Genomic DNA, 57,671 nt, shown 5'->3' with positions numbered 1-57,671 from the left:
TTAGTTTTTTTAATACTAATTGTATCTTTAACATAGCAAAGACAAACAAATTTTGTTTTTTAATAGCTCATTTCGATTTTAGTGTACAGATAGTGTATATTTAGAGAAAATGAAATAAACAACTGTTTAACAGTATTTTGAAAATAAGTGGTTACGCCTGCTGCAATTATTAAGTACGACCAAAGCAGATTTTAGTAATTTTTGCTGCAAAAAAACGCCTATTTATGGGGCTTCCCAGAGGTTTTACAGCAAATTTTAGTAAAAAGTGGTTTTTAAGGATTCCCGTGAACCCTTATGTTTAAAGGGGTTGAGCCAATGTAACGTGGCGATAGCCCGTTACCCTCTTGCTCTTCCATTTTTCCCGCTGGTCAAAATTCCGAGTCACCCAATTGTTCCAATCAGGTGCTTGTCTTTAAAATGCCAATCTTTCTCAGCAAAGATGTGTACAACACTGTAAAGAATTAAGGTTATAATAAAATCTGTCAGATACTATATGACACCAAAAAAATAGTGACTAAATTAAAAATAGTATTAATTGCCCTGTATAATAACTAAAATATTATATTTGAACGTCTGAGATAGGCAAAATACAACAAAAGTTCTTATCAAATATGTTACCTAATCGGTTACCAAGTCAATAACACAGCGTGTAACTTTTTGACTGTTAAAAATATAGGGTCTGTGGCAAACATCCTGCCGCCCCGACTTTTTAATAAATCAAATAATAACAAAAACCTGATAATCATTCGATTATCAGGTTTTTGTGGTTCTAAGACTATCATTTAATTTGAATTGATTTGTTTAAAAATGTTACCTATTCAGTTATCAAGTATCAAATTATATTAAAAAGGTAACCGAGACAACTGATTTGACTTTTGTTTTTAATGTTTAATTCATTGTTTTTACTATGTTCAATAAAAATCATTACTTTTAGACGGCTGATTCCTAACTTGTAAGCCCCCTTGGAACAATACTCATAACAAAATCATAGCCTAAACATTAGACTCAAGCTCAATTAACATTTTGCCAATTGAATAACGAAGAAATATATTTCAATTTAAATCCAGTCAATTTTTTCATTGTTTCAGGGTTAGTTCAAAATTTTATATTGGCCGGAATTCTTTTTTTTAGAAAAGCGGAAACACAATTGGCTAGTAGGTTTCTATCAATAACAATTTTTATTGTCAATGCACACATAACCTATTTGATGGTTCTAGATACTAATTTTGACACTATTTTTCCAACTTCGCTTTGGGTGCCATATTCCTATTTGACCGCAATTGGCCCACTAATATATTTTTATACGCAGGCACTTATCAACACCAATTTCAATATTTCAAGCGTACAGATTAAGCATTTTATTCCAGTAATGGTTGAAGTAGCATTGCAAACCGTCATAATTGTAGATAGCTCCAGTAAGGACCAGATGTTTTACAATTCGTCTCTATATTTCTATATTATTCCTCTACTTTATACTTGGACGGCAGGTTCTATCCTTTATTATTTGCACCTATCTCTTGATATCATTAATGATTATGATAAGTGGGTGTTCAAAAATTTCTCTAATTTAAAAGAGATTACCCTTAAATGGCTTAGAAAATTCATAGTTTATTACCGTCTATTATGGATGATTTGGATACCAGTTGGAGCCTTATTTTTATTGTTTTTTAGATTTCAACTACAGTACCTTTTTGTTGTTTTGACTCTTTATGTTTTAATCCTTTTGTTAACATATCTAACGCTTTGGATAGGATTGGAAGGTTTAGGGCTCAGGAATTTCGTTTTTATAGGATATAATAGTAAAAAAGTAGAGAACAAAAATTTCAGGAAGTTGACACATAATGAAATTCAGGAATATGTTGAAAGAATAACCAAACTTATGGTCAAAGAGAAAATATATTTGAATGAAAACCTAAGCCTTAAGGAAATGTCTTCATATTTAGAGGCTGATCCAAATTTAATTTCGTTCATTTTAAACAATCATTTAGAGAAAAACTTTTATGACTTTATAAATAGTTATAGAATAGAAGAAGTTAAGAATAAATTGAATGATGCAAACTATAAGGATCTTACCTTATTGGGAATAGCACTAGAATCTGGTTTTAATTCAAAAACTACTTTTAATAGGGTCTTCAAAAAAGTTACGGGAATTACACCTACTAAATTTCAAAAAGAAAGAAATACTTCTCTCAAATAAGTATCATCCCTCATATTAGTACGCTTTCCACTTCTTTATTTAGTTGTTTTGAAAAAAATTAGAACTAAAACAAAAAAGATGAAAAATTCAGTACTCATTCTATTAGCAATTATTTCTTATGTTAGTCAAGGACAAACATTGAAGAACAAAGTAGAAGAAAGTTTAATAAACAAGGTTTTGGTCGACCCCTCTCCAAGAGAGATAAAGAAAGTTCTTAGGGGGCATCAAAAATTAGATTTATCTCCTAAAGATGTGATTATTCATGATTCTATAATACTTCCAAATACAAATCGATTATATGTAATTTCTCATAAAGTGGAAAACAACACCCATTATGGAGCAGTAATTATTCCAATACATAGCAACATTGGAAAATTACCGGTAATCATTTTTGCGTCTGGTGGAGATGGCATGCATATTCAATTTGATATACGTCAGGATTTCAATCACAAGGCAGTACAATTTCCCAATTTTTTAGGTGAAAATTTCGATGATAAATATATTATTGTCATACCCTCATTTCGAGGACAACAGTTAATTATTCACGATAAAAAATATCAGTCCGAGGGAAATGTTGGAGATGCTTTTGATGGAGCCACGACTGATGCAATAGCATTTCTGAATACTACACTTAAAATTTTTGATCAGGTTGATAAAAATCAAATAGCTATTTATGGAGGGAGCAGAGGAGGAACTGTCGCTTTATTAGCATCTGCTAGAGATAAGCGGATAAAAAAAGTAATAGCCGTCGCATGTCCTACTGATATGAAAGCTCTTTATTCATTATATCCAGATCAATTTAAATTATTATTTTTTAATGATTTATTAATAGGGAAAATTTCAGAAAGTGAAGCAAGGAAAAAATTTATTTCCAGTTCTCCAATTTACTTTCTAAAAGAATTTCCAACGGTACAACTTCATCATGACATAAACGATCCATTTGTACCAGTAGATTTTGCGAGAAGGCTGGTTGACGATATGACTAGAGAGGGAAAAACTATCGACGCCTATTTCTATGAAGAAGGAATTCATGGGTTTTGGGATGATAGAAATTATTGGAAACGTGTACAAGAATTCATCCGTCCATTATTAGATTGACTTAGAGCCAAGTAACTAACATTAATGTATAATAATTGATTACTTAGGTTCTAATACAAATTAATTTGAATTGATTTGAATTTTGTTGAATGAATTGGTGTTTTAGAAAAAGAAAATTCATATATAATATTCTGTAGTCGATGTTATTTCTTTTAAAACAAAATAACTTTCTAAAACACCAATATTTTCAATTTTAGATAATTTTAATCTAACAAATTCGTGATATTTATCAAGACTTTCAAGGTTGATTTTTAAGAAAAAGTCAACTTTACCAGCCATATGATAACACTCTTGTACTTCTTGTAAGGCTTTTATTTGTTTATCGAATTTGTCTATAAAACCTTCATCGTGGTATCGTAAGGATACCATACAAATAGCGGTTATAGGTATATTAATAAGTTTTTTATCTAAAATTGCGACATACTTCTTTATATATCCACATTCTTCTAATCTTTTAATGCGCTCATATACAGGAGAAGCGGTAAGGTTAATTAGTTTTGCTACTTCTTTAGTTGTTCTATTAGATTTTTTTTGTAAAATTCTTAAAATTTTAAGATCTATTTCATCAAGTTTTTCCATTGTCAAAATAAATTTACGTCCTTGGATAAATAGTTATGTAAATTGATTAAATGTAAAAGATGCTATCTTATGTCTTTATTAGGTTTATAAATTAAAAACCAAATAGTTAAACACACAGAAGCAAAAATTCCAATACCACAGGATAAGTTATAATCGAGTTTAAAACCTTCAGGAGCAACCAAAATGTATGTAGTTACTACAGCTGTCATGAAAGCGGCAGGAATTAATATAAACCATATTGTTTTGTTTTGCTGTTTCATATAAACTGCAATAGCCCATAGTACAACAGTTGCTAACATTTGGTTAGACCAACCAAAATACCTCCATATAATTTCAAAATTAACCTTCGTTAAAGCAAAAGCAATTAGAAAGATTGGTATCGTAATTAACAATCGTTTTACTAATTTACTTTGGTTATAATCAAAAGAATCAGCAAGGGTTAAGCGTGCGCTCCTAAAAGCTGTGTCTCCTGATGTTATGGGGGCTGCTACAACTCCAAAAATGGCAAGGATTCCACCTATTTTCCCTAAAGTTGTATTGCAAATTATATTTACTGCCCAAGCTGCATTGTGTCCTTCTTGTGCCATAGTATCGCCTAATTCTCGTACGCCACCAAAAAATGCCATTGCAATGGCTGCCCATATTAAAGCTACTATCCCTTCGGTTATCATAGCTCCAAAGAATACTTTTTTACCATCAGCTTCATTAGAAATACAACGAGCCATTAAAGGAGACTGTGTTGAATGGAATCCAGATATTGCTCCACAAGCTATGGTTATAAAAAGCAATGGAAACACAGGGTAATCGCTAGGGTTTGAATGTGAGTTTCTTAAATTTTCTAAAGTTAATTCTGGAATGGAATAGTCTTGAAAAATTAAAACAAAAAACAATCCCACTGCCATGATTAATAACGATAAGCCAAATAAAGGATATATTTTGCCTATTAGTTTATCAATAGGAATCATGGTAGCTAATAAATAATAGAAAAAAATAATGCCAATTAAAAGCGACACATTTACTCCTGTAAGTTCTTGTAAAATAGTTGCAGGGCCTTTTACAAAAACAACACCAACAAGTATTAAAAGCACTACAGAAAAAATGCGCATAAAGTATTTAATACCAGTACCTAGATATTTTCCAACAATTTCAGGAATGCTATCACCACCATGTCTTATTGATAGCATTCCCGAAAAGTAATCATGTACTGCTCCAGCAAATATAGACCCGAAAACAATCCATAAAAAAGCAACAGGCCCCCATAAAGCACCTGCAATGGCACCAAAAATAGGCCCCAATCCTGCAATGTTTAAGAACTGAATTAAAAAGATTTTACCTAATCTAAGAGGAACAAAGTCTACACCGTCTTCTTTAGAAATGGCTGGTGTTGGTCTATTAGTATCAATGCCAAATTTTTTTTCGATATAATTCCCGTAAACAAAATAGCCTAAAATTAAAATTAAAATGCTTATTAGAAAAGTTATCATTGTTTGTTTGTATAAAAATTAGATAGTTAAAAAAAGAGTTATTTTATAATTAGTTTTTATTTAAAATAAAATCAACTCCAGACTTTGCATGTATTTCGGTAGTATTAAAAATAGGAACATTTAAATCTTCTTGCATAATCATTAAAGGGAATTCTGTACAACCCAAAATGACACCTTCTGCGCCTTTATCAATTAAGTTATTTAGTACATCCAACACGTATTTCTTTGATGTCTCATTAACTTCCCCATAGGTAAGTTCCTCTATTATAATTCTATGTAATTCGTTAATAACTGTTTTTTCTTCAGGAACCAGAACATCAATACCATTGTCTTCAATTCTTTTAGTAATGAAATCTTCTTCCATTGAATATTTGGTACCTATAAAACAAACTTTTTTAATTTTTTTGTCATGAATGGCATTAGCTGTTGCATCTGCTATATGGATAATCGGAGTATCTAATTTTTCTTGAACCAAACTATAAACTTTATGTGGCGTATTCGCGCAAAATAGAACAGATTCTGCACCTGCTTTTTTAAGGCTTAAAGCTCCTTGTGTTAACATATAGGCTATGGAATCCCATTTGTTTTCTTTCTGAAATCGATGTACTTCTGCTTGATTAATTGTGTATACTAACAAAGGAGGGTTTGTATTATTACCAAAATGATCATTTACAGATTGATTAATTATACTGTAATAAATTAATGTTGAATGCCATGAAGTTCCTCCAATTAACCCTAATATATTCATTTTTTTATCAACTATTTTTGAGTTTTCAGTTTCCAATACATCCTTTTTAGTAGAAATATTACAAGATATAAGTCCTAAAAACATTAAAATTAATATGTTTTTTTTCATGTTTTTTTCTTTAAGTCACTTCAATTATAATGTGAAGCCTTTTTTTAATTCTTCAGACATTTCCTTTATTAATTTTTTATTTATTCCATCATTCGCAATATTTATATTCTCTTGAGGATCTTTATCATGATCAAAAAGCTCTCTTGCAATAAAGTCCCCTCTAGTATTACTTTCTTTAATCCATTTATACCATTCGACATATCGATAACGATCTGTTCTAACTGTATATCCCATTTTTTCTTCTTTTCTGTCTTTAAGAGGACCATATTTTCCCAATAAAAATTGGCTATAAGCTGCATTTTTTATTTTTTCATTAGGGTTCTTAAGTAGTGGTTTTAAACTTTTACCATGTAAGTATTTAGGAATATCAAAACCTGTTATATCGCAAAGTGTAGGGTAGATATCTACAAATTCTGTTAGAGCATTGGTTGTTTTTCCTTTTGAATTTACATTGTCGCCACTTATAATAAGAGGTACTCTAGTATCTATTTCATAATTAGTTTGTTTACCCCAGCCATTGTGCTCACCAAGTTTCCAACCATGATCTCCCCAAAGTACAACGGTAGTATTCTCTTTAAGACCTAAACGCTCTAATTCGTTCATCAATCTGCCTACTTGAGCGTCTATGTATGATACACACGCATAGTATGAATGTATTAATTCTCTCTGTCTATCCTCATTCCAAGGTGCTTCATTTGGCTTTGGTAAATTACTTTTGCAATCGCTATAACCTCTTAATTCAGCATCGCCATGTACCGTAAAATCTGGACTGTCTTTGGGTGGAAATTGATTGGATGCTAAAGGAATATCCTCTCTATTGTACATGTCCCAGTATTTCTTGGGAGCATTAAAAGGTAAATGTGGTTTGTAAAAACCGACAGATAAAAAGAAGGGTTCATCTTTATCTTTTAATTCTCGCATTTTTTTAATGGCCATGGTGGTTTGTGCACCATCATAATAAGCGTCATCATCGACATCTCCCATTTCGTTTGAAGTTGTTTTAACATAAATAAAGCCATACTTATCAAACTTTGCCTTTCCAGATTTTAAACGTTTAAGTTCAAGTTCTTTTTGTAAAATTAAATTATCTTGATTAACATACACAGCATCAGGATCAAAAGGATAACCGTCTACATGTAAATATTCATTCCAAGCTAATGAATCTTGTAAAGTGTTATGAAATGTTTTTCCTAAACCTACGGTATGATACCCATTATTCTTAAAAAACTGAGGTAACGATACAATATCAGGCATGATATCTCTAAAGTGTGTTTTTAAATCCCAAACTTGAGTTGAATCTGGCCTTAAACCTGTTAATAAACTGGTTCGTGAAGGTGTACAAACAGCTTGTTGACAATAGGTGCGATTAAAAACAACACCATTGGAAGCTAGTTTATCAATGTTAGGCGATTTTATAATACTATTGCCATAGCACCCCAATTCAGGTCTTAAATCATCTATAGGTATAAAAAGAATATTCGGTCTTTTTATTTGTTGAGTTGTATTTGTAGCTTGGTCTTTTTCTGTTTTTTGTTGGCAAGCACTTAAGACAAGTAGACCTGAAATTAAAACGTAAATAATTCTTTTTTGTGTTATCATTAGTGGGGAATTTAAATTTATTAGTCTTATTTAAAATTAAATTATGACTTGTTTTTTGGCAGTGCACCTTTCCATCCTTTAGATAGTTGTATTGACAGTGTTTTAGTGAGTTCAATATTTTCAGGATTATCTACAATATTTACTGTCTCAGATGGGTCTGAATAATGGTCATATAATTCTGATGCTGAAAAGGCTCCTTTTTCTTTTGTCTCATTGTTCCATCGGTACCATTGTATGTAATGATATTGTTTTGTTTGCATAGAATATCCCATATATTCTTTTTTATCTTTTGATACTTTTTTACGTCTTCTAAATTGTGTAAAAACGGCGTCTTTCCATTCTAAATCGGGGTTTTCAAATAGCGGGGTTATACTAGTTCCTTGAAAATAATCTGCTTTATTAACAGCAGATAAATCGCAAAGTGTTGGGAATATATCAACCAGTTCAGTTAGTGCTTCAATGCGTTTGCCTTCTTTTTGATTGGCTTGTTTTATTATAAGAGGAACATGGGTATCTATATAAAAATTTGTCATTTTACCCCAACCATTATGATCGCCTAATTTCCAACCATGATCTCCCCAAATAACAATAATCGTATTATCATATAGACCTCTTTCTTTAAGCCCTTTTACCAATTTGCCTAAACAAGCATCAACAAAACTTACACTTGCATAATAGCCTCTTTTTAAGGTGTCGGCATACGTGGCTGGTAAAGGAGCGTCTTCTGGCCTTCCAATTTTATGTGGATTAGAGTATCCTCTTAATTCATAGTTAGAATTAGCCGACATTACAGGTGCATTTTTAGGCAATTTAAGGTTAGCTGCAGGTGTAACAGAACCTACTGGATATAAATCCCAATATTTTTTTGGAGCAACAAAAGGTAAATGAGGTCTATAAAAGCCTAACCCCATAAAAAAGGGTTGTTTTTTATCTTTAATGCGGTCTATAGTTTTTAATGCTAATTGTGTTTGCATAGCATCATAATACAATGAATCGGGAAGGTCGGCACTCTCAATAGCTGGCCCTTTATTCCACCCATCTCCGTATATTATCCCTTTCCTTTTAGCTTTTACAATGGCTCTAGCTTCTTTTTGAATATTGAGAGCTTCTTTGGTGTAATAGTACGTTTCTGCATCTCTATACGCATACAATTTTGTATTGTATGGTGCCGGCTTTAAGTCTGGCTCATCCCAAGAAACAGAATCTGGCATATAATTATGGAATATCTTACCTATGTTTACTGTATAATACCCCGATTTTTTAAAATATTGTGGCATGGTTACAGCATTAGGGTTTATTTCTCTAAACTTATCACCTAAATGCCAAACTCGGGTTGAGTCTGGTCTGTATCCAAGCATTGTACTCGCTCTTGATGGCGCACACACCGCAGCTTGACTATGTGTATTTAACATAACCATAGAAGAGGATGCCAAAGCATCAATATTTGGAGTTTTGATTTCTTCATTTCCATAACATCCAAGATCTGGTCTTAAATCGTCTATCGATAAAAAAATGATATTTGGCTGTTGTTTCGATACGCTCGTTTGTATCGGAACACTTTTGTTTTGATTATTACAAGAAGTAATAGCGATAATTAAACAAATAAATATTGGTGAAATCCTCATGTGATATATTTTAAAATATAATGGTATTTAATTAAAGTGAAATATAACATAGCATCTAGAATACATTTAAACTTAATTAGATTCTTAAATAATAAGCCAGCTATTTTAATGTCTCTTTTTTAATCTTAAACATTGCTAGAAAAAACTAATTCAAAATAAAAAAAACACTGGCTTATTACTATTTAGATGGATATGTATTATTTATTTCTCAAACCACATAGGAGTTTCGATCGTTACTCCTTCAGGAGTATTTGGGTTGGATCCTGCCTCGTTTGTTGGGTAAGTATAGCGTCTAATAACATCTACAGCTCCAGAATTTGCGGGAACATCGAAATCAACAGATTTTGTTCTTTTCCATAAATTCCAAGCTTCTAGCCCATTACCAAATAAAGATATATAGTGCTGATCGTTAATATAGTCTAAAGCCTCAGCTGTAGTTAATGTTGTTAAATCAGGTAAACTTGCCATATAAGTATCTTTATCGGTTTGTGAAATCTCACCTAAAGAACCGTCAAAGTAATCCAATGCCAATTGAACACCTTCAATAAACCATGTATTTGCTTGTGCTAATCCACCTGAGATATAACCATTGGCAGCAGCATCAGCTAATAAAAAATAAGTTTCAGATGCTGTTGAAAATCTATCAGGGGAATCTGGAAGTATATTATTTACATTTATTTTAGAAATATTGGCAAAACCGTTCTGGCCTTGTACTTTGCCTTCATATACATTATTTCGATTAAGATCAAAGTATGTTGCCAAACGCGGATCGTTTAAGTTATTCATAAGGTCAACTAACGGTTTACCTGCAAACCATAAGTTAATATTTCCACCCCAAAACCTTTGAATAAAACGCCATCTTTGGTTTTCGTTACCAATAGTAGTGCTATAAGCTAATTTAGCTTCTTGGTTTTTAGTAAAAATTAATGGACTACTTACTAAACCTTGAAGTCGAGAAGATACATCTTTTTTATTAGCAAGAAACATCAGCATTTTTAGTTTAATAGAATTCGCCCAACGTATCCATGCTTGTTTATCACCTTTAAAAATCAAATCGGAATCGGTAATAATATCCGAATCTAAATCTTGCTCTAAAATGGCAACGCCCTCATCCATTAACGTTATAATACCTTCCATAACGGTTTCTTGAGAATCGTACTTCGGGAAAGGATATAAAACAGGGTTAACAGCCTCTGTAAAAGGTATTTCTCCCCATACTTGAGTTAGGTTGGAATAAATAAAACCTTCTAATATCTTAGATTGCCCAATTATATATTGGTTTTGAGGCTTATCAGTTTCAACTAATAATTCTACTAAAGACAGATTTTTTAAACAAGTTGTATACCATCCTGTCCATCCATTGTTTAAAGATGGCACTCCTAGTATATATCTACTTCTAGCTCTCCATGTGCCGCCGCTACCACACCATTGTTGCGCATGCATATTCCAGCCTGCAAATTCGATAGTTCTTACGGAAGAAAAATTTACTATAACCTCAGGGAATAGAAGATCTGGAGGTATAGACGTTGCAGCTAAGGGGTTTACATTTATATCTGCCAATTCGCTATCACAAGCATTTAAACTAAACATTATTAAGACTAGTAAAAATGCGTATTTTATTTTTAAAACTATATTTTTCATGTTTTGTTTTTTAAAATTTAACTTGAACATTAAACCCAATACTTTTTGAAGAAGGTAAACCATTGTATTCAATACCAGCACCATTACTTCCAGCTCCAAATAAGTTGGTTTCTGGGTCGATATGAGGTACACTTGTATTGAAAATTGCTAAATTCCTTCCCTGTAAACCAAGTCTTAATGATGTAAAAGGTGATTTTTTAAGTTGTTCTTTATTAAATGTATATGAAAGTCCTAATTCTCGCCATTTAATATAAGTGGCATCAAAAACATTACTTTCATGTATTCTTGATGCAGAAAAACTTGACCAGTATTCTTGAACACTTGAAATTGGTGTTGTATTTGGTGAATATGTACCATCTCCGTTATCAATAAAAGTGTTAGGGTCAACAAAAAGGGTTTCTCTATCTACAGCTGTTTCTTCAGCCAAACCAGTGACTCTTAAGTTAGAAACTGTATTTGAATACATAATCCCACCTTCTTTCCAGTCAAATGTTGTCGATAATCTCCAACCTTTATAACTAAACACTGATGTAAGTCCCATTGTGAAATCTGGAAATATATCTCCTAAACGTTCATTCTCACCTTCAAAACGCAAGCCATTACTGTTTACTAGAATTTGATCTTCAATTGTATTTCCATCTTCGTCAACCGCTCTAGCAAATCGGTTTCCATATAATCCTATAGATTCACCTTCTGAAGCACCTACTATTAAACCACCAAAAGAAGAAGCCAATGTGTACACATCTATACCTTGACCAAATTCATCTACTATGGTTTCGTTAGTAGAAAAATTATAATTTAAATTCCATTTAAAATCTTTGTGTCTAATAATTTTAGCACCTACTTCTAATTCGAAACCTTTATTAGATATTTTACCTAAATTAACCGTAGATCTACTATAGCCAGATGAAGATGGCACTAATAAATCTATGATTTGATCTGTAGTTACGTTTCTATAATAAGTAGCGTCTATGGTAAATCTATTTTTAAAAAACCCTAATTCAATTCCAACCTCATAATTTGTTTGATTTTCAGGTCTTAAATTCACATTTGGAAGTGTATTAGGTCCAGAGAAGGCCAATTGTCCATCAAAAGGGAATGTACCACGTGTATTAAATTGTCCTGCAAATCCAGTCTGGGGAGTATATAAAAAATCTAATTCATACGGGTCTGTATCACTACCAACGTTTGCCCAGTTTCCTCTTAATTTGCCATAGCTAAAAATATTGCTTTCAATTCCAAGAGCATCCGAAAATATAAAACTTAACGCTATAGAAGGGTAAAAATAACTATTCGCTCCTTTTGGTAAGGTAGATGACCAATCGTTTCTAGCAGTAGCATTTAGAGACAACCAATTTTTATAAGTTAATGTTAAGTCTCCAAAAACCCCTAAAATTCTTTTTTGAGAAAAACTTTTTGTAGGTGAATTAGAATCCACATTTCCTGGGTCAAAAAGTTCAGGAATGGTAAGTCCTACAGCTAGATTTCCACTGCGCTCCACTGTTCTTTGATTCCATTGCGTACCACCTCTTAATGTAACATCAAATTCACCAAAAGTATTATCATAAGTTGTTAAAAAGTCAAGAGTTAATTCCTGTCTACTAATAAAATTATCTCGGTATTCACCATCAAGCCTTCCTATAGTGCCTTTATGATTGTTTGAAAAGTGCTTAGTATTATATGTATCATAACCAACTCTACCAAGCAAAGAAAGGTTTTTTACAGGTGTAAAATCAAGATTTATATTTCCGAAAAACCGTTCTGTATCACTAGTTCTTTGATTTTCATTGACAATCCAATACGGATTATTAGTGCCATCAGCATTAACAGGCGCTAATTGATCTTCTCCATTTTCAGCAATCCAAGGTTTAAAAACACTAAGGTCTGTTGTTCTTGGTAATCTATTGATAATACTAGTTAAAACATTAGGGTCATTCGCACCTTGTGCTATAGCACCTTCAAGGCTCGAATTTACATACTTCATAGTAAATCTAGAACTTAAATTATCAGAAAGCTGAGCGCCAGAATTAAGCCCAATATTTAGCCTATCAAGTGATGCACCAGGCAATATACCTTCTTGTGTAGAATATGATGTACTCACTCTATAATCATTTAAGCCTTTATTAGAGCTTCCTGCTATAGAAAAACTTTGAACTATGGTAGAACCAAGCTCATAAAAATCTTTTTGTAGATCAGGATTAGACTTGAAGGTTTGTGAATTACCAGCATAGTCTGTGTAAGTGCCTCCATTAGATATGGCAGGTCCCCAACCAGCAGAAGCTTCTTGTATAGTATCTCCATTATTTTCATCATATATACCTAGACCTCCTGGGCCGTAGGTATTTTGAAAATCAGGAAGTCTAAGCGGGCTGTCAAACCGGACTACAGAACTGTAACTTACAACCGTTTTTCCTTTACCTTTTTTTGTGTTGACTATAATAACCCCATTTGAAGCTCTAGAACCATATAATGCAGCAGCAGATGCGCCTTTTAATACGGTAAGAGATTCAATGTCATCTGGGTTAATATCTTGAGCCCTGTTTCCATAATCTATGGCTCCTGTTATTCTTGATCCACTAAAATCATTATTGTCGGATATTTGAACACCGTCTACAACCCAAAGCGGAGAATTATCTCCACTAATACGTGTTAAACCTCGAATTGTAATTTTAGTAGACGAACCTAAACCACCACCTTGTCCTGTGATTTGAACTCCAGATATTTTACCTTGTAAACCCTGAAGAACATCAGTTTCTCTGGCAACGTTAAAATCTTCAGCTTTTACTGTAGACACACCATATCCTAAAGTTTTTTCTGACCTCTCAATACCCAAAGCGGTTACAATTACCTGATCTAGTGCTTGTGTATCGGAAATCATTGTAATATTTATCACAGAAGAACTGCCAATGATTTTTTCTTGAGTTTTCATACCCAAATAAGAGAAAACTAATGTTTCTCCCTGTTTTGTAGTTAGTGCGTAATTACCGTCAAAGTCTGTTTGGGTACCTAATGAAGTTCCCTTTAGTATAATGTTTACACCTGCAGCAGGAATACCTTCTTCATCTGTAACTGTTCCTGAAATATTTTTTTCTTGAGAAAAAGCGAACTTTATTGTCACGAATTGAATTGCAAGAAATAAAATAAATAACTTTCTACTGTTTGTTTTCATAGTTGTTTGTTTTCATAGTTTGTTTAGTTAATAGTTTATTTGGTTTTAAGTGCGACCAATTATCACATTCGAGGTTAGCCATATATTAAATGGATGAATTTCTGATTAGTTAAACTTTCGAGAGGTGATTGAGGTAAAGTAACTTCAAAAAACATGAAATTGGAAAAATATGAGGTTACATATGTACTACATCAAGTTGTTTTGTCTGTTTTATGGGCTAAAAGGCATAAATATTCAAAATTATCGGCGTTAAAGAATTTCTTGAGGTGTTTGCCTTGAGAGTCTCTGCCGATCGAGAATGTTTTCGTTGTAATGGTTGTTGCCGTGAATCTCGATAATTATTGAGGAGGAACGTGATTAACAGAGTTTTAATGTTGCCTTTTGGAACAAAGAATATAACAAAATATCTTTACGAATCTCTCTTGATTCTGGCTGAAGGAGATTATTGATTTAAGAAATTTGTTAATTTTTTTTGAGATATTATAAAGTAGATTTCAATTCTAGTATTTTTCATACAGATATGCCCATTCTAATAAATTTATTGAAGTCGATAAAAAGATATGGATAAGAAAATATAGCGTCTAAAAGAAGTGTGTCGTATAAAACGCTATCAATTTATTATATAATTATAGCCCTTTAAGCCATGAATATATATTTTTATCAGATGGAATTTTAAGTTTTTTGCGCAATCTATACTTTTTTGTTTGTACTGTTTTTGGCTGAACAAATGTATAGGTTGCAATATCTTTTGAAGAAAAATTAAGCCAAATCATTGCACATAATGATAATTCTGTATTTACTAATTTAGGGTTGATTTTCAATAATTCTTCGCATACGTTAGGATATATTTCTTGAAATCGAACTAAAAAAGAAGGGTCGTTGTTTTTAGCCAAAGATGTTAATTCGGTAAAAGCTTCGTTTATTTTTTGTTTTAACTCATCACTTTCAATTTCCTTTTGTTTAATGACTTTTTCTTTTTCTGTAATTAAGGACAATCGTTTTTTTCTATAGTAATAAGTAATTACTATTATAATTACAATAGAAAGCAATATACTTACTCCAAATAAGAAACTCATTCTGTTTTCGGTTTTTTGGTGAGTATCTTCTTGTTCTTTTAAAAAGTTGTTTATAATAATATCTAAATCTTTTTTATATAGATTATTTATGCTATCACTAAATTGCGTATACTTTACAAGATATTCATGAGATTTTTTTTCTTCTCTTAGTAACTCATAAGTTTCTGACATTAATTTATAGGATAGGCGAATTTCTAAATATTTTTTTATTTGATGAGAAATATCTAGAGATTGTTGATAATAATCTATAGCAGCATTGTAGTTTCCTGTGGATTTATATAAATTGGCTTGAGCTTGTAAAATAATGGATTTATGATATTCGGTAACGTCGTATCGTTGCATCAATTCCTTACACTTATTAAGGTAACTCGTAGCTGAATCATTGTTTATTTTTACTTTTAAATAATAATTTGCTAAGACTGCATATCTAAAAGGAGATTCTTTAGTTTTGATAGCTTTATGAAGATAGATTAATGTAGAATCTAATTTATTATCAGTGCTTAAAAATGCAGAGGCTTTATTGCTATACATATTGGATAAAAGCCTGTTATTTATGGGGCTTGTTTTTTTGCATAAATCAATTCCTTTGTTAAAATAGTCAATAGATTTTTTGATGATTTTTAAAGCTGAATAGTTCCTGCCATAAATAGAATAAATTCTTATTTTTAATAAAGGATCATTTTTTACAGACACTTTTTTATCTGCTAGATTTAAATACTTTAAACTTTCTAAATGTCTGCCAATCATACATAAAATGTTAGCTATTCGAATGTATGCTATGGAGACACCATTATCATAGTTTATTTTTGCTGACTGTTCTGCTAAATCAATATTTAAAAGCAAAGCGTCTTCTAACTTTCCGTCTCTAATAAGTGAAACCTCTTCTTGTAGTATACTATCTATTTGTTTCTTTGTATATAGTTGTGCATTTCCAATAAGTGGAAAAATAAAAAGCAACAATAAAATATACTTATTTTTCATTTATATAGATTGTTTTGCTATACATGAAATCTTTATCGTTGCACCCATATAGAATTGGATACCATTACAAAGATCTCTATTTTGGGGTAGAAAAACTTGCTCCTAAGCTACAAAAAAATTAGTTCCCTTTTCCAAGCATTTTAATCCATAGGTTTTTATAATTAATATTTCGTACTCCATTGGAATGTGCTTTTTTTCCATCTGGTACAGCTAAATCTAAACCATAAACATGATTTTCTGGAATATTCATGGCTATATAGGTTTTTTCAATGGTAGTGGCTGTAGGTTCTTTAACATGGTAAGTACCATACCAACAGTTGTAGGGAGTAACGCTACTAGTATAATACCAATTTGCTATTTCTTTTCTGTCTGTGGTAGAATAATCCCAACCACCAGAAAAAACAATAACTCTTGGGACACGTTGTTTTTTAGCAATATACGCTGCCATTCCACCACCTTGTGACTGTCCTGAAACTGCAATTTGTTCCCATTTTGGATGACCGTTTTCTAGATAAAATTCCCAATTTCCTTTTTTATCATTCTTTGAGAGGTAAATCAATAATTTGGTGAGTCTATTAACTATGGCATCTTGTGGTTCATCAAGAATCAATGAAAAATCGTTGTCTCCGTAAATTCTCTTTTGTCTAAATTCCTCAGCACAACTAGAGTTGTTCGTTAATGTTTCTCCACTACATATTCGAGATACTGAAATGTTGGTTATATATTGCAAGTTTATTACACGATACCCTTGTTCTATAGCGGTCTTAAAAAGATTTTTAGGGCCTTTTGTAGCAACTCCATAGGTTCCAGCTAAAAAAAGGAGAAGCTTTCCTTGGTTTATAGATGGGTTGTAAGTAATGTAGTGCGGTGTGTCAGCAGTTTTAATCCTGAAATCTGTTTTAGATGGCTTAATTTTAAAAACAATATTTTGAGGTGTTTGAAGTGTAACATCTGTTTTGGAACTAGAGCAATTAAATAATAGTAATATAAATAGTATTGGTAAAGTAAAATAGTTTTTCATTTTTAAAATTTAATAATTCTTAATTGGAGGTGCGAAATTATAATACAAAGTGTTTATCCAATGATCTTTAGTTCTTTGCCTACTTTAACAAATGCATTAATAGCGTTTTCAATTTGTTTTTTGCTATGCTTTGCAGAAAGTTGAACTCTAATTCGGGCTTTGCCTTTAGGAACTACAGGGAAAAAGAATCCGATAACATAGATACCTTCTTCTAAAAGGCGTTTAACAAATTCTTGAGCAATTTTTGGATCACCTAACATAATTGGAACAATGGGGGGTGTGCCTTTATTTATATTAAATCCAACACTGGCCATTTTAGATCGGAAGAAATTAGTGTTGGCTTCTAGTTTATCTCTTAAATTAGTTAATTTTGTTACAATATCTTTTAATGCATCAAAGTCTGTGACATCAAGTTTTTTATAGTTACCATTAAACTCAGTGTTAAGACGTAAATCTGACGAGATAACATTATTTACGCCCCATTTCTCTTGTAGTTTTTGTGTTAAAACAGAGCCTAATTGACCCTTGGCACCAGTGATTAATATTTTTTCAAGTTTCATTTATTTGACTTTGTAAAAGATCAAATTTATATGATATCACTTTGTTTTAATACTATTATTGCTATTTATCCTTAAAATAAGTGTTATTGTCTTTTTTTTAATAGATATAGGATATTATATCCTTTTTCATTGATAAAGAGTATGTTTTTAAAGTGATTTTATCTGGAAGAGGAGTGATGATAGTATTATGATTTAATGAAGGTAGCAGGAGTTGCTCTTGTTATAGCTTGTGTTATGGCACCTTTATTAGGTGGTATTGATCAAGCATTCCAATTTATTCAAGAATATACAGGCATTGTGTCTCCAGATATTTTAGCGGTATTTATGCTAGGTTTATTTTGGAAGAAAACAACGAACAAAGCTGCAATTATTGGTGCTTTAGCTTCAATTCCTATTGCAGTTGCTTTTAAGTCTACTAGTATGCCTTGGATGGATCAAATGGGATTAACAGCTGTTTTAACTATGGTGGTTATTATTGCGGTTAGTTTGGTTCAACATAAAGGGAAAGACGATGAAAACAGGTATAGAAATTACAAAAGAGTTATTTAAAACAAGCCCTTTGTTTAATATAGGAGCATTCGCAATCATGCTAATATTAGTTGTATTGTATAAACTATTTTGGAATTAGAAAATTGAATTTTTAACGAAGGAAATCTAGATTTTATAAAGTAGGTTTTGTTCTTAAATAGTTCTTTTTGGCTTTAGTGCACAAGATGAGTTCTATACTAGCATTTTATTATTTATTATAATTTATCAAATATTTATTTAATGGAATCATAACTAGTACCAAAAACAAAATACCAACAAATAAGATGGGTATAAAAATAATTTTTTTATAATATAAATCCTTTATTAATACACCTCTATCTTCGAATTTAGAAACGATATTAATGATGTTTTTTGTATCTGTTTTCTCCAAGTTCAAATTAATTTTTTCATCTTTTAATTTTCTTTTCTGGTCAAGCAGTTTTATTTCCAACGCTTCCTCGGTTTTATTCTCTGCTAAATTAATATTTGTTGTCCCATCTAGCTTTTTGGCTTCTAAGACTTTTATTTTTTTATAAAATGTTTGTAGATTATTAATTTCCTTATCTTCCTGTTTTATCATAGAGTCTCTAAGTGCAATATTTTCATCATTAGCCTCTTTCATTAGCCCGAAGTATTCATTATTCTCTACAGACGTAACTATTGCTTTTTGGCATTTTTTTGCAATTCCAGAAGTTGTTGCTTCTATTTCGATTTGATGATATTCTGCATTAGTTTCTTTAAAGTTCTTTAAGTAGTCTTTATAATCCACATTTTTTTGTGATATAGAATCTAGATTTCGAATAAACTCACTAAATTGTTCTATTTGGTATATTTCATCTGAAAGTGAAAATATTTTTATTTTTTTCAGATCTTCAGCTTTAGATTCGGAAATGTGTAATGCTTTTGCAAGTGCCTTATTTTCTTGTTCTTTTATCAATTGATTATAAAATTCAATATTATTATATAATAGTTGTGTACTGTTAAAATTAGGTTTTACAATCATTGAAGATCTATATCGAGGTAACATTTTATTATCCATGAATCCTCCAACTCCGATACCAAGAACAGCCGCTACAAAAAATTTAAAAAGATGAACTCTGAGGAACTGAAGGAATAAAATAAAAAAATGATATATAGTTTTAAAAAAAATCGCTATACAGTTAAAAAAAGTATTAATTGCTTTTCCTATAAGTTTGAATAATTGACCTAAATCAATTTCTTCTGAAGTGTTGTCTTTAGCATTCATCGTAATAATTTTATGATTTTGATATTTTTTCGATTAAAAATTTTAATTTGGATTACTGCTTTTTTAGAATATTATTTATATAGCTTATCTATAATTGGTAAACAATTTTTATATGATTTCAATATTTTTAAATAAACTCTTGATTGTCTGATTTTACCCTTCAGGTTTATCTTCTTTTACCCATTTTTTATATCCTAAATTCAAATTTATTCCAAACCGAAAATCAGCATTATATACATTCTCAACCTTACTTATTATATTATCTGTTGCAGCATATATTTGTAATGCACCTAAAGAAACTGCAAAATTGCCTCCAAAGCCTATGGGTTTTTGGTGTCCACCAAAACTGCTTGTTACACCAAAAGTTGATCTTTTTAAGGTGCGATTATAGGCTAATGCAAAAGAGGGAGAAAAATCATTAAAAGTGTAATTGTTAAAACCAGTAAGACTAAACCTGTTTTTTTTATTTGGTAAGTAAGAAGTAGAGACATATGATTTAACACCTAATTTTGTTTTAAAAGACCTTTGTGTCTCATTGGTTGTAAAAATAGTACTTAGCTCATTTTCAAATGCCTGTTCGACATCGTCTATGTCTTTTAAATCTAAACCGGTAAATGTTCCACTTCCATCTTCAATATTGTAATTAATAACGTGCTCTTTCCATGTAATACTTCCTATATCATTAGTAGAAATCTCTATTATAAACTTTTTGCTTAGTTGGTAAGATGCACCAAGATCGAAGGCTATTCCTCTGTTTTTATTTCCAAAAATATATGAAGTTAATGCATTATTAGGGTAATTATCTTTATTTATAATTAAATCAAGCCCTGCAGTATTTACAGTAGCATTTTGGGCTGTCATTTCCCAATTATAAGTATCTGCTTTAGTCAATAACGTTAGTTCTGCATTATGCTGTGTTGATGCGTGAAAAACTCCGCCTAAAAACCTTAGGTTAAATCCTACTTTAAATTTATTGTCTAAAAAGGTTCTTACATACCCAAAACCAATCTCACGATATGCTGTAGCATTAAACTTATTATGACCCAAATCGATAAGTTCTCCCACTTGAGAACTATTGCCATTAGCCAAAAAATTAAAAAAAGGTTTAGTAAGTTGAACGTTTACATCTGTTTTTGTGTTTAAGAATACAGAAAAAGCATTTTTTCCTTTACGTAAACCCATATAAAACAGGTGACCTGTGACATTAGTTTTTAAAGTATTGATATTTTCAACATGCAATAAAAGATTTCCAAGATCAATTTCTAATGCCCCTGAATTTGTATTTTCTACTAAAACATCTTTTAATTGAAAACCATTCTGATAGTTTACACCAAAATTTGAACCAGGAATTGCAATTGTAAATGTATTTTGTGGCATATAGGTAGGTGAAATACTTTGTGTCTGAAATACATAATCTCTTAGTTGGTAAAAAGAGAAATATTCTTGTGCTGTTACATTATACATAGTAAAAGCTATAAAAACAGATATTAATAGAGTTCCTTTTTTTTGCATGACTTAGTTGTTATTAATATCAATACTTACATCTGTTGTAATACTAATATCTAAAGTGTTTGTAGTTAGTAATTTCACAGGGCTGTTTGAGCTAGCATTTGTAGTATTCATTTTTAATTTTAAGACTGCTCTTGTTGCTGTTTTTATGTCGTCTCCTTTAATGTCAAATGACGCTGTATTTGTAGTTGCCCCAGTACTAATACCATTGGTGTCTACTGGTGCAGCAGCAAATATGACTTGTTCGGTTATTGTATAAACAATAGAATTGTCATTATAAAACACCATTTCAAGAGAGCCTCCCAAAGGAATGGTATTTATGGTGTGTATATTTAAGGTAGTTTCCCCTAAATCTTCAAAATCTGCTCCATTAATGTTATCCAGTTCTTGTTCAAATTCAGTATTTTCAAAAACAACATCCAGAGGCATATTAACTTGAACATAGGTACTTAAAGCACTAGTATTTAATATAAAGTTTTGAGCAGAATCGCTATTTGGATTTGATGTTGCAGATATATCAATTGTAAATTGAGAGGGCTTTAAAGCTAATAAGTCTACAATATTTGAATTTGTATTATCTATGGTAATTGTATTTCTTACAGTTTGTCCTTCTTGTGCAAGTGTAGGACTATTAATAATTTGATAAGTATCGGTAACAGCTCCTAATAAGAATTTGGTTTCGCTAGTATTACTTGCTGCAATGTTTCCAAAATCAATCCCCAAAGGAAATCCAAAACTATTATCAATAATCAATTGCAATGTTGGATCTGCAAATAGAAACGTACCAGTACCAAAATCATCAAAAACATCAAAGTCAGTAGTTAGGCTTTCACTATTTACGGTTTGATTTTTTAAATCGCCATAAATCGCTTCAAATTGTAGGTTCGTCATATCCAACGAAAATGACAATTTTTGCTCAGGTGTTATTGTATCTCCAATGCCCAGATCAATACTAACAGACACCGTCATTACAAAGGCGTTGGTTGTGATTCCACCATTACCATCGTCTGTTAAGTCTGCCCAAAAATCTGCCAAATCAATATCTATTATTTCTGGAGCCGTTCCATTTAGAGATACAGTTGTCTCATAAGAACTGTTATCAGTATTAGATTTTAACGAATTAAGGGTTATTGTTAAATTGATATCAATATCAGTAAATGTAGACTCAGCTTTAACTTGCAAAGTTCCTCCATCGAAAACTATTTTATTAAACTCCTCATTATTTGATCCGTTTAAGACAAAAATAAATGGTGACGGGGTAAGATCTATGATTTTGGCAATAGGTGATCCAGGAGAAGGAATATCTAGTGCTGGACTAAAATCCTGTGAGGGGAAACTTTGATTTGGAATTTCTATAACATCACTAGCTGCTACTGATGTCAAAGTATCCATATATACAAAGGAAACTATACCATCGCTATTTTCAGTAATTTCTATATCTTCCGCATCAATTTCATTAAACAATTCACTTACCGTATATGTAATGTTTCCTACAGCAATTGCTAAACTTGCATCCGTATCAAAATCCTCTATATCTTTATCTAAATAGCTCATATCACAAGCTTGTATTACAGATAATAGTATTAATGTAAATACGATGTATATAAATTTTATTTTTCTCATATTAGTGTTAATTACATGGGATTGTCGTTATGAATTTGATAAATAATAATATCCGTATTACGTATGATAAATTGATCAAAAATTAAGTCTGTTTAAGGATTTATTTATATTAATAACGCTATGGAAATTAGGGTTTACATCTAGCCTTAGTAATTTGTTTTAGTTAAGGTGTGAGATATTATGCATAGTGATTATAAGCGTACTTTTGTTTCTAACAAATTAGTATGCAAGATTAAAGCATATGCTCGGCTTGCTCTAAAAAAAGTGCCGAAACCGATTAATTGTGGGATGAACTATTGGTTTTTAAGGGATTTTGTTAAACTGGCTTCTGGCTATAGGTGTTCTTTGTTTCTTTTTATATCGACAGGTAGATTCACGGGAATGATACCTCTTAGTGACCTATTTCGTGTCCTGTTTTTAGATCAAGTCAAATAACTTGTGGATTTAGTATTGTGCAAAAATATTAGATAATCTAAAAAGGAAGAGTTTTACGTTTCTAACACCTCTAAATTATGCTCTAAAAACTTTTGATTTTAGCCTGTCGTACTTTTTCATCCCATTTAGCCAATCGAAAAAGAACAGCTGTTTTGTATTTTGGTGTAATTAAAAGTTCAAGATAGGTTCTAACAAAGTTCATTATTCTTTAATTACTCCACAACTTTTTGTATTGAGCCCAATTAGATAAGTCACTTAAAAAAATAAGATTCAGAATTGCTGTATTCCTATAACAAAGCATAGATAAAACACAATGCTTTGTTTTGTAGGTAAATATATACCTTTTGTTAACCTTTTATGGCATCTACATTAACCTTTTGCTAACCTATAGCTTATAAATAAAAGCTAAAAAAATATTCAATTTTACAAAACGAAATAGAACGAAACTAAATTTTAAAAAAGCAAAGGCTTCTAAAGAATATAATAATTCAAGTACTTAAAGAGTATAAAAACAAACTTTTAAAACAAAAAATAAAACTTATGAAAAATCAATCACACCAAAAACAAAAACGCAAACAATGCTGTTTGCCGAAAAAGCTAATACCGCTTCTCATTTTGATGCTATTATTTAACTACGCAGCTTCTTACGCACAAGTTCGAACTACAAAAGATATCTATGTAGATTTACAGGCAGATTATCCTAACACGTTTATTACTATTGAAGATCATGGTGATGGAACCTCAGGCCACCCTTATGATAGTTTAGGTACTGCTGTTTATTTTGCAAATCAGTACAATAATGATGATAATGTAGATATTACCATTCATGTAAGAGGTACAGCAGATACTGTACAGTATTTAACATTTGATGAAGGAAAATCGACTTCAACAATAACAGTTAAAGCCTGGTCTGGGTTTAATTTTATAATTAATCATAGTAACGCTGGAGGTGTTGGTTTAAGCATAACACTTGGTACACTACAAGCCTTTACTTTAGGAGCCGTTACGGTAACTGGAGGGTATTATGAAAATTATGGGATTTTAATAAATGTTATAAATCGTAACCAACCTACTGTTACTGTCGAAAATTGCGAATTTAATAATATATCATGGACAGCAGATGCAAGCATAGCAGATTCACCACCAGACTATAATAGTTATTTATACCCAATTTACCTTATAGCAGATAATGCCCAAGTTTTTGGTCTCAACAATAATACTTTCACAAATGTAGCTGTTGGGTATGGCCATTTAATAGGACTGTCTAGCCGTGATGGCTTAGGGTTATCAAACCTATATACCTCTCTGGAAACTACAGGATCTTATAACAGTAATACAGCAACAGGTACTATTTTACCTTTCAGTGCAGCTACTGCTACAGAGTTTTATGTAGATGCTAGTGTACCTGCTGGAACTTCTGGATATGGAGGTAATGGCTCTGAATCTGACCCATGGAAATACCTAACTTCTGCTAATTTTGGTGCTATTTTCAACGATTGGTCAACGGTTCCTGCAACTAAAGTAGATAAAGATGTAACGGTATACTTTAGAGAAGGGACACATACATTAACTAGTATTATGTATTTAGAAGGCGTGACACAAGAGAGTTCTTTAACTCTACAAGCCTATCCAGGTGAAATAGCTGTCTTAGATGGAAGTAATCTCACTGGTCAATTTACATCAATGATTGCCTGCCATGATTGTTACAATACAACCGTAAAGGGCTTAAAGCTTACTGGACTTACTACAGATGTCGTTTCTGCAGGAGAATTTGATACACGATTCGGTATTATTTTTAATGGATTTGGTGACAACATAAATATTCTTAATAATGAAATATATGAGATGCATTGGACTAATGATGCAATCAAAAAATTAAACCCTCTTGCTAGTAATAACTTAGGTGCTATACAAGTTGTTGGTACAGACAGTACTCCAATATCAAATGTAACTATTAGTGGAAACAATATACACGACATAACCCCTGGATATACAGAAGCTTTAACTGTAAATGGGAACGTAGATGGATTTACAATAAGTGATAATACAATTACTGATATTGCTAATATAGGTATCGTTGCTGCTGGTAACTACGAATGGGTATTAAGTCTTAGTGGAGCGACGTTAAGTAGTTCTCAAAACTATTCTAGGAATGGTATTATCTCTGGTAATGCAGTAAGAAGATGTATTTCTCCAGTAGCAGTTTCTGCAGGTATATATCTGGATGGCTCTCGAAACATAGAGGTGGCTAATAATAGTTCTAGCCATAATGGTGTAGGGATGTCTGTTGGTAATGAAGTAGAAAATTCATCGAGTGGAGGACATCGTATACATGACAACACATTTGCCAATAATTTGCTGGCAGGTATGTATATTGGTAGTACGTCTAATTATTCAAATGTTGACGATGTAGAGGTATATAATAATTTAACCTATAGTAATTTTAACCAGGATCCTACATATCTTGCATTGACTAATGGTAATTATGGTGGAGATATCTGGTTCGATGTAGAGATGACTCAGGTTACAAATCTGAAATTTCATGGCAATCAAATCAATCCAAATAGTAATTATATACTAAACAAGAGGTATGCTGAGACACATTCTGGTCATGACTACTATAATAACACTTATACGATACCAGTTTCTCATGCAGATTTGCAGCCTACCTTTAGAGATGAAACTAGTACAAATGAAGTAACCTTATATGATTGGGAGGGTCATAAAAATCGTAATTTAGATGATGTAGGATCTACCTTAGATGGTTCTTATTGGGTAACAGGAGGTTATGATACTTCTGAGATAACAATAACAGAACTAAGCCCTTTGACTACTCATGAAATCATAGCATTATCAACGAATACCTCTGAAGTTGAAATTGATGCATATCATAAAATAACCAATTTACATTCAGATTTAACTAATAAAGGATATTCCATAGTCCATGCATTAGATGATTATTCGGTTGAGTCTTCAGAAAATCAGATTCATTTCTTAGCACCAGCTTCTTATGGTACTGATGGTTTTCCGTCTACCCATCCTATGCATGGTTTTACTAATGTAGAAAGAGTATTACAAAGTGCGGCAAGTCTTAATGTATATGATGGTAATACAACTGAAGTACTAGTTTATGATCTTTATAAGCGAGGAGGTGTTACAGAAGTCCTGCAAGTGCCTACCAATCCAAATGATTCTGATGAAGCAGTTCACGATCACAACGATTTTATTCTATTATCACATAAAGTAAGTAGAGCTTTCTGGGATTTTACTTCTAGTGCTAAGGTCTATGTTGATGAAGCATTTAGTTTAACAGAACATGCAATAAAATTTTATGAAGATGCTGCCCATGGATGGACATGTTCTAGAAGAGCACTTAATAACGTGGATCTATTAGTACTTTCAGAATGTATTTTAGATCAAAATATTCAAAACCCTTTAGCAAACATTGTATTAGAAGCAGGGGGTAAAGTAATATTAACTATGACCGAAGATGCGGCAGAATTGTTAAGATCGGCCTTGCCTTATTACACTACTTTTAAAAAATTTAAAGATTATAAATTTTGTGTTCAAGATTTCGTGGAATACAATGCGGGAGGTAACTGTTATTCTCTGTCAGATCTTGTTTTAGTTGCAGTTGGGGTTTATTCAAGATCAGAACTAAATGCAGCTGGCGAACCTGTGGATACAACGGTGAATATAGATTTAAATTTTCCTGCTGATTCTCAAGTTGCAGGGATTCTTGGAGAAGGAATGACTGTTTATGTGAAAAGAAGTGATGATGATGGAACGTGTAGTGCTACAGTAGAAAATATAGAAATCGCTTCTCCTGTATTCGTTGGAGCTTCTGAATATGTAGCACCTGAGGTTTATAAGTTTGAATCTGATCCAATTTCTGGTGAACTAAAAGATATACTAAGTGCACGTCCATACATTGTTTCAGTTTTTAGTAAGGAATCTTCCTATGTTTTACCTTGGCTATCAACAGGTTTAAACGCTACAACTAATATTGAATGGGAATATGACACAACGAGTGAGACGTGTGCCCTACAAGAAAAAATATCTAAAACATCCAATACCAATAGTGCACTACCTATGATAATTGGAGTTCCAGAAGCTGATGTAGCGACGTATTTAGCTAGAGGGTGGAGTTTACTCAAAAATAATACCCAACAGAGTATTTCAATTGAAAGTCCATTTTTTAATAATAGTTCTACACTTGTTTTAATGAAGCTTACTACAGGAATAACCAATCCTTTTATTGATGGTATTGAGGGAGGTGTACATGTCTGGGGTTCAGAAAATCTTAGAACATATATGAATATAACAGATGTAACTACAGATCCATGGACTGGAAGTTCAGGTTCAGGGAATAAGAATTCAGGAGAAAAACAAGACATTATTAATGAAGACAGTCTAAAAGATGAGACTATTAGCGATTCTAATGTATTAATATATCCAAACCCAGTAGATAATAAAATGATTATCAAACTCAAAAATAATGAATCTGCTCTTATACAGGTTTATAATAGCAATGGGGTTAAAATACAGCAATTACCATATAACCAAGAGCACATTAATGGTCTAGAGGTTGATCTTAGCACGTATCAAACGGGTCTCTATTATGTTAGAGTAGTAACAGATAGTAAAACGTATACAAAAAAAATAGTAAAACAATAAGAGACTAACTTAGAAACTGTTTAAGTTTTGTTTTTGGAATTAGTTTGGGAGGATTACGTTCTCAGCCAAGGCAAAATAAATGCGAATAGTATCGCTATTAAAAGACATTAAAATAAACTAAAGGATAAAATTTAAACAGTTTCTTAATAATAAATCACTTTTTAATTTAAACAATAATAACATGAAAAATTATATAAAAAATATTGCTTTTTTAGTTTTATTTTTAATCACAAGTTTATCAAGAAGCCAAATACAGAAGCCTCAATATAACAATTTAGAACAGAGGACTGCTATTTTTACGGCTATGACTGAATATCTTCAACATATTGGAAATAATAGAATTACCGTTGCTGCTATGCAAGTTCCCAATACTAATGATTTTATAATAGCATCTAGTAGCAGCATTTCAGAAGTTTATCGAAACACTAACTATATAAAGAGTTTATTATATGATGTTGGTTTCGCAGACCCATGGTTATATAATGGAGCATATCACGATATGCGAATATATTTTGTTTCTGGTTCTACTGGAATAGGTATAGGATTTGTTGATTATGACGGTGATTATTTTATAAAACTACCCTCAAGAGAAGGCGCCTATGTTCACGCAGAAATGGCCATTTTATCAGCTTTACAGCCGTATTATACCGATCAATCCAAAACTTATGCGACAGAAATCGCTAATTATAAAAATCACTATGTAATACAATCTCAAAGAGAGTTTTGTCCACGTTGTTACGGGTATTTAAATATCAACGGATTTCCTGTACCTACGCTTAATACCGTATGGGTACAAGGTGATAATTTTAGTTCAACAACTAGATGGTCTCCTCCTAATTTTAATGGTAATACATTAAGTTCTAAAAACATACAGGGTAATTGGGACGCAGTGATAAGAGGGTGGACTTTAAATTATGTAACTTCCTTTCCTACTGTTCAATCAGGTGATGGTAATTATATTCATACCATGGGACATGAACCATGTCCAGTAAACCATGGTACTGACCCCCTTTATTAATTAAAAAATGAGAGATACTAAATTGGTATTAGCACTGTTATGAGTTTTATAGCTAAATAAGTTTACTTAAAGATTTATAATAAACTGTTTAAGTTTTGTTTTTGGAATTAGTTTGTGTGTGGATTATGTTCTCAGTCAAGGTAAAATAAATGCGAATAATATCGCTATTAAAAGACATTTTACTTCAGAATGAGGGCTTAAGACGACAAAATAAACTAAAGGATAAAATTTAAACAGTTTCTCAGTTTGAGTCTTACCTCACCGACTCTGAATGCGTAGCGTCTAGGGTCAAATTATGGATTTGGTCTAAATAGGATTTAAACGATAGATTAGTGGGGATATTCATTTTCTTTTTTAGCCTGCTTCTTGTTACTTTTACCGTATTCGGAGTTACATTGAGCATGGAAGCAGTTTCTTTAAGAGACAAATTCAATTTAGTAAGTAAACAGTATTTAATCTCTGTGTCAGAAAGTTCTGGATGCTTAATTTTAAGTTCAATCGTTAGCGTAGGGTATTGAGATTCAATTCTATCGGTCACCACAGATATATCTGATGAGGATGCGATAAGGTTTTTAACCGTCTTATTAACTCGAGTTAACTCAGGGTTATTATCTTTTACGGCTTCTAGCGTGGTCTTTATAGTATTTAGCAGCTCTATTTTTTGAGAAATAGCCATAGCAGAAGCGTCTAATTCATTATCTCGTAATCGGATCTGCTCTTCCAATAATTTTTTTTCACTGGATTTCAGTTCAGAAATGGTCTGTTTATTTTTCTTGTGTTTGTATAATAAATAGATGCATAATAAGCTTATTATTAAAATAATAAACAATCCAATAATCGCTATTTTTTGTTTAGTATTCTTTTCTACAATCCATTTGTTTTCTGCAACCAATTCCTTGTTCTTATATTCCTGCTCTATTAATTCCCTTTGTTTGTCTACAGTCTGGATATAATACTTATCTTTTTCAAGTACAACACTATCTAATAATGACACATAAGCCTTATAACTATTAACTTCTTTTTTGATTTTATTTTGTTGATGATAGAGCTCTATAAAATTAGTATATATCTCTTTTAAAGATTCAAAATTGGAATTCCCGTTAATTCCTTTAGTTAGATATTCTTCAGCTTTTTCATAATTTTTCAAACCCAAATAGTAACTTCCTATATTTCCATATCTCAGATTTGTACGTCGGTAATTACCCATGCTATCTGATATTTTTTTACCTTTAAAACCATATTTTAAGGCTTTTTTGTATTCCTTTCTTCCAGAATAATAAAGCCCCAAGTTGGAGTATAATGTAGAAAGTACCGCAGGGTTATCCAATTCTTTACCAATAGCAATACCTTTATTAGCCCAACGTATAGCCTCATCATGGTTTTTCCTGGCATTATAGGATAATGATAATGCATTATAACTTCCAATCTTAATCATAGGATCTTTAGTAAAAGAATCGACCAAAACTTCCTTCATCAAAACTATACTTTTATCAAAATCTTTGAGCTCCATATAGCAGGCTGCCAAATTCATTTTACAAGAAATAGCTTTTTTATAATTACCAGAAGTCAGAAATAATTCGTAGGCTTTATTAAAATATTTTATACCCATATTAATAAGCCCTAAATCCACTAATAGTATAGCTTTATCACGATATACATCTTCAATTATTTTATATTCTAGTCTATGTCTATTGGTCTTATATATATACTCTGCAGTATTAAAATAATATAGAGAGCTATCCTTTTTGGCCTTTATAAAATAGTATAATCCTAGCTTGTACGAAACATCGTATTGTGCCGAAAAACTCTTAAGTGTTTTAGAACGATTAAAAAGTTGTAATAACAATGTTGAACTTTTCCCTCTAAAACCTGTAGAATCTATAATACTGTTTAATTGTTCTTTATTAAGAGAAGAAATATGTAATTGTTGACTATACAATGTAAAATTATACAGTAAAATAATAACAACACTTAGTTGCATAACTAAACGTTTAGTAGCTATTAAAATCATGGTTGTATGGCGTTTTTTGATATGGAGTAGAAAAGGTGTGTTTTTACTAGAATATTCAAGGTAGGTCTATTAAAAAGAGTTATAGCTGTATGAGTTTTTAAACCTCGCTTGTGTACGTTAATTCCAATAAATAACTATAATTTGTTGTATCCTTTGTTTTCATAATAAATTAGTTTTGAATTGAAATAATAACATATGATAAATTAATATTAGTTGGTGGTTCATTCAGTGCGTATATTAATATGAAAACATTGTTATAATTTGATAATAAGTATATAACCTAAACCTAATAATTCACGAAAATTACTAGCTGCTTTTGGTGTTGAAAAATCTTTATTTAATTTTTTTTTTTGAAATTTCTCTATAATTTTATTTACGCAAAAAATGGAATTAAGGTTTATATTTATAGAGTTGTTTTTTTCTAACACTATTGAAACAAAAGGAATAGAAAATAAACTAAAGGATAAAATTTAAGCAGTTTTTCAATAAAGCAATAGAGAATAAATATTTATTTTTAAATAAAGATTCCGAAAACGACACAGGAAAAATTCAAAGTATTTCAAGAGAATAATTAAGTCGTTATTCTTTATTCAACTCCTCAAGTAGCTTATCGTAAGCTATAAGATTAGTAAATAATTTACCTCCTAAATTGATAATAGGTGTTTTGATAGTATCTATTTCGGGCAGGTAGTTTTTTAATTGATTTTTAATTTCAGATTTTTCACTAAGGATATAAGCAATATACTTGTAGTTACTATGTTCTAAAGCTTGTATAATACTATCGCAGTTAATACATTTCTCAGTGATATATACAGTAATTGATTTTTCAGGTTTGATTTTAACACGTTCAAACGCTTTTTTTAAAGCTCGTTTTGAAAGACTATCATTTACTTTTAAATCATAAGTATAATTAGGTTTTTTACCTCGTATTAAAAAAATGGATTTCAAATGTACTTTTGAGGCTCCTGGTATGCGAACCCACCGTGGTCGGCTTTGACTTTGTCTAAAGTTTGTACCTGAAATAGTAATTTGTACATCAAAATCTTGTTTATTTTCATTTATGACATAAAATGCTAATCTATTCGGAATATCTTTGGTTACCACACGAAGAGGTGTTTCTTGTGCATTAATTTGAAATGCAATGCATAAAAGTGTAATTAATGTTTGAAATTTAAGCATAAGATAATCCAACTTACTTTAGAGCAAAGATGAATTTTTTACACAAATTATCCTATAAAAAGTGTTAGAATCAATTAAAACAGGGACGTAAAAAGAAGTTGTTGGGATATAGGTAATGTAGTTACATTTTATTCGACCATTCTCAGGATCTCTACAGGTTAAATTGAAACTAAAAAACGACAAGACTGTTATGACTAATTGAGCTATGTTTTTCCTGTTAGTTCTAAACTAACAATACTTCATTTTACTGTATCAATTTATAAATTTAGTTAACCCTTTAATTCTTTTAATACCATTTCTATTCATAATTACACTATAAGGGCTGTTATTTGTTCTGTATGTGTATAAGCTGTAGTGTTTGTGCTTGGTTTAATTTTGTGATTTTATAAGATATAGTATGTTAATAATGTCCTATTCTTAAATTATTGTTATTCAAATTGGCCATTTGATAACTAACTCTTTGTGCAAAACTTTTATAAACAAGTTGGCTAATCTATAAGAATCATGATTGAGAAGCGGTTTTTGAGCTTAAGAGGTGTTTTTATATCTAGACTTGTAGATTCAATTTTCGTTTTCAGGTAAAAACTCATTTCGTTCATGGCATTTTATATTTTCCTTTATGAGAATATCTATAGAAAGTCGGCTTTTATTAATCTTGCATTAATTAAGCAATAGAATGAGCAAATAGAGAAAGAAAAATGTGTTGTATTTTATGAATTTTACATCCAAATTAAAGAATCATGAAATTCAAAATTTTGGTATTATTGGGGATTGTCGTTTTTTTCAGTTCCTGTAAAAAAGACTTATCAATAAAAGAGTCAGCTTTTAGCAAATCACATGTGCCAGGAGATTATATTCTTGATGCACCAGAAAATTGGTGGCAATGGTGTATGGCGCCAATTTATGACACTTCTAATAAATTACATGTATTTATGTCCGCTATTCCAAATGATGGCAGTTGGACAAAAGATAGTAAAATAGTTCACTATACCGCGAAGTCGCCAGAAGGACCTTATACATTTGTCGATACGATTTTTGCAAGTAAAACACATACGTATCATAATCCACAAGTATCTCAAGTAAATAATACTTACGTTCTCGTGTATTTATTGAAAAATAGAGAAACACCAGGTATCAATCAAGAAATAGGAATAGCGACATCTAAGTCTTTAGATGGTCCATGGACAGAAAGTCCACATAATCCCATAATTAAAGCATCAGGAAAACAAGGTGATGGCGCAAACATTGTACACGCTTCCAATCCTACTTTCGTAAAAGATAAAGACGGGAAATTTAGGATTTATTATAAATCAATAACAGATGCCTATGGTTCTGAAAGGCACCGCGAAATTTCTTTAGCATTAAGTGATAACATTGAAGGCCCTTATGAGAATTATTCGGAGAATCCACTTATTAGTTATGCCGATAAAGGTTTGGATATAGAAGATTGTTATGCTTTTCTATACAAAGATTCTTATTATATGATTGTGGAAGATAGAAAAGGAATTAAAGAGATGTTAGAAGGTAAAATTAGAGATGATGGTTTAATTAAACCAGGCGGGTGGAGACCAGGACTCATTTATAAATCTGAAGATGGAATAAATTGGGGAAGGCCAGAAATTGGTTATAAAACAAATGAACAATATTTTGGAGATAAACTGGCTCGTACTGAGCGCCCACATATTTTATGGAAAAATGGAGAACCCGAATACCTTTTTCTAGCCTGTCATGATGAAGATCCATCAGCAGGGTTTTTTGTTAAAATTGATGGATGGATTCCAAATTAAAACGAGGTGTCTAATAAAATATTAAAATAATAGAGAATGAAAAAGTCAATTTTAGTTTTCACATATATCTTTATAATAACCCTATTTTGTTTACCCGTCTTAGGACAAAACACTTTAATAATTAGTGATGGAAGTTATTTTGAAAACAAACATTTCTATCCCAAATTCAATTGGAAAACAACACCCATGTATTATATGTTTGGTGATTCAAACAGAGTGTTAACTCCTCAGGAAATTGAACATATCGCAGAAAGAACAAATTTTATTTGTATTGAAAAATCACATGGTTTAAGACAACTTGGTGCTGCAGAATTAGGAGCAAAGCATGATGTTGCAGCATTTAAAAAAGTGAAACCAGATATAAAGGTTTTATTCTACTTCAATTCTGCTTATGCATGGCCATTTACGTCTTACAATAAAGCCTTTACACGAGAAAATATTGAAGAACACCCAGAGTTGAAAAAATTTCTAATTATTGATTCCGAAACTAAAGAATTAGAGCACCGTAGAAATACGTTCTTTTTTGATGTTTTAAATCCTGAGTTCCGTGATTGGTGGGTAAATACTGTTGCTAAAGGGGTTGAGTTTTCTGGAGCCGATGGTGCTTTTATAGATCAGATGCATGGATTTGCTTGGTTACGTAAAGATAAGAGTAAAGAAGTTGAGCAAGCTATGGGAGATATGATGGCGGCTTTAAAAACAAAATTAGGCCCTAACAAAATATTACTAGGAAACAACGCGCATGATAAAATAGCACAGTATGTTTTTCCTGTAATAGATGCTAATATGTTCGAACATTATAAAAATGCCTTATTAAGCAAAGAAAGTTTACTTAAAGATTGGGAGAATATGCTTCGTATTGCTAAAGCAGGAAAAATATCAATTTTTCGTATAGGAGTTGAGTCTGATAGTAAAGCCCAAGAAGAAAAAGATTATTATAGAGGACGTCTACGAAATAAAAGGTTAGCAGAACTTTCAAAAGAAAAATTGGAATATTATCATGCTTGTTATTTAATTGGAGCGCAGCCTTATTCCTATTTTCAATATGGTTGGGGCTGGCAACTTGCTCATGGTTCTTTATTAGATTATCCAGAATTACAAAAACCACTTGGTAGCCCAAAGGGGGCTTATACTAGAACTTCTCCAAATGCTTGGGAATTTACCCGAGAGTATGAACATGCCAAGGTTTGGGTAAATACTGAAACTAGAGAGAGTAAAATTAATTGGAAATAATATTAGAAAATTAAAATTTATTATAAAAAAATCATGAAATTAAATTCAATTTTTAAAATACGGTTTTTATTCGTTGTTAGCTTAGTTTTTATCTTCTTTTCTTGTTCTAATAATGAAGAATCTAAAGAAGATCCAGAAGTAATAGATGAAGAAGTAATTACCGAATTAACTATAAGTGATGGAACCGTATTTGAACCTAAGGGTTTCTATCCAAAATTTAATTGGGAGGTCACTCCGCAATATTGCATGTTTGGAGATGGTACTAGAACACTTACGGCATCAGAGGTAAGTCTGATTTCGGAAAAATCTGATTTTATCTGTATAGAAAAAAATCATGCTTGGATAGCACTTAACTATGCCGAAGTGGGGACAAAGTATGAGGTAGAAGCTTTCAAACAAGTTAAACCAGATATAAAAGTACTTTATTATTTTAATTCCGCTTATGCATGGCCTTTCACTTCTTACAATGAAAATTTCACAACGGATAAAATTGATGATTACCCAGAACTTAAAAAGTTTCTAATTGTAAACGAAGATACAGGAGAATTAGAACATCGGAATAATATTTTCTTCTTTGATGTTTTAAACCCTGATTTTCGAAATTGGTGGGTAGAAACCGTGGTGGCTGGAGTTACATTTTCTGGTGCTGATGGTGTTTTTATAGATCAAATGCATGGTTTTTCATGGCTTAGAAACGATAGGGCAGAAGAGGTTAGATTGGCTATGGGAGAAATGATGAGTAGCCTAAAAGAAGGATTAGGGGAAAATAAGATCTTGCTAGGAAATAATGCTGCTACAGTAGAGGATGTGTTTCCAGTAATTGATGCTACTATGTTCGAGCACTATAGCAAAACAATTACAAATAGTAAGGAAAATTTATTAAAAGAATGGGATGATATGTTGAGAATAGCTAAAGCAGGGAAAATATCAGTCTACCGTTTTGGTGTTGAGGTAGAAGATGATGCATCTATTGATGGGTTAAGTGGATCAGAAAAAGAAATGGCTTTAGAGCAATTATCGAAAGAGCGCTTAGAATATTATCATGCTTGTTATCTTATTGGTGCACAACCTTATGCTTATTTTCAATATGGCTGGGGCTGGAGGTTAGCGACAGGCCCTTTGGTGGATTATCCAGAATTAGAGAAACCTTTAGGGAGCCCAAAAGGAATGTATTCTCGTACTACGTCTACTGGATGGGAGTTTACCCGAGAGTTTGAACATGCTAGTGTTTGGGTGAATACAGAAACTGAGGAAGCTAAAATTACATGGAAATATATTGTATCGTAACTATGGGTTTTCTGCAGGAATTGCATCCAAGGGCGTTAACGATATTATTAACAATTTCATAATTGAACCCCTTGTTACTCCTAAATGGGGTTATGTAAGTTTTGAGTGGGTTAGTGTTAAAGATTCAAAAGTACATCACAATATTATTATGTCTCATCCCGATGGAGGAAATGCACATGGAGAAAGACCTATTAAAAGAAGTGAGGATGGACATCCACTATTAGTGGAAACGGATATAGATAACAATCTATATTTCCATCCAACAAACCCGAATTGGATGGAAGTCCATTTCAATAAAATGCGTGCTGATGGGAAAGAAAAGGAAAGTGTTTTTGCTAATCCAATGTTTGTGAATCCTGCAGGTGGAGATTTTAGATTTAAAGAAGGAAGTCCTGCTTTAAATTTAGGGATAGAACCATTAGATGTCTCTAAAATGGGGCTCAAAGATTATAATATTAAATAATTTAAATTTATATAAATATGTTTAGTTTTTCAAAAATAAAAGGATATGTTTTATTGTTTTTCTTCGTATTGAATTCTCTGATTGCGAATGCTCAAATCGTAGAGCCTGGGGATTGGTCTTCAATTCGTCTGTATGGCCATGCCTATAACGTTAATGGATTTTCAGATGATGAATATGACTTTATCGCTAATCACAACTATTTATTCACTATTGAGAAACGTCATGCTCGTAATATTTATGGGACTCCTACTTCGGAATTTGCATCTGGAATTGCAGCACAACAAATTAAGGTCAATAATCCACTTAGCAGACCTCTATTCTATTGGAATTCGAATATTGTTTATTCGAGTATTTATGAAAGTATAACGGAAGCTCTTATTGAGAATCCATCTTTTGTAGCGTCCAATGGGAAATTTAATTATGAGAATGCTGATTTTCCAGACTGGTGGGTTAGCGTTCCCCAAGATCAGGTAAACAACACCGTTCATGAGGGGGTTTTCATTGATGCCTGCCAGAATGTAGAAGCAACCTGGGGAGCTGATGCTATGCCAATATTGTATAATATGCTGGATCAAATACCTGGTCTGGTAATAGCCAATGGTTTTTGGCCTAGAGGTAATAGTTTATTAGCTGGACTAGAAATGATTGATCATGTAGATGGAGTTTTTGTTGAAGCATTTTTTCATCATAACAGCGTTACAGCCGAACAAGGTAAAGTTATGCTTGATGCCTTACTTGAAGTTCCCGAAAATAAATATATTATCACAAGCTCCACGCCCGATGGGGTTTGGTCAAATGATCATACATTCAGTATGGCTTGTTTTCTAATTATAGCTAACGATTATAGTTTTTACCATTTCTTTAATGGACTTTATGGTTCATCCGAGACCCAGCTATGGCATGATGATTTTGGCAAGACTATTGGAGAACCTCTAGCAAAAGCCACGGTGAACGAATATGTTTATACGCGAGTATATGAATATGCGAGTGTTAGCGTCGATTTACTTAATAGAACATCGTCAATAACATGGATAGAAAATCCAAAAATAGCATGTAGAGAAACAGAAGACGAAGCAATTGAAAATTTAGCCTTGTACGGTACAGCCACTCAATCTTCTACGTTACACGACGGAGAAGCTTCTCGTGCCATCGATGGAAACACCAATGGTCTTTTTGGTAATGGTTCGGTTACGCATACTTCCTCAGAGAATGGAGCTTGGTGGCAAGTAGATTTAGGCAACAGTTATAATATTGGTGAAATTACTGTTTTTAATAGAACTGACGCTAACGCAATAGCAAGGTTGTCTAATTTCACTATAGATGTCTTAGATAAAGATGGTATCATTGTTGACTCAACGACATATACAACTTATCCAGATCCTTCTGTTACGAGAGATGCAGGAGGTGTTGAGGGGCGTTTTGTTAAAGTTCAAATTAATGGAATAAGCTCGTTGAATTTAGCCGAGGTACAAGTTGCTGAAGCGGTAGAAAAAATATATTTAGCCTCTATAAAGGTGCTAGATAGTAGTAACAATGATAGCATATCCTATGCAACTCTTACGATAGATGATTTAGTTTATACCTCAAATTTCACTGGTGAAATAGAATTATGCTTAGAGGAAGGTGAATATCCATTCACATTAAATAAAGATGGTTACAATTTGCTTAATGGTACTTTAGATATTAATAGTGATACAAACGAAATATTTTTAATAACTCCCTCAGATTTAGCAAGTACTGAAAGCTCCATAGCAGACAATACTGATATCATAGCAGACAATACTGATATTTATCCTATTCCAGTATCGGATATTCTAAATATCAAATTACCTAGCAGTGAAACTGCTAAGATGAGCATAATTAACAGTACTGGACAGCTAATAATTTCTTGTAATATTGAGAAAGGCTCAGCTTCTGTTGATATTCGGGAGTTGTCTGCTGGTTTCTACATTATAAATATTTCAAATGGAAATAAGATTTATTCGAGAAATATAATTGTAAAATAATAAATAGTTTAAATTCATATGAAAATAATTTCAATTTTTAGGGTTTTACTGGTACTAACAATTATAATGTTTGGCACGAACAAATCTTACGCACAGCTTAAAATTTACTACATCCGTCATGTTGAAGGTGGACACAACGTCAAAAAGAATTGGGAAAAACATAGCGAAATACCCAAAGACCAATGGCCTGCTTATGTTGGTGATCCTAACATATTCACTCCAATGGGTAAAGGTCAGTTGGTTCGAGTACCAATAAAACTTAAGAAATACCAATTTGATTTTATTGCTTCTAGTCCTATTTGGCGGACACGAAATACGATTTTACCTTATATGAAGGAGGTTGGAACCAAGGGTGAGGTATGGCCAGAACTTGCTGAACAAAGAGCCAGTGCACTGATTCTTTCCGCCGATTTACCCGTACCCATAGACCCAATTCTGGGTGCAGGCAGATTGATTGAATTGCCACCTGAAGAACTCCCTTATTTTTCCTTGCGAGAGGACGGAAAAAATCAATTCAAAGCACCTAAGGTCGGAACGACTCGGGAGCACGATGAACGATCGTCTGCGGCGGCTCGTTTAGTTATTCAAAAGGTCCTTGACATGATTCAGGATCGCTTTGGAGGAACAGATAAAACTATCCTGTTGGCCGGACATGGAAGTAGCGGTAAAGCAGTTCTCAGAATGCTTACTAAAGACCCGCTTCTAGATTTACCCGCAATCTCAAATACAGGTATTTGGATGGTTGAAGAACAACCCAACGGTGAATTTAAGTTAATGATTTATAATGATGTTCCACTTGGAAACAAAAATTAACACAGTTTGTTTTTAATTGTCTTTTTAGGGAGGAAATCAGAGTTATGCTGAGGTTAAAAAGTCATTAAGCAAAAAATAATGCTGTTATTTTAAAAATAGATTAAAAATGAAAACAAATAAGTTTAATATATATACTGGCAAGTTAAGACTGTTAATCTTTGTTAGTCTTGCTCTTTATAGCGCTACTTTAATGGCACAGACTATTGATAAACCTTTGATTGAATTGCTAGATCAAAGGATATATGAAGTTCCAGAAATTCATTGGGAACCGACTATGAATCAGGGTGATATTAAAGCGCTTTTTTACGAAACACTTTCATATAAAGGAAAACCAACTCGGGCTTTTGCCTATATAGGTATTCCTAAAAGCGATAAACCTGTCCCTGCTATGGTGTTGGTTCATGGTGGAGGAGGAAAAGCATTTCACGAGTGGGTGAAAATATGGAATGATAGAGGATATGCTGCAATTTCAATGAGTTTAGAAGGACATATGCCAGATGCAAATGGAAAGGGGAAATTCTCTCATGACTATAGCGGGCCAACTCGTGTTGGGAGATTTGATGATGTTGATTTACCATTAGATGAACAGTGGATGTATCATGCCGTTTCCGATATTATGATAGGACATTCACTTATTGAATCATTTCCAGAAGTTGATGCTAATAACATTGGTATTACTGGTATTTCGTGGGGAGGAATATTGAGTAGTTTGGTGTCTGGGTTAGATACAAGATTAAAATGCGCCATACCTGTTTATGGCTGTGGGTATCTTTACGAATCTAAAGGTCATTTTGGAAAGAAAAGGAATAATACTTTAGAGTTTATTGAAAAAAAGAAATTTTGGGATCCATCACACCAATTTTCTATTGGTTTGGTTCCAACGCTTTGGGTTAATGGTGATAGTGATGGACATTTTTCAATTAATATTACGTCACATTCCTTTAAAACAACAAGTAATCATGCTTATATGACTATACATCCAAGTATGAAACATGGGCATCCTCCAGGTTGGAGGCCTGAAGATGTTCCTGAAATCTATGATTTTGCAGATTATATTTTAAAAGGAAAAGAACTAGGGTTAGGGAAAATTGTTAAACAACCCTCAAAGAGGGAGATAGAGCTTGTCTATGAATCTGATGTTCCTATTTTGGAAGCAACCGTATATTATTTAAATGAAAAGCTAACTTACCGAAAATCAAGTCCCAAATCAAAACATGCAAGACCGGGGCCTTGGTTAAGTATGCCTGCCAAAGTAAATAATTCTAAAAATGAAGTAAAAGCGGAGTTACTCAAAACAGCCGTTACATATTATGTGAACTTAAAAGATTCTCGTGGACGTATTATTTCTTCTGTTTTAGTAGATTTAACGAAGCAATAAAAATAATTTTTTTAGAAGCAAAAACAGCACAAAATTTCATGTTTTATTAATTGTTTTTGTCGTAAGAGGCTGGTAGAAACATGTCTTAGATAAAAGAACCTCGTTTTTGATGAGTTTTAAAATATTTAGTGCACATCATAAAGTTTCTTGTATAAGAATGGATAATCTAGAGTAATATAAAGAAATTGTGTACGATTTAAGCAAAAGGTTGATTGAATAGAGAATTAGACTTTTTCTAAAAAATTGAATATTTACGTTATTAAATTAATAAGGATGAAAAGAATAATGAAACCAATTAAACTTAAAACAGAATTGTTTTGTTTATCTTTTCACGATTTTAAATGTTTTAATTTCTAATAATCCTTATTCAGATAGTGATATTAAAGTAGGTTTTAAATTTGTTGTTACAATAAAATAAGATTGTATTTTAAATTGCTAAAAAATAATTAAAAAAAAATGAATAAAAATAAAACGAGTATTGGGCTAATAAGTACAATGCTAACAATATTAATTTTTTGTTGTTATGGATGTAAAGAGAAGAAGGTTGAGGTTGAAAAAAAACCAAATATCATTTTCATTTTAGCAGATGATTTAGGGTATGGAGATGTTTCAAGCTATAATGAAAATTCTAAAATAACAACGGCGAATATAGATAAACTAGCTTCGCAAGGGGTTATGTTTACAGATGCACATACCAGTAGTGCTGTGTGTACTCCAACACGATATGGTATATTAACTGGACGTTACAATTGGCGATCAACAATAAAAAAAGGGGTGTTAGGTGGCTACTCAAAAGCATTAATTACACCAAATCGTACAACGATAGGTAAGTTTCTAAAAAATGAAAGATATCGTACAGCTTATATAGGGAAATGGCACCTTGGTTGGGATTGGGCTTTTGTAGACAAAGATTCTGTGGATCAAGCGAAATTGAATGCTAAACCTAAAATAGATTATTCCATTCCAGTTAAGAATGGTCCAAATACTCGAGGATTTGATTATAGTTATGGCTTTAATGGGTCATTGGACATGGCTCCTTATGTATGGGTTGAAAACGGTAAAGCAACTATGGTTCCTACTAAGACTACGCAAAACACAGGACAAGCTATGTGGAGAAAAGGTCCAACTTCTGACGATTTTGACCATGAGCAAGTATTACCAGATATTACTAAAAAGACAGTTAGTTTTATAAACGAGAATGCTAAAAGTGACCAACCGTTTTTTGTTTATATGCCATTACCAGCACCACATACACCCATATTGCCAACAGAAGAATTTAAAGGGAAAAGTGGATTAGAAAATCCGTATGGGGACTTTGTTATTATGGTTGATTGGGTTGTAGGCGAAATAATGAAATCATTAGAAGAACAAGGTATCGCAGATAATACCATACTCGTATTTACCAGTGATAATGGCTGTTCCAATCAAGCAGATTATGAGCAATTGGCAACTAAAGGGCATGACCCCAGTTATGTATTTCGTGGACATAAAGCTGATATTTTTGAAGGCGGTCACCGAGTTCCATATGTAGTGCGTTGGCCTTCTAAGGTAAAACCAGGGAAGTCTAATCAGTTAGTTTGTACCACAGATCTTTTTGCTACTGTGGCAGATATGCTTAATGTGCCGCTTAAAGATAATTTTGCTGAGGATAGTTATAGCTTTTTGTCAGCATTAGGAGTTAAATCTAGCTTACCAAAAAGAGAAAGTATTGTTCACCATTCCATCAATGGCTCTTTTGCTTATCGTAAAGGAGATTACAAAGCTATTTTTTGCCCGGGATCTGGTGGCTGGAGTTTTCCTAGACCAGATGATAAAGCTATTGATAGCTTACCTAAATTTCAATTATATAATTTAAGTAGTGATATTGGAGAAGAGAATAATTTACAAGATGAGCAATCTGAACTATTAGAACAATATAGAAAAGAACTTTCGCAAATTGTTTTAAATGGAAGGAGCACAGAAGGAGAAAAACAAAAAAATGATGGACCAGAAACGTGGCCTCAGCTAAGTTGGATGAATACTGAAAAGTAGAATTCTAAATTTTATATAAACATTAGTCAAATAAAAACGATAAAAATACCCCTTAATTATGAAGCTAAATCAGTATTTAACAACTTCTAACTTAAACAAGTTTAAGAGTAAATTTATTTTTGAAAAGATCAATACATCAATATGTTATAGTTTATTTTTAATGATACCTCTTATACTTTTTGCATGTAAAGAAAAACAAGAAAAAGTGGTGTTAGAAGATAGCAGACCCAATATTGTATTTGTTATTACAGACGACCAAGGTTATGGCGATTTAGGACATACAGGTAACACAATTATTAAAACACCTACCATAGATAAATTTGCTGGAGAAGCAGTAAGTTTAACAAATTATCATGTGGGAACTACCTGTGCACCAACCAGAGCAGGTTTGTTAACAGGAAGAAATTGTAATAGAAATGGTGTTTGGCATACCATTATGGGAGCTTCTATGTTAAACAGAGAAGAAACGACCATTGCTAATGTGTTACAAGATAATGGTTATAAAACAGGTATGTTTGGCAAATGGCATTTAGGAGATAATAGTCCATTTAGACCCCACCAAAGAGGTTTTGATGAAACATTTTACCATGGCGGTGGAGGTGTAGGACAAACTCCAGATTATTGGAATAATGATTATTTTGATGATACTTATTTTAGAAATGGCGTTCCAGAGAAAAAAGAAGGCTATTGCACAGATGTTTGGTTTAATGAAGCTTTGAGTTTTATAGAAGCTAAAAAAGATGAACCTTTCTTCTGTTACTTAAGTTTAAATGCGCCACATGGTCCTTACAACCTTCCAAAAGAATATTATGATCTATATAAAGACGAAACGCGTATTCAAGAAACTCAAAAACGTTTTTATGGTATGATTACTAATATTGATGACAATTTTTCAAAGTTGTTGAATAAATTGGAAACTTTAGGAATAGCCGAAAATACAATTGTCGTTTTTACAACTGATAATGGTACAGCAAGAGGTTATAAAGTCAATGATAAAACAAATGAAGTTTTTGGATACAATGCAGGTATGCGTGGGACAAAAGGGAGCCATTATGATGGAGGACATAGAGTACCATTCATTATTAGATGGCCAGATGGTGGATTAACAGGTGGTAAAAGTCTTGACGGTTTATTAGCTCATGTAGATATGTTACCAACTTTAACAAAATTTACCGGACAGACGCATAACATAACTAAAACGATGGATGGTACCGATGTTAGTGATTACCTTTTAGGTAAGGGTGAAGCTCCGAAAAGATTTTTAGTGACTGATACGCAAAGAGTACCATGGCCTATAAAAGGGAGAAACAGTTGTGTTATGGAAGATAACTGGCGTTTAAATAAAGGAAAAGAACTTTATAATGTAGCAGAAGACCCGGGACAAACAATTAATCTAGCTGATAAGCATCCAGAAAAAGTAGCAGAAATGAATGCATTTTATGAAAGCTGGTGGGAAGATGTTATTAAAGAAACCAAATTTTCTGTTATAGAGTTAGGAGTAGAGGACGTGGATGTGATTACTTGTCATGATGCAAGAACAATAGATTATTACCCACCATGGAATCAACAAATGATTCGTGTAGGAAAACCAATGGAACCTGCACCTTTTACCGTGAATTTTGTTAAAGCAGGAAAGTATAGATTTCATTTAAGACGTTGGCCTTCAGAAAGTGGTTTAGCACTTGGAGCTGAATTAAAAGATGGAAAACCAGAAACACTATATGAAGCCCCAATTGCAGATGGAAAATCTATGAAATTTGCTAAAGCCTATTTAAAAATAGCTGGTAGTAATGTAGAAACAGCTGTAGATAATAATGCCGAAGCTGCTATTTTAGAAATGGAAGTTGCTCAAGGAGAAACAGAACTTTTAGCTTATTTTGATATGGAAGACGGAACACCATGCAATGCTTTTTATGTTGATGTTGAAAAAGTAAATTAGAGATTCTAATAAAATTAATTAATCTATTATTGGAGTGCATTTTGCTTATATTCACATCATGCATTCCAATAATTAGTGTTAAATGCTTTATTTGGTTTGTAGGAGATAATAAATAATAAGATATATGAATAGTTGTTCTTTTAAGAGAGTTATAATCACTGTTTTAATCTTGTTTTGCAATATTATAATTATAAAATCTCAAGTAATAAAAGAGTCGACTAATCTTGATACGACTAAATCAGAAAAAATATCTGTATTAATTATTGATGGTTTTAGTAATCACCATTGGCAATTGAATACTAAATATTTACAAAAAATACTCGAATCTACAGGAAAGTTTAAAGTATCAGTCAGTACGTGTCCAAATCAAAACGGAAACAAAACGGAATGGGAAAATTGGCACCCTAATTTCAATGCATATTCTGCTGTCATACAGACTTGTAATAACATTTTTAAAGAAGATAGTTTGCAATGGCCCAATCGTGTAAAACAATCCTTTGAAAAATACGTGGATGAAGGAGGGGGTGTTTATATGTATCATGGTGCTACTAATGCTTTTAAAGGCTGGTCTGCATATAATAAAATGATCGCTTTAGGTTGGAGAAATAAAGACTTTGGAGAAGCAGTAATAATTAATGATAAAGAAGAACTAGAAATTATCTCAAAAGGAGAAGGCGAAAATACAGGGCATGGTGCGCGTATAGATGCATTAATAACCCGAATAGGGAGTCATCCCATTCATACAGGAATGCCAAAAACATGGAGAGGTGCCGATGTTGAGGTTTATCGTTATGGAAGAGGCACAGTCAAAAACCTAGAAGTTTTATCTTATGCCAAAGACGCAAAAACAGAGTTGAACTTCCCTATGGAATGGACTGTTAAATTTGGTAAAGGCAAAGTGTATTGTTCTACATATGGACATTTGTGGAAAAATCAAGACTGGCCTCCAAGTATGCGTTGTGCTGCATTTCAACAATCTATGGTAAGAGCTTTACAATGGTTAAGTGGACATGTGGTTGATAACTATGTGGATGCCGATTTTCCAACTAGTGAAAGCACATCTTTAAGGCTACCTATTTTAGATTAAAAGATTATCAGATTCACGGAATTTTAATGGTGAAAGACAATTTTGATTGGGATGGAGAGATATTAAAACCCGTTCAATAAAATAACGTGAATCTTGTTTAAGAGTTCAGAAGTCACTTCGAGTGAAATTCTGAAAGAATTTTGTATCGAGAAGCTTTTTTTAGTCGAAAATTTACTTGTCAGCCTGTCGGCAGACAGGTTTTCAATACGATTTTTTGCAAAAATCACTCAAACTGACACAAATTTTCTTATCCAAGTTTCACGTTAAAATAAAAAACTACGCTTTTAAATTACCTACAATAGTCAATTTTAGATTTCTCAAAACAAATGTACTAATCGTAAAAAGCTGTTTCATATTCTGCTTATAGTTTTAAGTTGATTACTTAATATCTATCAAAGCATACATTCCCTTAATTTAATGTTAAAACTTTTCGTACAGGCTTCATTTATTAAATTCAAACACGTTGATTGATTTAAGCAACAAGTTTATTTAACTATCTGTATGTTAGTAATTTACATATGCTTATTTCTGCCATAAAAACATAAAACAAATCGATTGAATAGAGAAAGACGTAATAGTATTGATTATATAAGTTTGAAGAGAAGTTAAATCAAATTCAATTCAAATTTAAAATATAATCTAATTAATTACCTCAATGAAAAAAACATTATTAATCATCATATTATCTATTTGCATTTTAAGTTGTAATTCCAATGAAAAGAAAACGGAAGATGTCATAAAAGTAAATACTCCAAAAATGGACGAAATGTGGGGTAATCAAAAAGATATAAAAACACTATCAGATTCTCCAAGGAATGATTTGTTTGATGATGGAAATTACGCCATGTTTATACATTGGGGAATTTATTCAAACATAGCTAATAAGTGGAAAGATTCTACATATTATGGTATTAGTGAATGGATAATGAGTCCTAGTCGGGCAAATATCCCGGTTAACGAATATATGGCAGAAGCAAAAAACTTTAACCCTGTAAATTTTAACGCAAAAGAAATAGCGCAGTTAGCCAAAGATGCAGGTATGAAATATATTGTTGTAACCAGTAAACACCATGATGGATTTGCTATGTATGATTCTAAAAGCAACGATTTCAATATTGTTAAAGCCTCACCATTTGCACGTGACCCTATGAAAGAGTTATCCAAGGCATGTAAAGAATTGGGGCTTGGTTTTGGTTTTTATTATTCGCATAATCAAGATTGGACGTTTCCTGGAGGTAATGGAGGTCCTACTATGAATGACAAAGGTGAAAAAGTAGGGTTTGATTATTATTTTAAGCATAAATGTTTACCACAAGTAAAGGAAATAACGACTGAGTATGGAGATATAGCTCTTGTATGGTTTGATACCCCAGGAGATATGGAGAAGAAATATGTAGAAGAATTGGTTGAGGTGGTAAGAAAGAACCAACCGAATGCCCTAATATCTGGACGAGCAGGGCATGGCTTAGGAGATTATTTATCTTTGGGCGACATGAATATACCTACTGAAAATGTGGGCGGGTTATGGGAAACGGTTGATGTAACTAATGATTCGTGGGGATATGCATGGTATGATGAGAATTGGAAGAGTCCAAAGTTAATTTTAAAAAATGTTATTTCTACAGTGGCTAGGGGAGGTACCTATATGCTAAATATTGGCCCCAAGCCAGATGGCAGTATACCTAGCGAATCAATAACGTTTCTTCGTGAATCTGGTGAGTGGATATCTAAATACCCACAAATTATTTATAAAGCAAAACCATCTCCTTGGAGTCATGCATTACCATGGGGTGATGTCACAGTATCTGATAATAAGCTTAATTTATGTATTTATCAATGGCCTTTAGATGGAGAAATAGCATTGCCTGGTCTTAACAATAACATAGTATCTGCTAATCTTTTTGTAAATGGCGAACAGCATCCAATTAAAACTTCAAAAGAAAATGATTGGATTACTTTTAAACTTCCAGCAAAAAGACCTGAAAAATTAATCTCAGTAATTGAAGTTGAATTAGATAGCGAACCTAAAATAGATAAAACGGTTGGTATTGATCCTGTATTTTCAACAGTTATACCTGTGGATATGGCTGAAGCAAAAAACTGTGAAATTTTAGAAAAAAAATGGATGGAAAAATTTGGGGAATGGAAACATATCCAACAAGCAGAAAATTGGGATTTAGATAGCAAAGTAACTTGGGAAGTAAATGTTAAGGAACCCGGTTATTATCAAGTTGATCTTAATTATGCTGGAGAAGGTAGAATGGTTTGGCGTGTTGAATCTAGTGAAGGTACTACAATTCAAAATGAACAAAACTCATCTCACATTTATAATTTTTTCCAAATCGGGCATTTAAGTTTTAATAAACCAGGGAAACATACCCTCTCTGTATCCTTTGTAAACGGAGCGAATAAAACTGCTAGTCTAAAAACGATTAAACTATCACCTGTAGGAAGTATGAATTAAATAAGAATAAAAATTGAAATCTATGATACAATTAATAACATAAAAACCTTAAACGCCCATTTTTAATGGATAATTAAGCAACAAACTAAACTAACTTTTTAAATATGAAAATAAGGATTATTAAATTTAGAAAAATGAAATTATATACATTTTTTTTACTTCTAACACTTTTTAGTGTAAAAACTACTCTTGCAAATAAAATAAACAATAAAAGCACATTTATTGATGTAAAAGTTGAAGTATCAACCAAAGCTTTGGAACAAACAGAGATTACTGGTATTGTTACCAATGAAGCAGGAATTCCACTGGCAGGTGTAAATGTAATTGTAAAAGGAACAAATCGTGGGGCATTAACAGATTTTGATGGGAACTACCGAATAAATGCATCCACGGGAGAGACTATTGTCTTTTCTTATTTGGGCATGAAAACTAAATCTATAGTAATTGGTAGTTCTAGTAAAGTTGATGCATTAATGGAAGAAGATACATCAGTATTAGATGAGGTTGTTGTAGTTGGGTATGGTACCCAGAAAAAAGGAAATTTAACAGGATCAGTTGCAAGTATAAGTTCAGAAAAACTAACAATTGCACCAATAACTAGCGCTTCTAATGCACTTGTAGGGCAGTTACCAGGTTTAACAGCTTTACAGTCAAGTGGACTACCAGGTAGTGATGAGGCAACATTAAGAATTCGTGGTTTTGGTGCCGCATTGGTTATTGTGGATGGAATTGAAGGAGATTTAAACAGTCTTGATCCAAATCAAATAGGTTCAATTTCAATTTTAAAAGATGGGGCAGCTTCTATTTATGGTGCACGTGCAGGAAATGGTGTCATATTAGTTACTACTAAGCGAGGAAAAAATCAAAAGCCGATAATAACACTTAATAGCTCATATACCTTGCAAGGAGTAACAAATATTTTACACCCTGCGAGTTCTGGTCAGATAGCAGAAATGGAAAGAGAGCAGCATATACAAAGCGGGGGAGACCCCGCAACTGCTCCATGGACACAAGAAGCTATTGATAAATTTTATGAAGGGGGAGATTCTGCTTATTTAAATACTGATTGGTATGCACATACGTTTCGTGATTGGGCGCCACAACAAAACCACAATTTATCGGTACGTGGTGGTAGCGAAAACATAAAATACTTTGGTTATTTTGGATATGTTAAGCAAGAAACGATGGTTAAGACCAATGGAGGTGACTTCCAACGTTATAATGCTCAGTCGAATGTAGATGCTAATATTACAGAAAATTTAAAAGTATCGATAGACCTTTCTTTAGCGGTTAAAGATAAAAACTTTCCAGTTAGAGGAATGGATAATGAAGGAGCATTTTGGCAGGATTATTATAGAACAAGACCTTGGTACCCTGCTACTTTACCTGACCCAACTAGGGTTCCATGGGGTGGGATAGATGTTGGAAGTATTGCAACTGTTTCAAATATTGATTTAATGGGGTATAATCGTAGTAATGATAAAAACCTTCGAGGAATTACAACATTAACTTATGATTTTAAATGGGTTGAAGGATTGCAAGCAAAAGCAAATGTTAACTATGTTACTTCAGATGTTTATACCAAAAGATACCAGAAACCGATTGTCTTTTGGACTTACAATCCAGCCAATGAAGAATATACAGAAGCTGCATCATTTAACCAAAGTAACCTTTCAGAAGCTGTATATAGAAGCAGTGTACTTACTCAACAATATTCTCTTAATTATAATAGAAAATTTGCAGATAAACATGAAATTACGGCTTTAGCTCTTTATGAGTCGGTCGATTATAAATCGAACTATTTAACTGCTTCTCGTACAGATTTGCTAACACCTTCAATAGACCAGTTATTTATAGGGAGTACAACAGGAATGGGTAATGATGGTTCAGCAAGTGAAATGGGACGTATGAGTTATGTCGGCAGATTGAATTATAGTTTTGATAACCGTTATCTTTTAGAAACTATTTTTAGAGCTGATGCTTCTGCAAAGTTTCCTACTGATAATAGATGGGGCTATTTCCCTAGTGTATCTTTAGGTTGGGTAATCAATAGGGAAAGATTTATGAAAAATGTAGGTGCTATTGATAATTTAAAGCTCAGAACCAGTTACGGCCAATCTGGAAATGATGCTGTGGGGAATTTTCAATACCTATCTGGTTACTCAACTTTAGGTTCGGTACTATTTGATGAAGGTCAATTACCAGGATTATACGTAACGGGTCTAGCTAATCCTTTTTTGACTTGGGAAAAAATGACTATTTACAATACGGGTATTGATTATTCATTTAATAAGCAAAAAATATATGGATCAATTGAATCATTTTATCGTGAAAGAACAGGTATTCCAGCTACCCGAATTACTTCGTTGCCTTCAACTTTTGGTTCTTCATTGCCTCCAGAAAATCTTAATAGTCTAAATGATCGTGGTTTTGATATATCTATTGGAACTAAAGGCGGTTCTGGCGATTTCTCATACGATATAAGTGGTAATATATCTTGGTCGCGTTCAAGATGGAATTATTATGAAGAACCAGAATATGATGATCCAGACCAAGAAAGACTTTTTAAGCAATCGGGAGAATGGACAGATCGTGTAATGGGATATGTGTCTGATGGATTATTTACTTCAATTGACGAAATAAATGCTCTCGATTTTACCTATGAAGCATTAGGAGGAAATAGCACACTTATGCCTGGAGATGTTAAATATAAAGATTTGAACAACGATGGTGTACTTAATTGGAAAGACCAAACAGAGATAGGAAAAGGGGCATTTCCACACTGGAGCTATGGTCTTAATACACTATTTCAGTATAAGAATTTTACACTAACAACATTATTTCAAGGTGCTTTTGGATATAGTACTAATGTTAACGTTACTCAGTATCAAAATGAAGTGATGTATAATTTACGTTGGACAGAAGAAAACAATGATCCTAATGCATTGGTTGCTAGGCTTGGAGGTGCGAGTTCTAATGGCTTTACTTCAGATTATAGATTGAAAGACACATCTTATATTCGTTTAAAAACAGCATCATTATCATATCAATTTCCTCAATCAACACTAGATAAGTTGGGTATTGTTAATTTAAGAATATATGCAGCAGGAACCAACCTTTTTACTATTAGCTCATTAAGTGATTATGGCGTAGATCCAGAAGTTCTATCCGGTTCTCTGAAAGTTTATCCGCAACAGCGTACAATAAGTTTGGGGATGAATTTGTCATTGTAAAAAATATATAAAATAATAATAAAAATATAAGGAAATGAAAAAAAGCACACACATAATATTGTTACTTTTCTTAGTGATTACATCGTGTCAAGATGTTTTAGAAAAGGAACCACTAGATCTTATAACAGATGCTACGGTTTGGAATGACCCTACATTAATTGAAGCATTTCTTACAAACCAATATAGTTTAACATCGGTTATGGTTAACGAATCCAGTTCATATATAGCAGAATGGGGTGTTGGATCTCCTATATCTGATGATTGGGATTTAGTAAATTCAGAACAAAGTTATGGCCCTTTAGTGATTAATAACTTTGCCGATGAAGGTAAAGGAGGATGGGATATTACTGGAAATGGCGTAGGAAATAAAGCAGGTAGAATGGATGTTAATTCAAATCCGTTGCCTTGGTGGGAAAATGCATATTATATCATTAGAAATTTAAATATGCTTATTGAAAGACTTCCAGAGTCGCCAATTGATAGTGAATTAGCCGACACAAAAATAGCAGAAGCTCGTTTTCTAAGAGCTTTTAATTATTTTCAAATGGTAAAAAGATATGGAGGTGTACCACTTATTACTAATGTACAAAACCTTGATGATTCAGAAGAAGAGCTATACCCAGCTAGAAATAAGGAACAGGAAATTTATGATTTTATCATTTCAGAATGTACAGACATTGCTGATGCATTAGGGGAAGCTAAAAATTTTGGTAGACCTTGTAAATGGACAGTACAGCATTTAAAATCAAGAGCAGCTTTGTATGCAGGTAGTATTGCAAAATATGGTACTGTACAATTAAATGGTCTTGTTGGTATTTCTGCTAGTCCAGACACCTATTTTCAAACATCTTATGATGCCGCAAAAGATATTATACAAAATGGCGGCTATGCTTTATTAGATGAAGGAACAGATAAGGCAATGAATTTTAGAAATATTTTTGTTACAAAAAATCATAGTGAAGTAATTTTTGCAAAACACCATAATTATGTTGATGCTTTAGGAGGAGGAGGTGCTACTTGGGGGTATGATTTTGTGCAACGTCCTAAACCACATGCTTGGAATATAGGAATGGGTAACACTCCGTACCTTGAAATGGCCGAAGCATTTGAATATAAAGACGGAACTAGTGGTACGTTAGATAGAGCTTTCCTTGAGAGTAAATTATGGAGCATGGATGAATTGTGGGGAAATAAAGATCCTCGTTTTTTTGCAACTCTATGGACAATGGAAACGCCGTGGCGAGGTGGTATTGTAGATTTTCATAGTGGGTTAATTCAGCCAGACGGTACAATTCTTAATAATCAAAATGAAGCTTATAACGGTGTTTCTGCATGGGGAGATCAATGGTTTTGGATTGGGTTTGGTACTGGATTTGGAGTCATGAAATATCTAGATGAAGATGTAGATATTGGTGCAACCTGGTCAAATTCAGGAACAGATTATCAAGTGTTCCGTTTTGGGGAAACTTTATTGAATTATGCAGAAGCAGCTATGGAAATTGGCAATGCAGGTGATGCTTTAACAGCCGTAAATCAAATAAGAACCAGAGCAGGTATTGCTACCTTAGGATCTGTGACTTTGGATCAAGTTCGTCATGAACGTAGAGTAGAATTAGCTTTTGAAGGCCATCGCTATTGGGATTTACGCCGTTGGAGAATAGCTACTACAGAATTAACAAGATCATTTTCTGGACTTAAATATGTTTTAGATTATACAACTCGTAAGTATAAGGTATCGGTAATAAATAATTATGATGGCACTGCTAATGCGCCTAATTTTTACGATAGAATGTATTATTTCCCTATATCATTATCTCGAACTGGTGCGAATTCAAATTTAATCGAAAATCCAGGTTATAACTAATATAAATTGAAAACAGAGTGTATCTATTTTTTGATACACTCTGTTTCTATTTACAAATAATATCGATGTTATAAAAACCAAATATTTATAAAACCTAAATTATGAAAAAAACAAAAAACCTACATGCATATTTAATACTATGCTTAATCTTGTTTACTAGCTGCGGAGGTAATTCTGATGATTCTGTAGAAGAAGCTATAGACCCAAATGAACCAGTAACATGGACAGGAACAGTAACTTCAGATGGTTCCGATTTATGGCTCGTTTTAAACGGGAATGGAGAACCATATTATGATTTTAGAATTGGAACTGGCGGAGTTGTGTCAGAAATTAGAGATCTTACAGAGTCGTCTAAAAGTTTACTATCTCCATCTTATAATGGAGAACAAACAGATCGTGTAATACAATGGACTCTATGGAGCATAAATGGTGATATAAAAAACACTGAAGATTTAGAAGCATTAACTAAGCAACGTTATAACGTAACTCAAGGAGGTACAGGTATCAACCAATACTCGGAGACGATTTCGGTAACTATAAATGCAGAGAAAAATCAGATAGATGTATATAGCAATCCAAAACTACAATGGCAGGTAGAGAACCAAAATGCTATGACAGGAACACATGCTGCATTAACAAGATATACCATTCAAACAAATGGATCTATAAAAATATATAGAGCGGTATCAGTTGCTGAGCCTAAATTAAATGATGTAGTACAACAATGGTCCGATTTTTACTTTGAAGGATGGACACCTATGTTAGGTAATTCTAGTGTATTTGATGGTCTCGCGTTATCATTAAATAGCTCTGGTGTTCCAGATTTATGGTATCAATGGATTTCAGGAATACCTGCTTACCAATTTCTAGAAGCATCTACAACCGAGGGTTATGCGATTGCATACAATACTTCAAAATATAGAACTAAAGATGCCATAGGTGTTGTTTACGGAAAAGGTGATGTAGAAACATCTGGTACAGCAAAACATGTGCTTAACTTATTACCTTGGGATACAGGTATAGGGATTTTGCCAGCCATAAAATCAGAGTCTGTTATACCAGCTCATTCTCTTATTGAACAAACACTTTATATTGTGCCTCGTCAAGGTTTAACCGAAGAAATGAAAACTGAATTAGATGAAATGGTTAACGAAATACCGGCACCTAAAATTTATACTCCTAGTGAAATTCCTTCAGGATCTGAGTTAGAAACCATTTATGCAACGCTAATGGCAAATAGATTGCTATCAGGAACAGCAACAGATAATCTCAGTGAATTAGTGCCATAGAGTAATATGGCACACTTCTAAAAATATTATTAACAAAACACAAAATACTTAAATTATGAAAACAAAATTATCTTTACTAACTATTTATTTATTGACCGCTTTTTGTGGTGTGATTGCACAAACAGTAACTTATGATTTTGAAGATGGTTCACTCGCAGATTGGTTTGTATATTCTGGTACAACTACTGCTGTGGCAAACCCATCTTCATCAGGTATTAATACAAGTTCACAGTCGGTAGAACTTGTAAGTTCTGCCGACTGGCCAGGTTTTCGTTTAGACGATGATGCTGGTGTTATTAAATCTGATATTAAAACCATAAGTCTTATGGTTTATTCTCCTGTAGATAGGTTTATAACTGTAACTTTTGCTGAATCTATAGGTGGTACTCCAAATTTTGCAGTTACATTGGGTGTTGGAGCGGCAAATGTTAATACTTGGATAAAATTAGACTATGACATATCAGCAATACCTGTTTACGATTATAAAGAAATGCATATTATTATGCAAAATGGAACGGTGTACTACGATAACATTGTATTGATTTCAGACGGTTCACTTGGAACTGACGATTTAGCACAAGAAACTTTTAAGGTATATCCTAATCCAGCAACAGAAAAAATTAATGTTGACCTTAGCACATTAAGTAGTAATGCAGCAATAAACATTTACGATTTAACAGGTAAGCTAGTTTATAAAGAAGAAGATTTATCTAATACTTTGCATTCAATTGAACATAACTTAAAATCGGGCATGTACATTGTATCGGTTAAAAATGATAATAAGCTAGTTACTAGTAAATTAATAATAAAATAAACTTGTTGTACACCAGTTAAAAATAGTTTTTAACACCTCTAAAGTTTATTTTTTATCTCCAGCTTTACAAGACTTTAGTATATATAGCTAAATCATCATAATTTGACATAGGCGGAATTTTATATTAGACCTGCCAGGTTTTAAAAACCTAGCAGGTCTTTCGAAAGAAGTAAATCTAATTAATGACGATTTATTTTGATTTAGCTATAATACCAATTATCACTAAAAACAACCCATATAATTCAAATTATTTATAGCTCATTTTAAATAATAATTGGTATAACTGAATCTTGAAAAAAGTACAAATAACCATAAAATTAAAAACGTATAAAATGAATAATAAAATAATTTTCCATTTACTATTCTGTAGCATTTGTTTTTTTCATATTGGATGTAGCTCTGAAAACGAAATAACAGAAAATCCAGAAATTAACACGAGTGAAGAGGAAATAACAACGCAAATAACAGCAAAAAATAGTGCTCTAACAGCTAATACTTGGACTGGTTCAATAAATTTATATCAAAATGATATTTGGTTTGTTCTATTCGATAATGGAGTTGCTACATACGATTTTCGAATTGGTACAACTGGGGTTATTTCAGAAATGAGAGATAGAACAGAATCTTTTAAAGCTTTGCTTTCTCCAAGTTTCAATAATGAACAAACAGATCGAGTTGTTCAATGGACTATTTGGAGTTTAGACTTAATAAGAAATTTGAACTACACTGGCCCTAGTTTTGAACAGCGATTTAATGTTACGCAAGGTGGGACTTTTACAAACCAATTACACCAAACTTTAGACGTAGAAATAAATACAGCTAATAATCAGCTTGATGTTTATGGAAAAGCTGATTTACAATGGAAATTAGATAATCAATCTGTTATGACTGGAAATCATACAGCTCTAACCCATTATTCTTATGATAGTCGTGGTTTTTTAAAGGTGTATCGTGTCGTATCTGTAGGACAACCCAAACTTAATGGTGTCGTAAATCAGTGGAATGATTTGTACTTTGAAGGTTGGACACCAATGAAAGGAGATGATGATGTCTTTACAGGTCTAGCTTTAGGAATGGATAGTCAAGGTACTCCTAGTTGGTGGTATTTACGAAATCAAAACATACCAACATATCCTTTTTTAAGTGTATCCAATACCAACGGCTACGCAGTAGTTTTTAATAATCAGAATAGAACAGGTAAAGATGCAGTAGGAATTGTGTACGGTACAAATAATGTGATCTCTAGTAATACTAATGCATCATACGTTTTAAACACATTAGAGTGGGATACTGGCATAGGTGTTTTTCCTGCAATTTTAGCAAATGGTAACCTACCTGCATATTCATTAGTAGAACAAACAATGTATATCGTTCCAAGAAGTGGCTTAAGTGCAGATATGAGTAGCTTATTAACTACGTTATCTAGCGAAATCCCTGCACCTAGAATTTATAAACCTTCTGAAATTCCTTCAGGATCTGAATTAGAAACCATTTATTCAACGCTTCAAGCCAACGAATCTATATCAGGTACAAGAACAGATCATATACGACCTCTAATCTCTAATAATTAGAAGCTTATTTAAGCAGCTAATAAATTTATCATTAATAAAGCGCATAAGTTATCTTATGCGCTTTATTATTTAAGTATGTCTTATAAACTCCTATTCATTTGGCAAATGAAAAGTCGAGATTTTTATTAAGTACAAATAGCCAAGATGAGTTCATTATTAGAATTTAATCGAAAAGAATTCCTCGAGGCTCTGCCTCGGGGTTTCCGTTGAAATTGTCATTCCCGTGAAAACGGGAATCTAAATACAGAATTTCGGTTTTTGACCTTTTTAGGTCAAAATGAAACCAGCGAAATACCTCTA

Annotated in this window: 36 protein-coding genes; 21 read left to right on the top strand and 15 right to left on the bottom strand. The window is 32.5% G+C overall.

Going from position 1 to position 57,671, the window contains the following annotated elements; translation table 11 throughout:
* The first annotated feature begins 1,030 nt into the window (after positions 1-1,030).
* Together Q4Q35_RS00960 and Q4Q35_RS00955 are read left to right on the top strand one after the other, a co-directional pair.
* Entirely contained in the window at positions 1,031-2,197 is a 1,167-nt protein-coding gene (locus Q4Q35_RS00960; RefSeq protein WP_303276046.1) for a helix-turn-helix domain-containing protein, read from the top strand.
* 78 nt (positions 2,198-2,275) lie between these two features.
* Entirely contained in the window at positions 2,276-3,295 is a 1,020-nt protein-coding gene (locus Q4Q35_RS00955; protein WP_303276045.1) for an alpha/beta hydrolase family protein, read from the top strand.
* A gap of 117 nt (positions 3,296-3,412) precedes the next feature.
* Here the strand turns inward: Q4Q35_RS00955 and Q4Q35_RS00950 are convergent, their stop codons facing one another.
* The 10 genes from Q4Q35_RS00950 to Q4Q35_RS00905 all read right to left on the bottom strand — a co-directional run bounded on the left by Q4Q35_RS00950 (position 3,413) and on the right by Q4Q35_RS00905 (position 17,886).
* Complete coding sequence (locus Q4Q35_RS00950) at positions 3,413-3,874, bottom strand: Lrp/AsnC family transcriptional regulator (protein ID WP_303276044.1); 462 nt, start codon at positions 3,872-3,874, stop codon at positions 3,413-3,415.
* A gap of 62 nt (positions 3,875-3,936) precedes the next feature.
* Positions 3,937-5,358 carry a carbon starvation CstA family protein gene (locus Q4Q35_RS00945; protein ID WP_303276043.1) on the bottom strand — a complete coding sequence of 474 codons (1,422 nt, stop codon included), beginning with the start codon at positions 5,356-5,358 and terminating at the stop codon, positions 3,937-3,939.
* Positions 5,359-5,407: 49 nt separating this feature from the next.
* Positions 5,408-6,214 carry an aspartate/glutamate racemase family protein gene (locus Q4Q35_RS00940; protein ID WP_303276042.1) on the bottom strand — a complete coding sequence of 269 codons (807 nt, stop codon included), beginning with the start codon at positions 6,212-6,214 and terminating at the stop codon, positions 5,408-5,410.
* Positions 6,215-6,238: 24 nt separating this feature from the next.
* On the bottom strand, positions 6,239-7,813 hold the full coding sequence (locus Q4Q35_RS00935; RefSeq protein WP_303276041.1) for a sulfatase: 1,575 nt from the start codon (positions 7,811-7,813) through the stop codon (positions 6,239-6,241).
* Between the two features lie 41 nt (positions 7,814-7,854).
* A complete protein-coding gene (locus Q4Q35_RS00930; protein ID WP_303276040.1) occupies positions 7,855-9,438 on the bottom strand; it encodes a sulfatase in 1,584 nt (527 codons plus the stop codon).
* A 201-nt stretch (positions 9,439-9,639) separates the two neighbouring features.
* Positions 9,640-11,079, bottom strand: coding sequence for a SusD/RagB family nutrient-binding outer membrane lipoprotein (locus tag Q4Q35_RS00925; protein ID WP_303276039.1), 1,440 nt, complete (start codon positions 11,077-11,079; stop codon positions 9,640-9,642).
* 10 nt (positions 11,080-11,089) lie between these two features.
* On the bottom strand, positions 11,090-14,248 hold the full coding sequence (locus tag Q4Q35_RS00920) for a SusC/RagA family TonB-linked outer membrane protein (RefSeq protein WP_303276038.1): 3,159 nt from the start codon (positions 14,246-14,248) through the stop codon (positions 11,090-11,092).
* Between the two features lie 626 nt (positions 14,249-14,874).
* Positions 14,875-16,305, bottom strand: a complete 1,431-nt coding sequence (locus Q4Q35_RS00915; protein ID WP_303276037.1) for a tetratricopeptide repeat protein — start codon at positions 16,303-16,305, stop codon at positions 14,875-14,877.
* A gap of 118 nt (positions 16,306-16,423) precedes the next feature.
* Positions 16,424-17,326 carry a BPSS1187 family protein gene (locus Q4Q35_RS00910; RefSeq protein ID WP_303276036.1) on the bottom strand — a complete coding sequence of 301 codons (903 nt, stop codon included), beginning with the start codon at positions 17,324-17,326 and terminating at the stop codon, positions 16,424-16,426.
* Positions 17,327-17,379: 53 nt separating this feature from the next.
* Positions 17,380-17,886: an aminotransferase class I/II-fold pyridoxal phosphate-dependent enzyme gene (locus Q4Q35_RS00905; RefSeq protein WP_303276035.1), complete on the bottom strand. Its 507-nt coding sequence runs from the start codon at positions 17,884-17,886 to the stop codon at positions 17,380-17,382.
* A gap of 195 nt (positions 17,887-18,081) precedes the next feature.
* Between Q4Q35_RS00905 and Q4Q35_RS00900 the strand changes: the two genes are divergently transcribed.
* Positions 18,082-18,435 carry an SLC5/6 family protein gene (locus tag Q4Q35_RS00900; RefSeq protein WP_303276034.1) on the top strand — a complete coding sequence of 118 codons (354 nt, stop codon included), beginning with the start codon at positions 18,082-18,084 and terminating at the stop codon, positions 18,433-18,435.
* Positions 18,436-18,622: 187 nt separating this feature from the next.
* On the opposite strand, the gene Q4Q35_RS00895 is transcribed toward Q4Q35_RS00900, so the two are convergent.
* The 3 genes from Q4Q35_RS00895 to Q4Q35_RS00885 form a co-directional block, all read right to left on the bottom strand.
* Positions 18,623-19,660, bottom strand: coding sequence for a hypothetical protein (locus Q4Q35_RS00895; protein ID WP_303276033.1), 1,038 nt, complete (start codon positions 19,658-19,660; stop codon positions 18,623-18,625).
* Positions 19,661-19,813: 153 nt separating this feature from the next.
* Positions 19,814-21,172: a DUF5723 family protein gene (locus tag Q4Q35_RS00890; RefSeq protein ID WP_303276032.1), complete on the bottom strand. Its 1,359-nt coding sequence runs from the start codon at positions 21,170-21,172 to the stop codon at positions 19,814-19,816.
* Positions 21,173-21,175: 3 nt separating this feature from the next.
* Positions 21,176-22,792, bottom strand: coding sequence for a hypothetical protein (locus Q4Q35_RS00885; RefSeq protein WP_303276031.1), 1,617 nt, complete (start codon positions 22,790-22,792; stop codon positions 21,176-21,178).
* Between the two features lie 975 nt (positions 22,793-23,767).
* Between Q4Q35_RS00885 and Q4Q35_RS00880 the strand changes: the two genes are divergently transcribed.
* Both Q4Q35_RS00880 and Q4Q35_RS00875 read left to right on the top strand, forming a co-directional pair.
* Positions 23,768-27,904 carry a T9SS type A sorting domain-containing protein gene (locus Q4Q35_RS00880; protein ID WP_303276030.1) on the top strand — a complete coding sequence of 1,379 codons (4,137 nt, stop codon included), beginning with the start codon at positions 23,768-23,770 and terminating at the stop codon, positions 27,902-27,904.
* Between the two features lie 181 nt (positions 27,905-28,085).
* Complete coding sequence (locus Q4Q35_RS00875; protein ID WP_303276029.1) at positions 28,086-28,922, top strand: hypothetical protein; 837 nt, start codon at positions 28,086-28,088, stop codon at positions 28,920-28,922.
* A gap of 253 nt (positions 28,923-29,175) precedes the next feature.
* On the opposite strand, the gene Q4Q35_RS00870 is transcribed toward Q4Q35_RS00875, so the two are convergent.
* Both Q4Q35_RS00870 and Q4Q35_RS00865 read right to left on the bottom strand, forming a co-directional pair.
* Positions 29,176-30,933 carry a tetratricopeptide repeat protein gene (locus Q4Q35_RS00870; protein WP_303276028.1) on the bottom strand — a complete coding sequence of 586 codons (1,758 nt, stop codon included), beginning with the start codon at positions 30,931-30,933 and terminating at the stop codon, positions 29,176-29,178.
* 579 nt (positions 30,934-31,512) lie between these two features.
* A complete protein-coding gene (locus tag Q4Q35_RS00865) occupies positions 31,513-32,112 on the bottom strand; it encodes a hypothetical protein (protein WP_303276026.1) in 600 nt (199 codons plus the stop codon).
* Between the two features lie 740 nt (positions 32,113-32,852).
* Between Q4Q35_RS00865 and Q4Q35_RS00860 the strand changes: the two genes are divergently transcribed.
* The 16 genes from Q4Q35_RS00860 (at position 32,853) to Q4Q35_RS00785 (ending at position 57,371) form a co-directional block, all read left to right on the top strand.
* Positions 32,853-33,899 carry a glycoside hydrolase family protein gene (locus tag Q4Q35_RS00860; RefSeq protein ID WP_303276025.1) on the top strand — a complete coding sequence of 349 codons (1,047 nt, stop codon included), beginning with the start codon at positions 32,853-32,855 and terminating at the stop codon, positions 33,897-33,899.
* A 36-nt stretch (positions 33,900-33,935) separates the two neighbouring features.
* The gene (locus tag Q4Q35_RS00855) at positions 33,936-35,132 is read left to right on the top strand and encodes a putative glycoside hydrolase (protein ID WP_303276024.1); all 1,197 of its coding nucleotides are present in this window, start codon (positions 33,936-33,938) and stop codon (positions 35,130-35,132) included.
* A gap of 33 nt (positions 35,133-35,165) precedes the next feature.
* Positions 35,166-36,419: a putative glycoside hydrolase gene (locus tag Q4Q35_RS00850; RefSeq protein ID WP_303276023.1), complete on the top strand. Its 1,254-nt coding sequence runs from the start codon at positions 35,166-35,168 to the stop codon at positions 36,417-36,419.
* Positions 36,409-36,882 carry a hypothetical protein gene (locus tag Q4Q35_RS00845; RefSeq protein ID WP_303276022.1) on the top strand — a complete coding sequence of 158 codons (474 nt, stop codon included), beginning with the start codon at positions 36,409-36,411 and terminating at the stop codon, positions 36,880-36,882. Before Q4Q35_RS00850 ends, Q4Q35_RS00845 begins: the two co-directional genes overlap by 11 nt.
* Positions 36,883-36,899: 17 nt before the next feature.
* Positions 36,900-38,888, top strand: coding sequence for a galactose-binding domain-containing protein (locus Q4Q35_RS00840; protein ID WP_303276021.1), 1,989 nt, complete (start codon positions 36,900-36,902; stop codon positions 38,886-38,888).
* Between the two features lie 18 nt (positions 38,889-38,906).
* Complete coding sequence (locus tag Q4Q35_RS00835) at positions 38,907-39,701, top strand: histidine phosphatase family protein (protein ID WP_303276020.1); 795 nt, start codon at positions 38,907-38,909, stop codon at positions 39,699-39,701.
* Positions 39,702-39,807: 106 nt separating this feature from the next.
* Complete coding sequence (locus Q4Q35_RS00830) at positions 39,808-41,079, top strand: acetylxylan esterase (RefSeq protein WP_303276019.1); 1,272 nt, start codon at positions 39,808-39,810, stop codon at positions 41,077-41,079.
* Between the two features lie 456 nt (positions 41,080-41,535).
* The gene (locus Q4Q35_RS00825) at positions 41,536-43,110 is read left to right on the top strand and encodes a sulfatase family protein (protein WP_303276018.1); all 1,575 of its coding nucleotides are present in this window, start codon (positions 41,536-41,538) and stop codon (positions 43,108-43,110) included.
* A 58-nt stretch (positions 43,111-43,168) separates the two neighbouring features.
* Positions 43,169-45,049 carry an arylsulfatase gene (locus Q4Q35_RS00820; RefSeq protein ID WP_303276017.1) on the top strand — a complete coding sequence of 627 codons (1,881 nt, stop codon included), beginning with the start codon at positions 43,169-43,171 and terminating at the stop codon, positions 45,047-45,049.
* 124 nt (positions 45,050-45,173) lie between these two features.
* Positions 45,174-46,136: a ThuA domain-containing protein gene (locus Q4Q35_RS00815; RefSeq protein WP_303276016.1), complete on the top strand. Its 963-nt coding sequence runs from the start codon at positions 45,174-45,176 to the stop codon at positions 46,134-46,136.
* A gap of 655 nt (positions 46,137-46,791) precedes the next feature.
* Positions 46,792-48,600 (top strand): alpha-L-fucosidase, encoded by a 1,809-nt coding sequence (locus Q4Q35_RS00810; RefSeq protein WP_303276015.1) that lies wholly within the window; start codon positions 46,792-46,794, stop codon positions 48,598-48,600.
* A 134-nt stretch (positions 48,601-48,734) separates the two neighbouring features.
* Positions 48,735-51,833 carry a SusC/RagA family TonB-linked outer membrane protein gene (locus tag Q4Q35_RS00805; RefSeq protein WP_303276014.1) on the top strand — a complete coding sequence of 1,033 codons (3,099 nt, stop codon included), beginning with the start codon at positions 48,735-48,737 and terminating at the stop codon, positions 51,831-51,833.
* A gap of 34 nt (positions 51,834-51,867) precedes the next feature.
* Positions 51,868-53,697, top strand: a complete 1,830-nt coding sequence (locus Q4Q35_RS00800; protein ID WP_303276013.1) for a RagB/SusD family nutrient uptake outer membrane protein — start codon at positions 51,868-51,870, stop codon at positions 53,695-53,697.
* A 101-nt stretch (positions 53,698-53,798) separates the two neighbouring features.
* Positions 53,799-54,986: a hypothetical protein gene (locus Q4Q35_RS00795; RefSeq protein WP_303276012.1), complete on the top strand. Its 1,188-nt coding sequence runs from the start codon at positions 53,799-53,801 to the stop codon at positions 54,984-54,986.
* Positions 54,987-55,041: 55 nt separating this feature from the next.
* Positions 55,042-55,800: a T9SS type A sorting domain-containing protein gene (locus Q4Q35_RS00790; protein ID WP_303276011.1), complete on the top strand. Its 759-nt coding sequence runs from the start codon at positions 55,042-55,044 to the stop codon at positions 55,798-55,800.
* Between the two features lie 332 nt (positions 55,801-56,132).
* Positions 56,133-57,371, top strand: a complete 1,239-nt coding sequence (locus Q4Q35_RS00785; protein WP_303276010.1) for a hypothetical protein — start codon at positions 56,133-56,135, stop codon at positions 57,369-57,371.
* Positions 57,372-57,671 lie beyond the last annotated feature (300 nt).

The sequence above is a fragment of the Flavivirga aquimarina genome (assembly GCF_030540835.1).
Taxonomy (GTDB): Bacteria; Bacteroidota; Bacteroidia; order Flavobacteriales; family Flavobacteriaceae; genus Flavivirga; species Flavivirga aquimarina.
Note: the sequence above shows the minus strand (reverse complement) of the source record. Positions and strands in the feature narration are given on the sequence as shown.

Excerpts from the sequence above, each read along its gene's own strand:
- Q4Q35_RS00900 (WP_303276034.1), top strand. The coding sequence starts at position 18,082 with ATGAAGGTAGCAGGAGTTGCTCTTGTTATAGCTTGTGTTATGGCACCT.
- Q4Q35_RS00850 (WP_303276023.1), top strand. The coding sequence starts at position 35,166 with ATGAAATTAAATTCAATTTTTAAAATACGGTTTTTATTCGTTGTTAGC.
- Q4Q35_RS00875 (WP_303276029.1), top strand. The coding sequence starts at position 28,086 with ATGAAAAATTATATAAAAAATATTGCTTTTTTAGTTTTATTTTTAATC.
- Q4Q35_RS00825 (WP_303276018.1), top strand. The coding sequence starts at position 41,536 with ATGAATAAAAATAAAACGAGTATTGGGCTAATAAGTACAATGCTAACA.
- Q4Q35_RS00835 (WP_303276020.1), top strand. The coding sequence starts at position 38,907 with ATGAAAATAATTTCAATTTTTAGGGTTTTACTGGTACTAACAATTATA.
- Q4Q35_RS00905 (WP_303276035.1), bottom strand. The coding sequence starts at position 17,886 with ATGAAACTTGAAAAAATATTAATCACTGGTGCCAAGGGTCAATTAGGC.
- Q4Q35_RS00920 (WP_303276038.1), bottom strand. The coding sequence starts at position 14,248 with ATGAAAACAAACAGTAGAAAGTTATTTATTTTATTTCTTGCAATTCAA.
- Q4Q35_RS00785 (WP_303276010.1), top strand. The coding sequence starts at position 56,133 with ATGAATAATAAAATAATTTTCCATTTACTATTCTGTAGCATTTGTTTT.
- Q4Q35_RS00865 (WP_303276026.1), bottom strand. The coding sequence starts at position 32,112 with ATGCTTAAATTTCAAACATTAATTACACTTTTATGCATTGCATTTCAA.
- Q4Q35_RS00910 (WP_303276036.1), bottom strand. The coding sequence starts at position 17,326 with ATGAAAAACTATTTTACTTTACCAATACTATTTATATTACTATTATTT.
- Q4Q35_RS00795 (WP_303276012.1), top strand. The coding sequence starts at position 53,799 with ATGAAAAAAACAAAAAACCTACATGCATATTTAATACTATGCTTAATC.
- Q4Q35_RS00810 (WP_303276015.1), top strand. The coding sequence starts at position 46,792 with ATGAAAAAAACATTATTAATCATCATATTATCTATTTGCATTTTAAGT.
- Q4Q35_RS00895 (WP_303276033.1), bottom strand. The coding sequence starts at position 19,660 with ATGAATGCTAAAGACAACACTTCAGAAGAAATTGATTTAGGTCAATTA.
- Q4Q35_RS00890 (WP_303276032.1), bottom strand. The coding sequence starts at position 21,172 with ATGCAAAAAAAAGGAACTCTATTAATATCTGTTTTTATAGCTTTTACT.
- Q4Q35_RS00800 (WP_303276013.1), top strand. The coding sequence starts at position 51,868 with ATGAAAAAAAGCACACACATAATATTGTTACTTTTCTTAGTGATTACA.
- Q4Q35_RS00855 (WP_303276024.1), top strand. The coding sequence starts at position 33,936 with ATGAAAAAGTCAATTTTAGTTTTCACATATATCTTTATAATAACCCTA.
- Q4Q35_RS00880 (WP_303276030.1), top strand. The coding sequence starts at position 23,768 with ATGAAAAATCAATCACACCAAAAACAAAAACGCAAACAATGCTGTTTG.
- Q4Q35_RS00935 (WP_303276041.1), bottom strand. The coding sequence starts at position 7,813 with ATGATAACACAAAAAAGAATTATTTACGTTTTAATTTCAGGTCTACTT.
- Q4Q35_RS00885 (WP_303276031.1), bottom strand. The coding sequence starts at position 22,792 with ATGAGAAAAATAAAATTTATATACATCGTATTTACATTAATACTATTA.
- Q4Q35_RS00840 (WP_303276021.1), top strand. The coding sequence starts at position 36,900 with ATGTTTAGTTTTTCAAAAATAAAAGGATATGTTTTATTGTTTTTCTTC.
- Q4Q35_RS00940 (WP_303276042.1), bottom strand. The coding sequence starts at position 6,214 with ATGAAAAAAAACATATTAATTTTAATGTTTTTAGGACTTATATCTTGT.
- Q4Q35_RS00950 (WP_303276044.1), bottom strand. The coding sequence starts at position 3,874 with ATGGAAAAACTTGATGAAATAGATCTTAAAATTTTAAGAATTTTACAA.
- Q4Q35_RS00820 (WP_303276017.1), top strand. The coding sequence starts at position 43,169 with ATGAAGCTAAATCAGTATTTAACAACTTCTAACTTAAACAAGTTTAAG.
- Q4Q35_RS00805 (WP_303276014.1), top strand. The coding sequence starts at position 48,735 with ATGAAATTATATACATTTTTTTTACTTCTAACACTTTTTAGTGTAAAA.
- Q4Q35_RS00830 (WP_303276019.1), top strand. The coding sequence starts at position 39,808 with ATGAAAACAAATAAGTTTAATATATATACTGGCAAGTTAAGACTGTTA.
- Q4Q35_RS00790 (WP_303276011.1), top strand. The coding sequence starts at position 55,042 with ATGAAAACAAAATTATCTTTACTAACTATTTATTTATTGACCGCTTTT.
- Q4Q35_RS00955 (WP_303276045.1), top strand. The coding sequence starts at position 2,276 with ATGAAAAATTCAGTACTCATTCTATTAGCAATTATTTCTTATGTTAGT.
- Q4Q35_RS00945 (WP_303276043.1), bottom strand. The coding sequence starts at position 5,358 with ATGATAACTTTTCTAATAAGCATTTTAATTTTAATTTTAGGCTATTTT.
- Q4Q35_RS00815 (WP_303276016.1), top strand. The coding sequence starts at position 45,174 with ATGAATAGTTGTTCTTTTAAGAGAGTTATAATCACTGTTTTAATCTTG.
- Q4Q35_RS00930 (WP_303276040.1), bottom strand. The coding sequence starts at position 9,438 with ATGAGGATTTCACCAATATTTATTTGTTTAATTATCGCTATTACTTCT.
- Q4Q35_RS00870 (WP_303276028.1), bottom strand. The coding sequence starts at position 30,933 with ATGATTTTAATAGCTACTAAACGTTTAGTTATGCAACTAAGTGTTGTT.
- Q4Q35_RS00925 (WP_303276039.1), bottom strand. The coding sequence starts at position 11,079 with ATGAAAAATATAGTTTTAAAAATAAAATACGCATTTTTACTAGTCTTA.
- Q4Q35_RS00915 (WP_303276037.1), bottom strand. The coding sequence starts at position 16,305 with ATGAAAAATAAGTATATTTTATTGTTGCTTTTTATTTTTCCACTTATT.
- Q4Q35_RS00860 (WP_303276025.1), top strand. The coding sequence starts at position 32,853 with ATGAAATTCAAAATTTTGGTATTATTGGGGATTGTCGTTTTTTTCAGT.